We start from the raw sequence: 57,671 nt of genomic DNA, 5'->3' as shown, positions 1-57,671 counted from the left end.
GATGCCGGCGTTCAAGCTTATCGCTGATGGCGGCGCAGATATCATTGAAATCAAAACGGCCTTCTTCCTGCGCCATCTGAGCATAAAACACCACCTGGAACAGCAGGTCGCCGAGCTCTCCGCGCAGATCGTCGAAGTCTTTACGCGCAATCGCATCCAGTACTTCATAGGTTTCTTCGAGAGTGTAAGGGGCAATAGTGGCGAATGTCTGCTCTTTATCCCACGGACAGCCGTTTTCCGGGTCGCGCAAGCGCTGCATAATACCGAGCAGTCGATCGATTTGGTTCATGTGAAAATCCTGAAATTTCAATACGGTAGACCGGATAAGGCGATAGCCGATATCCGGCAACATGGCAATGCCTGATGGCAACGCTAACGCGTTTTATCAGGCCTACAAGATTATCCGGCCTACAAAATAATTAATTGCCGTGCAACCGCCGCGCGTCGATCACATCCGGCACCTGGTTCAGCTTGCCAAGCACGCGTCCGAGCACCTGCAGGTTATAGATTTCGATGGTCATATCGATGGTGGCCAACTGTTGCTTGGTATCGCTCCGGCTGGCAACCCCCAGCACGTTCACTTTCTCGTTGGCAAGAATGGTGGTGATATCACGCAATAAACCGCTGCGATCGTTGGCCTGTACGCGAACCACCAGCGAGTATCCCGCCGAGTAGCTTTCGCCCCAAACCGCATCAACAATCCGCTCCGGCGCGTGTGAACGCAGCTCTGCCAACTGTTCGCAATCGGCCCGGTGCACGGAAATACCGCGCCCCTGGGTGATAAACCCAACGATTTCATCGCCAGGAATCGGCTGGCAGCAGCGCGCGATGTGGTGCATCAGGTTACCGACCCCTTCCACCACGACGCGACCATCGTCTTTACGGCGACTCTGCGGCGCCTGGGTTTTCTGCTGAAGCTGTTTCAGCGCGGCTGCATCCTGCTCGGCAGCGCTGGGCTTATTAAACTGCGCCTGCAGGAAGTTCACCATCTGGTTGAGACGGATGTCTCCTCCGCCAATCGCCGCCAGCAGTTCATCCAGTTCATTGAAGCTGTAGCGCGGCAGCAGATGTTTTTCCGCCTCTTTCAGGCTAATGCCCAGGTGCGCAAGCTCATCGTCGAGGATCTGGCGGCCCGCAAGGATGTTTTTGTCACGATCTTGTTTACGGAACCAGGCGTGGATCTTCGAGCGACCACGGCTGGTGGTCACATAGCCAAGGTTAGGGTTCAACCAGTCACGGCTTGGGTTTGGCTGTTTCTGGGTGATAATTTCAATTTGATCGCCCATCTGTAACTGGTAGGTAAACGGTACGATACGCCCACCAATTTTCGCGCCAATGCAACGATGTCCTACATCACTGTGAATGTGGTAAGCAAAGTCCAGCGGCGTGGAGCCTGCAGGTAAGTCAACAACGTCACCTTTTGGCGTAAAGACGTAAACCCGGTCATCGAAGACCTGGCTGCGCACTTCATCCAGCATTTCGCCGGAATCCGCCATTTCTTCCTGCCAGGCGATCAGCTTACGCAGCCACGCAATGCGGTCTTCATGCCCAGAACGCGCCGCGCCTGACGCAGTCCCTTCTTTGTACTTCCAGTGCGCCGCCACGCCCAGTTCGGCATCTTCGTGCATCTGTTTGGTGCGGATCTGAATTTCAATGGTTTTTCCACCCGGCCCTAACACAACCGTATGGATCGACTGGTAGCCGTTGGGTTTTGGATTAGCGACGTAATCATCGAACTCATCCGGCAGATGGCGATAGTGAGTATGTACTATCCCGAGCGCGGCATAGCAGTCCTGTAGACGCTCCGCCACGATGCGCACCGCGCGCACATCAAACAGCTCATCGAAGGCTAACTGCTTTTTCTGCATTTTACGCCAGATGCTGTAGATATGCTTCGGACGCCCGTACACTTCGGCTTTGACGCCTTCCGTTTTCATTTCTGAGCGCAGATGACCAACGAACTCTTCAATATAGTGTTCGCGATCGATGCGACGCTCGTGCAGCAGCTTGGCAATGCGTTTGTATTCGGCCGGGTGCAGGTAGCGGAAGCAGTAATCTTCCAGCTCCCATTTTAATTGCCCGATGCCCAAACGGTTGGCCAGCGGCGCATAGATATTGGTGCACTCTTTTGCCGCCAGAACGCGTTCATCTTCCGGTGCGTCTTTCACTTCACGCAGATGCGCGATCCTCTCCGCCAGCTTGATGACCACGCAGCGGAAATCATCCACCATTGCCAGCAGCATACGGCGGACGTTATCGACCTGCTCGGAAGAGACTGAATCGGTATGCGTAGCTTTCAGCTGGCGTATCGCCGCCATATCGCGCACGCCATGGATAAGATGCACAATGGATTTACCCACGCTTTCGCGCAGGATGTCCTCACTGACCACGTTGGCATCCGCCAGAGGAAACAGCATTGCCGCACGCAGCGTGTCGATATCCATGCTCAACATAGAGAGTATTTCTACCATCTCCACGCCACGCCATAGCAGCAAATCCGCATCAGGATGTCCCTGTGTTTGCTGCTGGCAGTACGCCCAGGTTTCGGCTAAGCGTTCACACGACTGCTGGCTGGAGATTCCCAGACTCGCGATCCATTTCTTGGGATCAAACTCACCAGCTTTATTTATATGTGCACTTCTTACCGCAACCATTGTCCTCTCCTTTAGGGGCCTGGCCTGTCGAAGTCGACAAGCCATACCCATTGTCTTTCATGCTGCATTACAACCCGAAATCCAATGGGTACAAATTTCATTACAAATGCTCAAACAGGACCATCGATTCCAGGTGTCCAGTGTGCGGGAACATATCGAGCATCGCCAGTCGCCGTATGGCATATCCCGCGTTGAGCAAAGCGTCGCTGTCACGAGCCAGCGTTGCTGGGTTACAGGATACATAAACAACGCGACCAGGGCTTAATTTTATAATATGTTGCATCACACCGGCAGCCCCCGCACGCGCAGGATCGAGCAATACTTTGTCGAATCCGTTTTTCGCCCACGGCTGCTGGGTAACATCCTCCTCAAGGTTTTCATGAAAGAATGTCACGTTGTGTAATCCGTTATTCAGCGCGTTTTCCCGGGCTTTTTCGACCAGCGCCGGTACTCCTTCAACCCCCACCACGCTTGCTGCCCGCACAGCCAGCGGCAGAGTAAAATTCCCCATACCGCAGAACAGATCGAGCACGCGATCTTCAGGTCGCACATCCAGCCATTCCAGCGCACAGGCGACCATTTTTTGGTTTACCCCTGCATTGACCTGAATAAAATCACGCGGGCTGAAGCTTAACCGTAGTCCATTTGAGTCATACCAGGGCGATTCTTCTGATACTGATTCCAGTATCTCGCTTTGCGGGGCCAGAAACAAAGACAGCCCCTGAGAATGCGAAAAGCATTCCAGTTTTTCTTTATCCGCAGCACTTAATGGCGCCGTGTGGCGCAAAATCATCAACGCGCCGCTCCCTGCCTGCACCAGCTCAACATGACCGAGATGACGTAACCCTTGCAAACTCTCCAGACACGCCCTGATGTGGGGCAACAGCGCTTCAAGTTGGGGCACCAGAATAGGGCATTGTTTGACATCAATAATGTCGCTGGAACCGGATTTGCGAAAACCCATCTGCAATTTTTGTTCTTTTGACCGATAGTTCAGGCTCAAACGTGCGCGACGACGATAGCCCCACGGGGTATCAGCTATAACATCCGACACTTCACATTTCATTAAACGCGCTAACGCCGCGCTTTTGCTACGCTGCTGCAACGGGATGCTGGCGTGCTGCTGCTGGCAACCGCCACAGACGCCAAAATGCGGGCAACGTGGCACTTCACGTTGTGGACTGTCGTTTAAACGTCGTTTTACTTGCGCGCGGGCGAACTGTTTTTTATCTTCGGTAATCACCACCTCTGCGCTTTCCTGGGGTAGCAATTCTGGTATAAACAACGCCTTTCCGTTATGGCGAGCGACACCCTGACCAAAAGGATCGAGGTCATTGACGGTAACGGTTATGATCTGACGCGTCGTCACGCGTCGTTTTGCAGAGTAGAATTGCGCCATCGACGAGATATTTCTCTATTTAACAGTGTGACCCTAATTGTCCCATAACGGAACTCCATGACCAACTACAGCCTGCGCGCACGCATGATGATTCTGATCCTGGCCCCGACCGTCCTGATTGGTTTGCTGCTCAGTATCTTTTTTGTTGTGCATCGCTATAACGACTTGCAGCGTCAACTGGAAGATGCCGGCGCCAGTATCATAGAGCCACTGGCGGTCTCCAGCGAATATGGCATGAACCTGCAAAACAGGGAATCCATCGGCCAGCTCATCAGCGTACTGCATCGCCGCCATTCCGATATCGTGCGGGCAATTTCTGTATATGACGAGAATAACCGGCTGTTTGTCACCTCCAATTTTCATCTCGATCCGTCTGAAATGCAGCTGGCGACCGGTTCACCGTTTCCCCGTAAGCTGAGCGTCACCCGGCTCGGGGATATTATGATCCTGCGAACGCCAATTATATCGGAAAGCTATTCGCCGGATGAATCTGCCATAAGCGACGCCAAAAATACGCAAAATATGCTGGGGTATGTAGCGCTTGAACTGGACCTCAAGTCGGTTCGACTGCAGCAATATAAAGAGATCTTTATCTCCAGCGTAATGATGCTGTTTTGTATTGGTATTGCGTTAATTTTCGGCTGGCGTCTGATGCGCGACGTAACCGGCCCGATTCGCAACATGGTGAATACCGTTGACCGTATACGTAGAGGGCAGCTCGACAGCCGTGTGGAAGGTTTCATGCTGGGCGAGCTGGATATGCTCAAAAACGGTATCAACTCGATGGCGATGTCTCTTGCAGCCTACCATGAAGAGATGCAGCACAATATCGATCAGGCGACTTCCGACCTGCGTGAAACCCTGGAGCAGATGGAAATTCAGAACGTCGAACTGGATCTGGCGAAAAAACGCGCACAGGAGGCGGCCCGAATTAAGTCTGAGTTCCTGGCTAACATGTCGCACGAGCTACGCACCCCGCTGAATGGCGTGATTGGCTTTACGCGCCTGACGCTGAAAACCGAGCTTAACACCACGCAACGCGATCACCTGAATACGATTGAGCGATCGGCCAACAATCTGCTGGCCATCATCAATGATGTGCTCGATTTCTCCAAACTGGAAGCGGGCAAGCTCATTCTGGAAAGCATTCCGTTCCCGCTACGCAGCACGCTGGATGACGTCGTCACGCTGTTAGCGCATTCGTCCCATGATAAAGGGCTTGAGCTGACGCTGAATATTAAGAATGATGTGCCGGACAACGTCATCGGCGACCCGCTGCGCTTACAGCAGGTCATTACCAATCTGGTCGGCAATGCCATCAAATTTACCGAAGGCGGTAATATCGACATTCTGGTCGAGAAACGCGCCCTCAGTAACACGAAAGTGCAAATTGAAGTGCAAATCCGCGATACCGGCATCGGTATCCCTGAGCGCGATCAGTCACGCCTGTTCCAGGCCTTCCGTCAGGCGGACGCCAGTATTTCCCGCCGCCACGGCGGTACCGGACTGGGTCTGGTCATTACGCAAAAACTGGTCAACGAGATGGGCGGGGATATCTCCTTCCATAGCCAGCCGAACCGCGGATCCACCTTCTGGTTCCATATTAGTCTCGATCTCAACCCTAACGTTCTCATCGATCGCTCGACAACCCGGTGCCTTGCTGGTAAACGACTGGCTTATGTCGAACCTAACGCCACTGCCGCGCAATGCACGTTAGATATATTAAGTGAAACGCCGCTGGAGGTGATTTACAGCCCTTCATTCTCCGGGCTGCCGAAGGATCACTACGATATTCTGCTGATTGGCATTCCGGTCACGTTGCGCGAACCGCTCACCATGCAACATGAGCGGCTGGCAAGCGCAGCGGCGATGACCGATTTCCTGTTATTAGCCCTGCCCTGTCACGCACAGATTAACGCCGAGAAATTGAAACAAGGCGGCGCGGCGGCGTGTCTGCTGAAGCCTCTCACCTCAACCCGACTACTGCCTGCGCTGACAGAGTATTGCCAGTTGAACTACAGCGCGGATCAGCCATTGCCAGATGAGAGCAAAATCGCCATGACCGTTATGGCGGTGGACGACAACCCGGCGAACCTCAAGCTGATCGGCGCACTGCTGGAAGATAAGGTACAGCACGTCGTACTCTGCGACAGCGGGCACCAGGCGGTGGATCGCGCCAAACAGATGCCGTTTGATCTGATCCTGATGGATATTCAGATGCCCGACATGGACGGTATTCGCGCCTGCGAACTGATCCACCAGTTGCCTCATCAACAACAGACGCCAGTTATTGCGGTCACCGCGCATGCGATGGCCGGGCAAAAAGAGAAGCTGCTCAGCGCCGGGATGAATGATTACCTGGCGAAGCCTATCGAAGAAGATAAGCTGCACAATCTCCTGTTACGCTACAAACCCGGCGCGGCCACATCGCTTAGGGCGCTCGCAGTTGAACCTCCGGAGCCGGTCGTCAATCCGAATACCACGCTCGACTGGCAACTGGCATTAAGACAAGCCGCAGGGAAAAACGATCTGGCGCGGGATATGCTGCAAATGCTGCTCGATTTTCTACCCGAGGTGCGCAACAAAATTGAAGAACAACTGGTAGGCGAAAACCCTGAAGGGCTGGTGGATATGATTCATAAGCTGCACGGTAGTTGCGGCTATAGCGGCGTCCCGCGCATGAAAAACCTGTGCCAGCTCATTGAGCAACAATTACGTAGCGGGACCAAAGAAGAAGAGCTGGAGCCTGAGTTTTTAGAGCTGCTGGATGAAATGGACAACGTTGCCCGCGAAGCGAAGAAGTTGTTGGGCTGATATTCGCCGGATGGCGGCGTGACCGCCATCCGGCCTGTAACTCAGCGTAACTGTTGCCCCGCTTTCAGCGTCGCAGCCACGTTGCGCGCGGTCATGCGTACGTTCTCACTTGCATTCTTCAGCGCCTCATCCAGCGAACAAATGGTATAGATGACGCTGAAAACCGCATCCAGCCCATGTAGGTGTACAACACCGACATCCGCCGTCAGGCTACCGGCAATGCCGATCACCGGTTTGTTGTAACGCTTTGCGATCTTCGCCACGCCAACCGGAACCTTACCGTGAATAGTCTGGCTGTCGATACGCCCTTCACCTGTCACCACTAAGTCAGCATCCGCAACGCAGGCATCCAGGCGTAACGCATCCGTCACGATCTCAATACCGCGGCGTAGCTGTGCGCCGCAAAACGCATACAGCGCCGCCCCCATACCGCCAGCAGCGCCACCGCCGGCCAGCTCCAGCACATTGACGTCCAGATCGCGCGCGATCAGTTGCGCATAGTGCGTAAGCGCCCGATCAAGACGCGGAATCATCTCCGTCGTCGCCCCCTTTTGTGGGCCAAAGACCACTGAGGCTCCTTCTTTACCGGTCAACGGGTTAGTGACGTCGCAGGCCACTTCGATACGACATCCGGCAAGACGCGGGTCTAACTGCGAGATATCAATCCGGGTGAGCGATTCCAGGCCCATCGCGCCATGAGCAATATCTTCATCTTGCGCATCCAGCAATCTTGCGCCCAGCGCCTGCACCATACCAGCACCGCCATCATTGGTAGCGCTACCGCCAATCCCAATGATGATATGCTCCACGCCCGCATCCAGCGCATGACGAATTAGCTCCCCGGTTCCCCAGGAGGTCGTTTTCAGCGGATCGCGTAAATTAGCAGGAACCTGCTCCAGCCCGCTGGCGGCTGCCATTTCAATAAACGCCGTGCGCTCATCGCCGGATAAACCATAAAAAGCCTGAATTGTATTGCCCAAAGGGCCGGTAACATCAACATGCACAAGGTGGCCTTGCGTAGCGGCAACCATCGCTTCGACCGTTCCCTCACCGCCATCTGCGACCGGGATCTTCACGTAATCCGCCTCAGGCCAGATCTCACGGAATCCCAGTTCAATCGCCGTTGCGACTTCAAGCGCACTCAAACTTTCCTTATAGGAATCCGGTGCGATCACTATTTTCATAAAGCATCCTTACGCATGTTGACTGTGTTAAGCATACACCAGGAGGAAAACCGCTCCATTCATGGGAGCGGTCCCAGTTCGCTTAGCGTACCATGCACGGGCGCTTATTATCAAATGTCCAGTTCGGGATCAGATACTGCATTCCCATCGCATCATCACGTGCACCCAGTCCATGTTGCTGATACAGCTCATGCGCTTTCATCACCTGATCCATATCCAGCTCCACGCCCAGGCCCGGTTTCGCCGGAACCTGCACCATACCGCCCTTGATTGCAAAAGGTTCTTTGGTCAGTCGCTGGTTACCTTCCTGCCAGATCCAATGGGTATCGATAGCGGTAATTTTCCCAGGCGCCGCCGCCGCGACATGAGTAAACATCGCCAGCGAAATATCAAAGTGGTTGTTAGAGTGCGAGCCCCAGGTCAGCCCGAACTCATGGCACATCTGCGCCACGCGAACAGAACCCTGCATCGTCCAGAAGTGCGGATCCGCCAGCGGGATATCCACGGACTGCAACGACAGGGTATGCCCCATCTGACGCCAGTCGGTAGCGATCATATTGGTCGCCGTCGGCAGCCCGGTAGCTCGACGGAATTCCGCCATCACTTCACGACCGGAGAAGCCCTGCTCTGCGCCGCACGGATCTTCCGCATAAGCCAGCGATCCTTTCAGGTACTTACCAATTTTAATCGCTTCATTCAGCGACCATGCGCCGTTGGGATCGAGCGTGACGCGCGCCTGTGGAAAGCGTTTCGCCAACGCCACAATAGATTCCGCTTCTTCTTCCCCGGCCAGTACGCCGCCTTTCAGTTTGAAGTCGTTGAAACCATATTTCTCATACGCTGCTTCCGCCAGACGCACTACCGCATCCGGGGTCATCGCCTCTTCATGACGCAGGCGATACCAGTCGCATTTTTCATCCGGTTGGCTTTGATACGGCAGCGGCGTCGCTTTACGGTTACCAACGAAGAACAGATAGCCAAGCATTTCGACTTCGCTACGCTGCTGACCATCGCCCAGCAGAGATGCGACGTTGACGCCCAGATGCTGACCTAACAGATCCAACATCGCCGCTTCGATCCCGGTAACCACATGAATAGTGGTACGTAAATCGAAAGTCTGCAAACCACGGCCACCGGCATCACGATCGGCAAACGTATTACGTACCGCGTTCAGTACGTTTTTATACTCACCCAGCGTTTTACCCACCACCAGCGGAATGGCATCTTCCAGGGTCTGACGAATTTTTTCGCCGCCAGGAATTTCCCCTACCCCGGTATGGCCAGAGTTATCTTTAATAATCACAATATTACGTGTAAAGAACGGGGCATGAGCACCGCTCAGGTTCATCAGCATGCTGTCATGGCCCGCAACCGGGATCACCTGCATAGAGGTCACGACGGGGGTAGTAAATTGTGCGCTCATATTTAAATCCTTATTCAAAATTAGTGGCGGCCGAAAACGGGACGTTTACGGTCAAAAGTCCATCCGGGAATCAGGTACTGCATCGGGCCTGCGTCATTACGCGCGCCGCCGGGCAGCGCCTTATAGGCCTCATGGGCTTTCTGTATCTGCTCCCAGTCCAGCTCCACGCCCAGACCGGGCGCATCGGGTACCGCAATTTTTCCGTTTTTAATCTCCAGCGGATTTTTGGTCAGACGGCAATCGCCCTCCTGCCAGATCCAGTGGGTGTCGATAGCCGTCGGGTTGCCCGGTGCCGCGGCGCCAACGTGGGTAAACATCGCCAACGAAATATCAAAATGGTTGTTGGAATGGCAGCCCCAGGTCAGGCCCCAGTCATCGCATAACTGTGCCACGCGCACCGCGCCGGAAAGGGTCCAGAAGTGCGGATCGGCCAGCGGAATATCTACTGAGTTCAGCATCACCGCATGCCCCATTTCACGCCAGTTGGTGGCGATCATATTGGTCGCCACCGGCAGACCGGTCGCACGGCGGAACTCGGCCATCACTTCGCGGCCTGAAAAACCCTGTTCGGCACCGCACGGATCTTCAGCATAAGTCAGAACATCGTTCAGCCCTTTACACAGGGAAATGGCTTCATCCAGCAGCCAGGCCCCGTTGGGATCAACCGTAATACGCGCCTCCGGGAAGCGTTTTTTCAGCGCACGAGCGGTGTCGATTTCTTGCTCGCCGGGCAGTACGCCCCCCTTGAGTTTGAAATCTTTAAAGCCGTAGCGATCTTGCGAAGCCTCTGCCAGGCGCACCACCGCGTCACTGTTCATCGCTTGCTGGTGACGCAGGTGATACCACTCATGGTGGCCCGGTGTGCTCTCCAGATACGGCAGATCGGTTTTGCTGCGATCGCCGACATAGAACAGATAGCCGAGCACAGTGACCGCATCGCGCTGCTTGCCTGGCCCTAACAGTTCACAAACCGGAACGTTCAGCGCCTTGCCCAGCAGATCGAGCAATGCGGCTTCAAGCGCGGCCACCGCATTAACCCGCAGTTCAAAGGTCCAGGCGCCTTTGCCGAAAGTGTCAAAGTCAGCGGCCTGGTTGCCTTTATGCACCTGCTGAACCACTTTATTCAGACGCGCGACTTCTTGTCCCAACACCTGTGGGATTGCATCCACCAGCGTCTGATAAATCACTTCACCGCCCGGCGCTTCACCAACCCCGGTATTGCCGGCGTTATCGGTGAGCACCACGATATTGCGGGTAAAATATGCGTTATGCGCACCGCCAATATTGAGCAGCATGCTGTCATGCCCGGCCACCGGGATGACCTTCATATCGGTAATAACGGGACTCGATTGTGTTGTCATCGTCATTGTCCTGTGACAGGTTTCAATTCGATACGTTTAATATCCCCCACCAGCACCAGATAACTGACGACAGCAATCAGCGCATGTACCCCTACGTAAATCAACGCGCCGTTAAACGAGCCGGTAGTGCCCACAATGTAGCCAATGGCAATTGGCGTGACGATGCCGGAAATGTTGCCAAACATATTGAACAGGCCGCCGCTCAGACCGCTGATCTCTTTTGGCGCGGTATCGGCCATCACCGCCCATCCCAACGCGCCGATGCCTTTGCCGAAGAAGGCCAGCGCCATAAAGCCGATGATCATCCACTCGACGTTGACGTAGTTACAGAACACCATCACCATCGATAACAGCATCCCCATGACGATTGGCGTTTTACGCGCGATATTCAGCGAACCGGTACGGCGCATCAGCCAGTCGGAAATAATGCCGCCGAGCACGCCGCCCGCAAATCCGCAAATGGCCGGGACCGAGGCAACAAAGCCGGCTTTCAGAATGGACATACCGCGCGCCTGCACCAGATAAACCGGGAACCAGGTGATAAAGAAGTAGGTCAGCGCATTAATGCAGTATTGGCCAATATAAATACCGATCATCATTCGCGAACCCAGCAGTTGTTTGATCTGCCCCCACTTCACGCTGAACGGTACTTTAGCTTTGGCTGCCGCCTGATCCATATTGATCAGCGCCCCGCCTTCGGCAATGTATTCCAGCTCTTTTTGGTTTACGCCCGGATGCTGGTTCGGTTCATGAATCACCTTCAACCAGATAAAGCTGATAACAATTCCGAGACCGCCCATAAAGAAGAACACGTGTGACCAACCCACTTCATGGGTCAGCCAACCCATGATTGGCGCGAAGATAACGGTGGCAAAGTATTGCGCCGAGTTAAAGATAGCGACCGCCGTGCCCCTTTCCTGCGCCGGGAACCACGCCGCCACAATACGACTGTTGCCGGGGAAAGAGGGGGCTTCGGCTAACCCTACGAGGAAGCGCAGGGTAAACAGCGCGACGATAATACCGAAGCCGCTAAAGATATCGACGAAGCCCTGCAGCAGGGTAAACATGGACCAGATAAAAATGGACCAGAAATAAACACGTTTGGAGCCGAAGCGATCGAGCAGCCAGCCGCCGGGGATCTGGCCGATGACATACGCCCATGAGAAAGCGGAGAATACATACCCCATGCCTACCGCATCCAGGCCAATGTCTTTGGCCATCTCCGAACCGGCAATGGATAAGGTGGCGCGATCGCCGTAGTTGAAGGATGTGACGATAAACAGCATCACCACTATCCAGTAGCGAGCGTTAGTGCGTTTTTCCGCGCTGCTCGCCGCCTGACTTAATGAACTCATTGTTGCACTCCTGAATCCTGGCTTGCGCCAGTTCATTCTGTACAGCACCTGTAGGGTGATCAGAATGAGAGGTTAGTGTGTGGCAGTTTTGGTACAGCTCAGGGCCGTTTTATTCTGACTCGCTGCCATTCCGGGAACTGACGGGAAAAGTATATGAAGGAGTGCCACTTTCCCTCACCGTGCATGAACACAACATTAGGGAGGCAGTGAGAAGTTGTTTGGGGCATAAGCCCAAAGCAATGGAAGTTAGTTCACGTAATTGGGGTTTTATTGCCGGGTGTCGGCTTCGCCTGACCCGGCCTACGGTTTTCTAATGGGGGGTTGCATGCCCGTGTGGGCGAGGGATTATTTAAGCAAAGTGCCCCAGTTTTCTACCCAGGGATTAGATTCGCTTTCCGGTTCAGGATGCTCGCTGGCATCAATCAGCAGCATTTCACCTACGCGCTGCGCGCTTTGTTCCTGTAACAGCGCATCGAACTGCTTGCCGCCATTGCAAAAATTAACGTAGCTGCTGTCGCCAAGCGCAATGACGCCATAACGCAGATTAGGCTGGAAACCAAGACTATCTTTGATTCCCTGAAACAGCGGTACGATGCTATCCGGCAGATCGCCCTGCCCTGTCGTTGAGGTTACCACCAATGCATATTTATCCTGATATGCCTGCCAGTCGGTAAGCTCCGGGTCTTCAAATACCGTGGCTTTATGGCCCTGCGCAGTTAAAATCGCCTCGGCCTCTTCGGCAACCAGCAGCGCGTTTCCATACATCGTGCCGACAAAAATTCCAATTTCCGCCATAACCTTTATCTCCAGGGACTTAAGAATCTATCTGTTCATCCTGACCTGACAGCCCGCTGAACTCAACCCTTTCATTCTCCGGGAGAAGTCCGCGCCAGCCAAACTGTGACATCGCCTGCATCCAGACCTCATCCAGCCCGGCGCGAATAACCAACGGCTCGCCAGTGAAAGGATGAGTCAGCTCAAGCTGACTGGCATGCAGCATCAAGCGCTGACAGCCGAAATGCTCTGCGGCGCTGCGGTTTTGCCGTAAATCACCATGCTTGCTGTCGCCAATAATCGGATGGCGCAAGTGAGCCAAATGGCGTCTGAGCTGGTGCTTACGACCGGTCTGAGGCTCCAGTTCCACCAGCCCGTAACGGGTGGTGGAATAGCGCCCGGTCGCCACCGGCATTTCAACCGTCGCCAGACCGCGATAATGAGTAACCGCAGGCTGCGGCTCTTTATCCTCGCGGGCAAATTTATCGGCTATCTTATCCAGCTCTTCCACCAGCGGGTAATCCAGCACGGCGTCGTCCATCAGCCAGCCACGCACAATCGCATGATAGCGTTTCTGCATTTGATGATGTTCAAACTGCTGAGACAGCAACCGCCCGGCTTCGCTGGACAGCCCCATCAGCAGCACGCCGGAGGTCGGTCTGTCGAGCCGGTGGGCGGTAAACACGTGCTGACCAATCTGGTCGCGCACCGTTTGCATCACCACCACTTTCTCATCGCGGTCGAGCCAACTGCGGTGAACCAGCCAACCAGAAGGTTTATTGACCGCAACCAGCCATTCGTCCTGATAGAGGATCTCCAGCATCAGGCGTTATCACTTGTAAATAGCGCATCCAGTTCCTGCAATGCCGTCAGGAGAATGTCGCGTTGCGGGTGATCGGCCGTCAGCGCCATTTCGTAATACGGTGCGATGGCAAAAGCCTGCGGTAGCGGCTGCGCATTATCAAGCAGCGTATGCATGCGGGGAATCAACACCCACTGCAGCCATTCGACCGGCTCCATGGTATCCATACAAAAAGGCTGCGTGCTGGCAAACAGATGCTCTGCTGGCTCGTCCATCCGCCAGTGATGATGTTCACGCAGTAGCGCTTCAAGCACGCGTAACTGCTGGCGCACACGGTCATGAGTCGTCATGAAATTAACCTCAATGATGAAAAATCTGGCGCGAAGAATAGCATTAGTGAAGAGGAAATAAAAAAAGGGAGCACTGTAAAAACAGTGCTCCCGGTTCGTTTCGCAGCATTCCAGCTACTTTTGGTGCTCCCTGCTCATCCGTGACAACTTTTCCTGTGGTCTTGCGACCTTGTTCATCCTGAACTTTTGCATCCTGCTCACACCACCCCGATGTGAAAACTTCATCCTGAAGCGTCCTGGCCATCCTGACCCGCCGAACATCCTGACCGGCTCTCATTCTCCATCCTGGAGGTGTCCTTTAACGCATCCCGCGCTTTCCTCTTTACTTCATCCTGAAGCCTGTCCTTGCAACACCATCCTGGTGTGTCCTGCCGAAGAGCCATCATCCTGATGTTCACTTCGTTGTGCGACTCCTTGTCGACGGATATAGAATCGCCTGTTTCGCTTTGTCTTACAAGATACCTACAGACATACCCTTAAGATAATTTTCATATGAAAGTTGACAATAAAATATTAACAGATTGAATTATAAGTAATTATTAGTTTTTCAATTCATTAAGCCTTCACTTATTACCTGGCAATGTCCTACAGGGTTTGTAAGAGATATCTCACACGATTGAGGGCAAACTGGATTACAGAACTGGCTTAAGTTGAGTGAGGAATTCCGCAAGCGAGGCCGCCAGCACCGTTCGTTGACGGGTTCCCAGCGTTTCTTTGCACACTTCACCGGACAGATTGCACACCGAGATGACATCAAGTTCGTTGTCCTGCGTGGCAATAAAAAGCGTAGGCGAGAGCTTGAGTCGCTTTTGCGTAACCAGGTGACCAATCAGGTTTTCCTGGACGCGCCTGAAGTCATCCTCACTCCAGGTTTGCAGCAACGTCAGCTTTTCATTCGCAAACTGCGCGTGCATATCCCCGGCAAACTGGGTGGTGTAAAAAGCATGAACGGCAGGTTGTATCACAATGTCAAAGGCACGTTCAACCGCATTGACGTTTTTTTCACCGACAAAAGGTTGAGGTTGCCAGTAAACCGCATCGTTAGCGGAAGAAATGATGCATGGTGAAGGTACGCCATACAGCTCTTCGCTGAGCGGCCAGCTGTTGTTTTTGTCATGCCACGCGTCGCAATAACGCGTCGTAAAGGCTGTCAACGCCTGCGCTGTCAATTCGTCCACTGATTTCTCTCTTCACAAAAGCCAGGATACACTTGTCGCATAGTGTATCTGGTTTATGACGGTGAAACATGTCTTCTTATGAAAATCATCGGGCGCTTGACGGCCTGACTCTCGGTAAATCAACGGATTACCGGGACAATTACGATGCCAGTTTGTTGCAGGGCGTTCCGCGCAGCCTCAACCGCGACCCGCTGGATTTAAAGGCCGATAATTTGCCTTTCCACGGTGCCGACATCTGGACGCTGTATGAACTGTCATGGCTGAATGCTAACGGCTTACCGCAGGTTGCGGTCGGTCATGTGGAGCTGGATTACACCAGCGTAAATCTGATTGAATCGAAAAGCTTTAAGCTGTACCTGAACAGTTTTAACCAGACGCGTTTTGACTCCTGGGAGGCGGTACGCCAGACGCTGGAAAACGATCTGCGCGCCTGCGCTCAGGGCGATGTCAGCGTGGCGCTATACCGCCTTGACGAACTGGAAGGACAACCGATCGCCCACTTTAACGGCACCTGTATCGATAATCAGGATATCGTCATTGATAACTACCAGTTCAGCACTGAATATCTGGAAAATGCCGTGAGCGGCGAAAAAGCGGTGGAAGAGACGCTGGTCAGCCATCTGCTGAAATCCAACTGTCTGATCACCCACCAGCCCGACTGGGGCTCCATACAAATTCAGTATCGCGGACGCAAAATCGACCGGGAGAAGCTGCTGCGTTATCTGGTCTCCTTCCGCCACCATAATGAATTTCACGAGCAGTGCGTGGAGCGTATTTTCAATGACATTCTGCGCTTCTGCCAGCCGGAGAAACTGAGCGTCTACGCGCGCTACACGCGGCGTGGCGGTCTGGACATTAACCCATGGCGCACCAATACCGATTTCACGCCAGCTACGGGCCGACTGGTACGTCAGTAATCTTTTTTCTCAATTTTGCGTGTCGGATTCCGCGCGCAAGGTTGTGAAAGGTCATCAGCCAGGGCTATTGTAACTACCAGGGAATGACGTTTTGCGTCCCATAAGGAGTCTACTTGATTACACATATTAGCCCACTTGGCTCAATGGACATGTTGTCGCAGTTGGAAGTCGAATTACTTAAACGCACGGCCAGCAGCGACCTGTATCAACTGTTTCGTAACTGTTCACTTGCCGTTCTGAACTCCGGTAGTCTAACCGACAACAGCAAAGAACTGCTGTCCCGCTTTGAAAATTTCGATATTAACGTGCTGCGCCGCGAACGGGGCGTGAAGCTGGAGCTGATTAACCCGCCTGAAGATGCGTTTGTTGATGGGCGCATCATTCGTGCGCTGCAGGCCAACCTGTTTGCCGTGCTGCGCGACATTCTGTTCGTCAATGCTCAGATCCATAACGCGGGTCGTTTTCAGCATCTGGATCTCGAAAGTTCGGTGCATATTACCAACCTGGTGTTCTCGATCCTGCGTAACGCCCGGGCGCTACATGTCGGTGAAGCGCCGAACATGGTCGTCTGCTGGGGCGGCCACTCAATCAACGAAAATGAATACCTGTATGCGCGTCGCGTCGGCACCCAGTTGGGCCTGCGTGAGTTGAACATCTGTACCGGCTGCGGTCCGGGAGCGATGGAAGCGCCAATGAAAGGCGCAGCGGTCGGTCACGCCCAGCAGCGTTACAAAGACAGCCGCTTTATTGGTATGACCGAACCGTCAATCATCGCCGCTGAGCCGCCTAACCCGCTGGTTAACGAACTGATCATCATGCCGGACATTGAAAAACGTCTGGAAGCGTTCGTGCGCATCGCCCACGGTATTATCATCTTCCCGGGTGGCGTCGGGACTGCGGAAGAGCTGTTGTATCTGCTGGGGATCCTGATGAACCCGGCGAATAAAGATCAGGTGCTACCGCTGATTTTGACCGGACCAAAAGAGAGCGCCGATTACTTCCGCGTGCTGGACGAGTTTATCGTGCACACGCTGGGGGAAGATGCCCGCCGACACTATCGCATTATCATTGACGATGCGGCGGAAGTTGCGCGCTTGATGAAAAAAGCGATGCCGTTGGTAAAAGAGAACCGTCGCGACACCGGAGACGCCTACAGCTTTAACTGGTCGATTCGTATCGCACCTGATTTACAGATGCCGTTCGAGCCGTCCCATGAAAACATGGCTAACCTGAAACTGTATCCGGATCAACCCGTTGAAGTTCTGGCGGCCGACCTGCGTCGTGCATTCTCGGGTATTGTGGCCGGTAACGTTAAGGAGGTCGGCATTCGTGCCATCGAAGAGTTTGGCCCGTACAAAATCCACGGTGACCGCGAAATGATGCGCCGCATGGACGATCTCTTGCAGGGATTCGTTGCGCAGCATCGTATGAAGTTGCCAGGCTCCGCGTACATCCCTTGCTACGAGATTTGCGCCTGACCTTCAACACCCGATAGCAGGCGCTATCGTGGTGACAGTTTTGTCCATATCAAAGCCGGGTTTGGCGCAGTCGCCTCCCGGCTTTTTTTAGTGATACCAGTCACATAGCTCAGACGATTATATAAATACCAATGATATGTCGTTAAAAATCACGCACCACGCAAACGATTACTTCCAAAAACCAACCGTTATTTATCTTAGGAAATTATTATTAGTCGCCAAAATCCTCTAAAAACAACAGTTTTTACAGCGCAACGCTCGTATCTTCGCGCCTTCGCTTTCATGAGATATGTCGTTAATGTTAGCCTCTGCGCCCGTAAATTCGCTTTGACTATTTTTTAACAGATTAATGGTCCAAATTTATCCACATAAAAGGTGGATTATTGCATTTGGGATCGCGATCACTGATACATTCATTACTAAAATGTATCTTTCCGCCCGCAAATTATTACGGCGAAAAATTATATAAAAAATCGCTCAACGAATTTCGATTTACAGTCGGGTTCTTTCTCATTGGATTGACCCCAAACCCGACTTTTTAAGCTTCCTCCAGGAGAAATAGATGGAAAACACTCAAACCAGCACTATCGTTACGGGCCAGACCCGCAGCGCATGGCGCAAGACGGATACCATGTGGATGCTGGGCCTTTACGGCACGGCGATTGGCGCGGGTGTATTGTTCCTGCCGATTAACGCAGGTGTAGGCGGTATGATCCCGCTGATCATCATGGCAATCCTTGCCTTCCCAATGACCTTCTTTGCACACCGTGGCCTGACCCGCTTCGTGTTGTCCGGTAAAAACCCGGGTGAAGACATTACTGAAGTTGTAGAAGAACACTTTGGCGTTGGCGCAGGTAAACTGATTACCCTGCTCTACTTCTTCGCAATCTACCCGATTCTGTTGGTTTACAGCGTAGCAATCACCAATACCGTTGAAAGCTTCCTGACCCACCAGCTGGCGATTACTCCGCCGCCGCGTGCCATCCTGTCTCTGATCCTGATTGTCGGCATGATGACCATCGTGCGCTTCGGTGAGCAGATGATCGTGAAAGCGATGAGCATCCTGGTATTCCCATTTGTTGCTGCCCTGATGCTGCTGGCTCTGTACCTGATCCCTCAGTGGAGCGGCGCGGCGCTGGAAACACTCTCTTTTGACTCTGCGGCTTCTACCGGCAACGGTCTGTGGATGACTCTGTGGCTGGCGATTCCGGTAATGGTGTTCTCCTTCAACCACTCTCCGATCATCTCCTCCTTCGCCGTGGCGAAGCGTGAAGAGTACGGTGATGACGCTGAGAAGAAATGCTCCAAAATCCTGGCATTCGCTCACATCATGATGGTACTGACCGTTATGTTCTTCGTTTTCAGCTGCGTACTGAGCCTGACCCCGGCGGATCTGGCTGCAGCGAAAGAGCAGAACATCTCTATCCTGTCTTACCTGGCGAACCACTTTAACGCGCCGATTATCGCCTGGATGGCGCCAATCATCGCGATGATCGCTATCACCAAATCCTTCCTCGGCCACTACCTGGGCGCACGTGAAGGTTTCAACGGTATGGTGATTAAGTCTCTGCGCGGCAAAGGCAAAACCATCGAAATCAACAAACTGAACAAAATCACTGCACTGTTCATGCTGGTAACCACCTGGATTGTGGCGACGCTGAACCCAAGCATCCTCGGTATGATTGAGACCCTGGGCGGCCCAATCATCGCGATGATTCTGTTCCTGATGCCGATGTATGCCATTCAGAAAGTACCGGCAATGCGTAAATACAGCGGCCATATCAGCAACGTCTTCGTTGTAATTATGGGCCTGATCGCTATCTCCGCAATTTCCTACTCTCTGTTCAGTTAATTCCCCTGCGCCGCTCCCCGGGGCGGCGCACCTCGATACACAATGGACGCCTCATGATTAGCGTATTCGATATTTTCAAAATCGGCATTGGCCCTTCCAGCTCCCATACTGTTGGCCCGATGAAAGCAGGCAAACAATTCACGGATGACCTGATTGCACGCGGAATTCTCACTGACGTAACCCGCGTAGTGGTTGATGTTTATGGTTCTTTGTCCCTGACGGGGAAAGGTCACCATACCGATATCGCAATTATTATGGGTCTGGCGGGTAATCTGCCGGATACCGTAGACATTGATGCCATCCCGGCCTTTATCCAGGATGTGAACACTCATGGGCGTTTGCTGTTGGCGGACGGTCAACATGAGGTCGAATTCCCAGTCGACAAGTGCATGAATTTCCATACGGACAATCTGTCCCTGCACGAAAACGGGATGCGTATTACTGCACTGGCGGGCGAAAAAGCCGTTTACAGCCAGACTTACTATTCCATTGGCGGTGGGTTCATCGTTGATGAAGAACACTTTGGTTTACCGAACAGCGCTCCGGTAAACGTACCGTATCCGTATAAATCTGCGGCGGATTTGCAACGTCATTGCCAGGAAACCGGCCTGTCGCTTTCCGGCCTGATGATGCAAAACGAACTGGCGCTGCACAGCAAAGAAGAGCTGGAACAGCACTTTGCCAACGTCTGGGAAGTGATGCGTAGCGGGATTGAGCGCGGTATCACCACCGAAGGCGTATTGCCGGGTAAACTGCGCGTTCCGCGTCGTGCGGCGGCGCTACGGCGTATGCTGGTAAGCCAGGACAAAACCACCACCGACCCGATGGCGGTTGTTGACTGGATCAACATGTTCGCGCTGGCCGTGAATGAAGAAAACGCTGCCGGTGGACGTGTGGTTACCGCGCCAACCAACGGCGCATGCGGGATTGTTCCTGCCGTGCTGGCTTACTACGACAAGTTTATCCGCGAAGTGAACGCTAACTCGCTGGCACGCTACATGCTGGTCGCGAGCGCCATCGGTTCACTGTACAAGATGAACGCCTCTATCTCCGGCGCCGAAGTCGGCTGTCAGGGAGAGGTTGGCGTAGCCTGCTCCATGGCAGCGGCCGGTCTGGCTGAACTGCTGGGCGGTAGCCCAACGCAGGTATGCATCGCGGCGGAAATCGGTATGGAACACAACCTGGGTCTGACCTGCGATCCCGTTGCCGGCCAGGTTCAGGTACCGTGCATTGAGCGTAATGCCATTGCTTCGGTCAAAGCGGTTAACGCCGCGCGTATGGCGCTGCGCCGTACCAGCGAACCGCGCGTGTGCCTCGATAAAGTCATCGAGACCATGTACGAAACCGGGAAAGACATGAATGCCAAATACCGCGAAACCTCTCGCGGCGGTCTGGCGATGAAGATTGTCTCCTGCGATTAAAGCCCTGCCTATTGCCGGATGGCGGCTAACGCCTCATCCGGCAAAATGTTGATTTCAGATATTCGCCTCCCCCCGCCGTGAATGTTACCCTACAGCCTGATTTGTTAGGGAGAACACCGTGGCCGTCCACTTACTTATTGTCGATGCACTGAATCTTATCCGCCGCATTCACGCCGTACAGGGATCTCCCTGCGTGGAGACGTGCCAGCACGCGCTCGATCAATTAATTGTGCACAGTCAGCCCACGCACGCCGTGGCGGTATTTGATGATGAAGCGCGCAATAGCGGCTGGCGTCACCAAAGACTGCCTGATTACAAAGCCGGTCGTCCACCGATGCCAGATGACTTGCATCAGGAAATGCCCGCCTTACGCGCCGCTTTTGAACAGCGCGGCGTCAGCTGCTGGGTTTCCAGCGGTAATGAAGCCGACGATTTAGCCGCCACACTGGCGGTTAAAGTTTGCCAGGCGGGACACCAGGCCACCATCGTCTCCACCGATAAAGGCTACTGTCAGTTGCTCTCCCCGACGCTGCGTATTCGCGACTATTTTCAGAAGCGCTGGCTGGACGCACCGTTCATTGAGAAAGAATTTGGCGTGCTGCCGCAACAACTGCCCGATTACTGGGGGCTGGCCGGGATCGGTAGTTCAAAGGTTCCTGGCGTGGCAGGTATTGGCCCCAAAAGCGCCACACAATTGCTGACGCAGTTTCCAACGCTGGAAGGGATTTACGCGCATCTTGATGAGGTGCCGGAAAAGTGGCGCAAGAAGCTTGAGATGCATAAAGAAATGGCGTTTCTGTGTCGCGATATCGCACGACTGCAAACGGACTTACATATCGACGGGAATTTACAGCAGCTACGGCTGGCTCGGTAGTGTTATTGCCGGATGGCGGTGTAAACACCTTATCCGGCCTACTTATCGTACAACCCTGTAGGCCGGATAAACGCCGGGTGATTACCAGGCGGTATGGTACAGGTCAACGATATCGCCCAGGCTCGCTTCACGCGGATTTCCCCCGGTACAGACATCATCAAATGCAGCCTGCGCCAGCGCAGGAATATCCTCTTTGAGTACGCCAACATCGCGCAGGTGCCGCGGGATCCCAACATCGTGGTTAAGGGCAAATACCGCATCCACTGCCGCTTTCCGTGCTTCTGCCAGCGTCAGTCCTTCAACCTTCACGCCCATCACCCGGGCGATATCGCGGAATTTCTCCCCGGTGTATTCGGCGTTATAGTGCATCACATGCGGCAGCAAAATGGCATTTGCAACGCCGTGCGGGGTGTTATAAAACGCGCCCAGCGGGTGCGCCATGCCATGAACTAATCCCAGACCAACGTTGGAAAAACCCATTCCCGCCACATACTGGCCCAGCGCCATCGCTTCCCCCGCCTGACTGTCGCCCGCGACCGATCCGCGTAAAGCCCCGGCAATAATTTCAATCGCTTTAATGTGCAGCGCATCGGTAAGCGCCCACGCCGCGCGCGTGATGTATCCTTCAATGGCATGCGTCAGGGCATCCACACCCGTGGCCGCTTTTAACGCCGCAGGCATGCCGTCCATCATGTCAGCATCGATAAACGCCACCTGCGGAATATCGTGTGGATCGACACAAACAAACTTACGCCGGTTTTCTTCATCCGTGATCACGTAGTTAATGGTCACTTCCGCCGCCGTCCCTGCTGTGGTTGGGATAGCCATAACCGGCACGCTCGGGCAGCGCGTCGGGGATAACCCTTCGAGGCTGCGTACATCCGCAAACTCAGGGTTATTGTTGATAATGCCAATCGCTTTACAGGTATCCTGCGGGGAGCCTCCGCCAATGGCTATCAGATAGTCTGCGCCACTTTGCTCAAAGACCTCCAATCCTTCCTGCACCACCGCAATGGTTGGGTTAGGAATAACGCCTGAATAGATGTCCCACGCCAGACCCGCGTCATCCATCCGGGACGTCACCTTCTCGACAACACCGCACCGCACCAGGTTTTCGTCGGTCACAATCAGCGCCTTGCGATAACCACGACGGATGACTTCATCGGTCAATGCACCAACAGCTCCCCGGCCAAACCATGCCGTTTCGTTCAGAATCATTCTGTTCGCCATCGTATTTCTCCTTTTCGCTATGCGAAATTACTCTTCAATTCGTAATCCGTAAGATTTGAATTTCTCCAGCACAATAGCGATCTCCTCATCGTCCAACACCGGAACCGGATCAACAATGGCCAGGGTGCTCAGATAAAGGCGCGCCAGAACTTCCACTTCATGCGCCAACCACAGTGCTTTTTCCAGATTCGCTTCACAAGCAATCAGCCCATGGTGCTGTAAAAGCGTTGCCTTACGGTTTTTCAGGGCGACGCTCACATGCTCTGACAGCTCTCGTGTACCAAACGTCGCATAAGGCGCACACGGAATAGAGTTTCCCCCCGCCGCCGCAATCATGTAATGGATTGCCGGAATTGGACGGTTGAGAATCGAAACGGCCGTACAATGCACAGCATGGTTATGGACGACCGCATTGGCGTCCGGACGCGTCTGGTAAGCCGCCAGGTGAAAACGCCATTCGCTGGAGGGTAACTGACCTTTATCATATTTTCCGTCGTTATCTACATACACGATCATGTTTTCAGTAAGTCTTTCATAAGGAATACCGCTGGGCGTGATCAACATCCCATTCTCATATCGCGCACTCACATTTCCCGCCGTCCCCTGATTTAATCCAAGGCTGGTCATTTCAAGACAGGTTTCAATGATTTCTCGTGACAAACGCATTCTTTCCATAATGATTCTCCGGGTACAGTTTCTCCTCGTCTTTAATTGCGAAAAATGTAGCCGCAGAGTAAGACGGGTCAGGTTTCAGATATGGGCAGCCACTGAATGTATTTACTCAGATCCAGTTGGCCGATTTATTTATAGCAACGTATTATTGTTGTCTTACTCGCTTAATAAGTTTCATCGGTACCTTTACAGTTTCTTTAATAGGTTGGTCGTCTATGGCACTCATCATCATATCGAATGCTTTTTCCGCCCAAACATTTTCATCCTGCTGCATTGACCAGACATTATTGGCGAGGAATCCCAGCATCGGATGTTCATCGAATGTGCCAATATTAATATCAGGTGGAATTGTGCCGAAACGATGGCGAATAGCGTTAATAGCACCTTCCAGTACGGGTAATGATGAGGCTATAAACGCCTGTGGCCGCCCCTGTTCACCAATCAATCTATCCATCAGTTGAAAGCCACCTTCAGGAGTGTTGTCAGGACCTTCACGCACCCAATCACGGTGATGAATACCATTATTCCTCAAAGAATTAAGGTAACCTTGCAGACGATCTCCAATACTGGGTAATCCGGTATCTCCGACTAAAAACCAGATTGGAGCCTTTCCGGCATCAAACAAACTTTGCGTCAACTTTTCGCCGCCTAAAATATTATGACTTTCAACCAATGCGTTATCGGTATACTTAAAATCACGGTCCAGTAACACCATCGGTTTTCTGACCTGGCGTAAATGGTGTTGCTGATTCTCCAATGTAGAGGGAACAATAAAAAGGCCATCAACATTGCGAGCGATTAACGCTTTGGTCAATTTATTTTCGTAATCAACATCATCATAGGTACAGCTAATCATTAACTGATAACCGGAGCGACGACAGCGTTGCTCAAGTTTCTCGGCGAGAGTGGCAAAAAAAACGTTGGAAATATTGGGAACAATCAGTCCCAATGTATCCGTTTTATTCAATTTCAGGCTACGGGCTGAATGGTTTATGACGTAACCATAGCGCTCAACATATTCATTAATACGCGTTTGGGTTTTGACACTGATTCGATATTGCTCTGCTTTCCCGTTCAGCACCAGTCGTACGGTCGTAACCGATAAATTCAGATCGCTGGCTATCTGTTCTACTGTTTTAGCCATTTATATGCCCCAGTCCACATCCAAAAACGTCAATCTCCAATCATAAAAGTATTTTAAACTTTTGTCTTACTGCATAAGTTGGTTAATCGCCTGCTGCTGATCCCACATCATCAGATAAGCCTGGTATTTGCGGTCATAGAAGTCCCGCCGTGCCGGATTAGCCTTAATAATCTCGCCGGAGCGAACCATCGCCTGGCATGCAGATGGAATATTCGCCCACGCGCCGCTTGCTACCGCGCCGGTGATAGCTGCCCCTAACGTCACTGCATCTTCCTCCTGCATAAGATGAATATCGCATCCGGTAGCATCGGCATATTCCCGCATCCACAGCGGGTTATGCGTTGCGCCGCCGCACAGCGCCAGTCGGGAAATGGTATGGCCGTTTTCACGCATCACTTCCATAATATGCCGCGTGCCGCAGGCAATCGCCTGTAACGTCGCCAGGTACAGGCGAGCCACCTGCATCTCGCCTCGCTCAAGAGTCAAGCCGCAGACGCTGCCCCGTGCATCGGGTCGCGCGCGGGGGGAGCGATTGCCATGGTGATCGGCCAGCACATGCAAATAACGACCAGGTTCAGACTCCTTCCTCTCAAGTTCCGCAACCCATTCGTTGACTAAAACGATCGGATGGCAACCCCGCGCCTCGGCCTTATGAAATAGCTCGGCACTCGCGCCTGATTCCTGGAGCGTCCAGTCGACCAATGCCCCAGCGGCGCTTTGCCCTCCCTCCGTCAACCAGTAACCAGGCAGCATGGCAGACCAATACGGTCCCCATACGCCCGGCGTATAAATTTCCTGTTTGCTGCACAGCATATGGCAATTTGACGTTCCGCTAATCAACGCTAACGTTCCCGCAGGCTCAACGCCAGCAAGCGCCAAACCGCCTGCATGGGCATCAATCATCCCACTGGCGACGACAACTGCCGTCGTCAGCCCCAGCGCCTGGGCCGCATCGGCGCTAAGCGTTCCCACAGCGGCGCCTGGCGGAAGAATATGCGACGGGATTTTGCCCGTTAAATCCGTTAATTCTACGGCGTCGAGCAGAGAGTGGCTAAAGCGTTGTTCATGGGCCAGATAGTTCCATTTACAGGTCAGCGTACACAGACCGGCAACGTCACTCCCGGTGGCTTTACAGACAAGATAGTCAGCCAAATCGTAAAAACGATGCGCACTGTGCCAGGTTGCAGGAAAGTGTTTTTTTAGCCACAGCACCTTGGGAAGCTCCATTTCGACGCTGACTTCACCGCCAACGTAACGCAGAGCCGGATCCCGCGTAGCGTTAATATGCTGAGCTTCCTGCACCGCGCGATGATCCATCCACATGATGATGTTATGGTCTGATGGTTCGCCTGGTGAAACCGCCAGGCCCTGCCCCTGCTCGTCGAGAACCACCAATGAACAAGTGGCATCGAATCCCAGTGAACGGATATCCTCAATGCAAATCCCGGATGACGATACTGCCCCCTTAACCGCATCGCAAACCTGCTGCCAGATTTCTGCAGATGACTGCTCAACCCGATCGGGGCCGGGTCGAAACTGCGAGACAGGGCGTGTCGCAAAGGCCAGACGTTTGCCGCTGGCATCGAACACACCCGCCCTGACACTGGCAGAGCCGACATCCACACCGAGGAAATATCCACTGCTCATAGTAACTCCCTGACGTTAGCTAATAGTGGGGCGAGTACCTCGCCCCAACGCTCTTATTTTTTACCGAATGGGTGTAACAGCTTGTCAATTTCTGGGGTATCAATGTTCTTCGCACTAACGAATTTCACCGGAATATCAATCTCTTTTGGTACAGACTGACCGGATACCGCCGCATTCAGCGTCTTGATACCCTGATAGCCAATCTGGTAGGCGTCCTGCACAACAAAGCCCTGAATCACCCCGGACTTCAGGAAGGCAATAATGGCCTCGGTGCTATCAAAACCAATCACCTTCACTTTGCCTTTCAGGTTTTGACTATCAATTGCGTTTGCTACGCCGAGCGTTGAGCCTTCATTCGTGCCATAAATCCCTGCAATATCCGGGTTGGCCTGAATCATATCGATGGTTTTATCCATCGCTTTTTGCGGATCACCATCGCTATACTGGACCGGTAGCACCTGGATATCCGGATATTTCTCCTTCATGCGGGCAATAAACCCTTCTGAACGCTCAATCGCTGAGGAGGTCCCTGCTACGTGCGCAATAATGCCCACTTTTCCTTTGTTGCCCACTTCTGCTGCCAGCGCGTCTGCCGCTTCAGCCCCGGCTTTACGGTTATTCGTGGCGACAAAACTGACCGGAATATCAGAATTCACACCGGAGTCAAAGGTCACAACTTTAATGCCGCGTGAATTTGCGGTCTCAACTAATGGCGCCAGCGCATTGGCATCTAACGCGGCCAGTAATAGTCCATTAGGTTTTTGCGCCATCGCGTTTTCAACTAACTGAATCTGCTCGGCAATCTGAGTTTCATCCGCCGGGCCCACGTAGCTGGTTTTGTCACCCAACTCTTTTGCTGCCGCTTCCGTCCCCATTTTTACGGTTTGCCAGAATTCATGCTGGAAACCTTTACTGACCACGGGAAGATTCATATCTTTAGCCAAAACGCTGGATGTCATACAGGCCAGCAGGGATAACGCATAGACAAAATTCCTGGTTCTCATTGTTTTACTCCGTTCTGAGTGAGTCACCCTAAACGTCAGGGTTATGATGTCCCGTGACTTCCGGGAGCGTAAATCAACGAATTTTTTTGCGTAATGTGTCGAGATAAACCGCAGCAATGACCACTATCCCCATGGCCACCATTTGCCAGAACTGGGAAACACCCATCAGGTTCAGACCATTTTTCAACACGCTCATAATAAATGCGCCAATGATGGTGCCGCCGATGGTGCCAATCCCGCCCATCAGACTGGTACCGCCAATAACGACCGCCGCGATAGCTTCCAGCTCATAACCCACACCGACCGTCGGCTGCCCGGAGTTTAAACGTGAGGCCAGAATGACCCCGGCAATCCCGGTCAGCAGACCACAAAAGGCGTAGACGAAAATTTTCACGCGCTGCACTTTAATCCCGGAAAGATGTGCCGCCACCTCATTACTGCCCACCGCGTAAACATAGCGGCCTATCACCGTTTTCTTCAGGATGTACGCGGCGATGAGCGCCACCACCACCAGGTAAAAAACGGGATAGGGCAGCACATCAAACAACCGTCCCTGGGCCAGCATTTTGAAGGTGGGGTAATCAGCGAAGTAAATCGCGCGGCCATCGGTCATCACCATATTGATACCTCTGACGGACATCATCAGACCCAGCGTGGCGATAAAAGGCGGGATAGTCATTTTGGTGACCAGCAGACCATTGATATAGCCGCATAATCCTCCAGCCAGTACACCCGCAAGAATACAGACGGGCAGAGGCAATCCCAGCGTGGCGCAGATACCTACCGCGACACCAGAAAATGCCACGACTGAACCGAGAGAAAGGTCGATCCCTGAAGTGATAATGACGAAGGTAACGCCAATCGCCATAATGCCAATCACCGAGGTTTGCAGGGCAATTGTCATAATGTTTTCAGTGTTAAAGAAAAACGGCGAACCAAAACTAAAAAATATTACCAAAATAATCAGACTTAAAAGTGGCGCAAGGCGCATTAAAAGTTCTTTGTTAATTTTTATTTTCTTATTATTGCTGTCTGAAGAGGTTACAGAGATAGTCATAAGTTAGTCCTCTAACGTCGCATATTGCATGATTTTTTCTTGTGTGGCGTCATCAGAAGCTAGCTCCCCGGTAATACGCCCATTACGCATCACTAAAATGCGATCGCACATACCCAGCACTTCCGGTAATTCAGAGGAGATCATGATAATTGATTTCCCTTTTGCCACCAGCCGATTCATTAATTCATAAATTTCAAGCTTGGCCCCCACATCAATCCCGCGAGTGGGTTCATCAAAGATGAGAATATCGGTGTCTTTACACACCCATCGGGCAATAATAATTTTCTGCTGATTACCACCACTTAAATTCAAGGCGGCTTGCTCTAAATGTGGTGTTTTAATACGTAGGGCTTTAACCTGTTCCTCGCTGGTTTTCTGGCAACGTTTGCTGTCCACATTGCCAAAACGATCGGAATACTCAGGGTAATTGCCCAACATAATATTGCGCTCAACGGACAGTCCTAATGCCAGTCCCTCTTTTTTCCGGTCCTCGGTTAAATAGCTGATACCCTGTTGGATAGCATCAGGAATATCTTTAATCACCGTAACTTTACCGTTCAGCTTAAGGGTTCCACCATCAATGGGATCCGCGCCAAAAATCGCCCGCGCCAGCTCAGTACGCCCTGCGCCCATCAGACCGGCGAAGCCCAGGATTTCTCCTTGGTAAAGCGTGAAATCAATATTGTTCAATACACCATTACGCGTCAGCCCACTCACTTCCAACACGGGCTTACGTTGAGCCAGAGGTTCACGGCGAGGATAAATATTACCGAGGTCACGCCCGACCATCATGGCAATCAGGTCGCTAATTTTGACCGCATCATAATCCACGGTGGCAATAAACTGCCCATCGCGCATTACCGTAGCGCGATCGGCAATCAGCGCCAGCTCCTCCAGTCGGTGCGAAATGTAAACAATGCCAGTCCCCTGTTCTTTCAATAAACGGGTTACCTGAAACAAGCTGTCGATTTCCGTTTCCGTCAGTGCCGCCGTAGGTTCATCCATAATAAGAATCTTGGCATTGACCGATATCGCTTTAGCTATCTCAACCATTTGTTGTTGAGCAACGGTCAGATCGGCAACCAGTGTGTCTGGGGCGATATTCAGGTTTAACTTTTGCAAAATATCGATCGCAGCCTGCCGCTGTTGTTTTTCGTCCAGACGCCAGCGATTATTTTTGCAAAACTCCCTGCCAATAAATATATTTTCTTCAACGGTGAGTTCAGGGAATAGGTTAAATTCCTGATGAATAATCGTGATACCTGCACTCTGCGCACTTAACGGGTTAGCGAAAGTAACCGGCTGCCCCTCAAAAATAATCTCCCCTTCGTCAGGCTGATAAACACCGGATAAGATCTTCATCAACGTAGATTTTCCTGCGCCATTCTCACCCAGCAGCGCATGAACCTCACCTTTGTGTAAAGCAAAATCCACATTACTCAACGCTAATACGCCGGGAAAACGTTTCGTAATATGACTCATCTGTAAAAATGTTTCAGACATTGCTGCTTTCCTCAATATACAGAAACTGCAGTCAGTGAATCAGGCGAAAACAAGATTCCAGAGGGCCATCGTCACCGTTAATGCGAATACTACTTACAAGTTCATATGCGTTTTATCAATTATGCTAACTCGAGTTAGCGAAGTGCCTTTTAAAGCTATTTTAGCTACTCAAATTAGCCAAATCATTTGGTTTAAAACTGTGATGCTGAACAGACAATTTATTATATTGTTATGATTTAAAAGGTTTTTATTAAAAATATGCGTATTTGTTTATTTGACGCAGATCGAATTTTAACCACTTCTCGTGAAGCCTCTCACAGTTCCATAACAAAAAAGTTGTGTAAAAAACTCTCCAATACCTAAGCTAACTCGAGTTAGCAAAAATGGGTAATTCAGCCAACTGCGACAGTGGTGTCCAACATCCGCTTTTGCAGCACGGCACAAAGTGAGATGAGGAACCTCGAATGAGAAAAAATAGCTTACCGAAGATTGGTATCCGCCCGGTTATTGATGGCCGTCGTATGGGGGTACGTGAGTCGCTTGAAGAGCAAACCATGAATATGGCGAAAGCCACCGCCGCGCTTATTACGGAAAAACTTCGCCATGCCTGTGGCGCACAAATTGAATGTGTAATTGCCGACACCTGTATTGCCGGTCTGGCGGAATCCGCAGCCTGTGAAGAAAAGTTCAGCAGCCAAAATGTTGGCGTAACGATTACCGTTACCCCCTGCTGGTGTTACGGCAGCGAAACCATCGACATGGATCCGATGCGTCCGAAAGCTATCTGGGGCTTTAACGGCACAGAACGCCCTGGCGCCGTTTATCTTGCTGCCGCGCTGGCTGCGCATAATCAAAAAGGTCTGCCCGCGTTCTCCATTTACGGTCACGACGTACAGGATGCCGGCGACACCACCATCCCCGCCGATGTCGAAGAAAAACTGCTGCGTTTCACCCGGGCGGGCTTAGCCGTTGCCAGTATGAAAGGTAAAAGCTATTTATCCGTAGGCGGCGTTTCTATGGGCATTGCCGGTTCTATTGTCGATCATAACTTCTTTGAATCCTGGCTGGGAATGAAGGTTCAACCTGTTGATATGACTGAACTTCGCCGTCGAATTGATCAGAAAATTTATGACGAAGCTGAACTGGATATCGCACTGGCGTGGGCAGACAAGCATTTCCGCTACGGCGAAGATCAGAACGCCCAACAGTATAAGCGTAACGAAGAGCAGAGCCGCGCGGTACTGAAAGAAAGCCTGCTGATGGCGATGTGCATCCGCGACATGATGCAAGGCAATCAGAAGTTAGCAGACAAAGGTCGTGTTGAAGAATCGCTGGGTTACAACGCGATTGCCGCGGGCTTCCAAGGCCAGCGTCACTGGACGGATCAATATCCAAACGGCGACACTGCCGAAGCACTGCTGAACAGCTCCTTCGACTGGAATGGTGTGCGTGAACCGTTTGTTGTCGCGACTGAAAACGACAGTCTCAACGGCGTAGCGATGCTGTTTGGTCACCAACTCACTGGTACAGCACAGGTTTTTGCTGATGTGCGCACCTACTGGTCGCCAGAGGCGGTGGAGCGTGTCACGGGTAAACCGCTGACCGGGCTGGCTGAGCACGGCATTATTCACCTGATCAACTCTGGATCGGCAGCCCTGGACGGCTCTTGCAAGCAGCGCGATGGCGCAGGTAAACCAACCATGAAGCCGCACTGGGAAATCACGCAGAAAGAGGCCGATGATTGTCTGGCGGCGACCGAATGGTGTCCGGCTATTCACGAATACTTCCGCGGCGGCGGCTACTCCTCTCGCTTCCTGACCGAGGGCGGCGTGCCATTCACCATGACCCGCATCAATATTATCAAAGGGTTAGGACCGGTACTGCAAATCGCCGAAGGCTGGAGCGTGGAGTTACCAAAAGAGGTGCATGCTCAGCTTGATGCGCGTACCAACTCGACCTGGCCGACCACCTGGTTTGCCCCGCGCTTAACCGGTAAAGGTCCATTCAGCGATGTCTATTCCGTCATGGCTAACTGGGGCGCAAACCACGGTGTGCTGACGATTGGCCACGTCGGCGCAGACTTTATTACGCTTGCCGCCATGCTGCGTATTCCGGTTTGCATGCACAACGTGGAAGACGAAAAAATCTATCGTCCTTCAGCCTGGGCAGCCCACGGTATGGATAGCGAAGGCCAGGATTATCGTGCCTGCCAAAACTACGGCCCGCTGTATAAACGTTAATGTGGCTTAGCCCGGTGGCGCAAGCTTACCGGGCCTACAGACGAGTGAACCTTAGGCCGGATAAGCGCAGCGCCATCCGGTAGCGTTTCAGGAGTTGTTATGAAACAAGACGTTATCCTGGTACTCGATTGTGGCGCAACCAACGTGCGGGCCATTGCCGTTGACCGGCAGGGAAAAATTATCGCCCGCGCCTCAACGCCCAACGCCAGTGATATTGCCGCAGAAAACAGTGCCTGGCATCAGTGGTCGCTGGAGGCCATTTTGCAACGTTTCGCCGACTGCTGTCAGCGGCTCTCTACGCAACTGGCCAATTGCCGTATCTGTGGGATCGCCGTCACCACCTTCGGCGTAGACGGTACGCTGGTCGATCAACACGGCAAACAGTTATATCCGGTAATCAGTTGGAAATGCCCGCGCACCGCAGCAGTGATGGAAAATATCCATCGCTACCTGTCGCCGCAGCAACTGCAGGAAATCTCCGGCGTCGGCGCGTTCAGCTTCAATACGCTGTATAAACTGGTGTGGCTGAAAGAAAACCATCCACAACTGCTCGAACAGGCACACGCCTGGCTGTTTATTTCGTCGCTTATCAACCACCGTTTAACCGGCGAGTTCACCACAGATATCACTATGGCGGGCACCAGCCAGATGCTGAACATCCAGCAGCGCGATTTCAGTGATGACATTTTGCAGGCTACCGGCATACCGCGCCGGCTGTTTCCACGCCTAGTGGAAGCGGGCGAACAGATTGGGGCACTGCAACACGAGGCCGCCGTCCTGCTCGGGCTTCCAGTGGGTATTCCGGTGATATCTGCCGGGCACGACACGCAGTTTGCGCTGTTTGGCGCGGGGGCTCAGCCAGACGAACCGGTGCTCTCTTCCGGTACATGGGAAATTCTGATGGTGCGCAGTGCGCAGGTGAACACCTCTCTGCTCAGCCGTTATGCGGGTTCCACTTGTGAATTAGACAGCCAGGCCGGACTGTACAATCCCGGCATGCAGTGGCTGGCCTCCGGCGTACTCGAATGGGTGCGTAAGCTGTTTTGGACTGCCGAAACGCCCTGGCAGACGCTGATTGACGAAGCCCGGTCCATTCCTGCTGGCGCAGAAGGCGTCAAGATGCACTGCAACCTGCTGGCCTCTCAGAATGCGGGCTGGCAAGGGGTTACGCTCAATACCACCCGCGGGCATTTTTATCGCGCCGCGCTGGAAGGACTGACAGAACAGTTGCAGCAGAATTTGCACACGCTGGAAAAAATCGGTCATTTCCAGGCCTCTGAATTGTTATTGGTTGGCGGGGGCAGCCGTAACGCATTGTGGAACCAGATTAAAGCTAACGTTCTCGGGATCCCTGTCAAAGTGCTGGATGACGCCGAAACCACCGTGGCAGGCGCCGCAATGTTTGCCTGGTCAGGTATGGGTGAATTTACCACCCCGGAACAGGCTCGTGCCCAGGTGAGCTACCAGTACCGTTACTTCTATCCGCAAACCGAATCTGAACTGACAGGAGTCGAGTAACATGCTCAAAACGATATCACCCTTAATTTCTCCCGACCTGCTGAAGGTGCTGGCTGAAATGGGTCACGGCGATGAGATTATCTTTTCCGATGCCCATTTTCCGGCTCACAGCATGGGACCGCAGGTGATTCGCGCCGACGGTCTGCTGGTCAGCGATCTGCTGCAGGCGATTATTCCGCTTTTTGAACTGGACAGCTACGCCCCGCCGCTGGTGATGATGGCGGCAGTAGAAGGCGACGCTCTCGATCCTGACGTCGAGGCTCGCTATCGCCAGGCGCTTTCCTTACAGACCCCCTGCCCAGACATCACGCGTATTGACCGTTATGCCTTTTACGAACGCGCGCAAAAGGCGTTTGCGATCGTTATCACAGGAGAACGGGCAAAGTACGGGAATATTCTTTTAAAAAAAGGGGTAACGCCATAATCTCTGGTCAGCATGCCCGTCTGGTACGGGCATTCTGCATAAAATGAGGATCAGAACATGAAAGCGGCGCGCCAGCAGGCCATCGTAGATCTGCTTACCCACCACAAAAGCCTGACAACCGAAGCCCTGTCATTGCAGCTTAACGTCAGCAAAGAGACCATCCGCCGCGATCTCAGTGAATTACAAACCCAGGGCAAAGTGCTACGCAATCACGGACGGGCCAAGGCCATTCACCGGAAAAATCAGGACAGTGGCGACCCGTTTCATATTCGACTCAAAAGCCACTATGCGCACAAAGCGGATATTGCGCGGGAAGCGCTGGCATGGATTGAAGAAGGAATGGTGATCGCCTTAGACGCCAGCTCAACCTGCTGGTATCTGGCGCGTCAGCTACCGGACATCGACATTCAGGTTTTTACTAACAGCCAACCCATTTGCCAGGAATTGACAAAACGCGAACACATTCAGCTCATCAGCTCTGGCGGCCGCCTTGAACGTAAATACGGCTGTTATGTTAATTCCGCGCTCATCTCGCAGCTAAAATCCCTCGATATCGATCTGTTTATTTTTTCCTGCGAAGGGATCGACAGCGACGGCACGCTCTGGGACTCCAATGCCACCAACGCAGACTTCAAATCCATTCTGCTTAAGCGCGCATCGCAATCTTTATTGCTGATCGATAAAAGTAAGTTTAATCGTTCCGGGGAGGTCCGGATTGGGTGTCTGGATGGTGTGACGCATATCGTGTCAGATACGCAGCTGATTGAAACAACATAGACCGGATAAGACGTTTACGCCGCCATCCGGTCTATGTTTAGCGTTATCGCTCGTCCCGGCGACCGCCGACGGCCGCCCACAGACGACGCACGTGTACGGTCACTTCTTCCCGATCATGATACAACTGACGCGCCTGCATCTGGGCATTGACGCCATGCTCATCAAGCTGTGCCTGGATATAGGCCAGATTCTGCGATACCTCTTCATAACGTTTTTTCATCGGCAGCTTGAGGTTGAAGATCGTCTCGCGACACCAGCCGTTGACCAGCCACTGCGCCATCAGCGCGGCAACCTTCGCCGGTTTCTCCACCATGTCGCACACCATCCACGAGATGTTGTTACGATTCGGGCGATACTTAAATCCGTCTTCGCGCAGCCAGGTGACCTGCCCTGTATCCATCAGGCTTTGCGCCATCGGACCATTATCCACGGAATAAACCCACATGTTGCGTTTAACCAGTTGATAGGTCCAACCGCCCGGACACGCGCCTAAATCCACGGCATACATGCCATTGGCCAGACGCTCGTCCCACTCATCTTCTGGAATGAACACATGCAGCGCCTCTTCCAGCTTCAGCGTTGAGCGGCTCGGCGCATCGGCCGGGAACTTCAGGCGCGGAATACCCATGTAGAACGGGGAGTTATTGTCAGGCCAGGAATAACCGGTATAACAACAGCCAGGGGCGATAAAGAAAACATGAACCACCGGACGTTTCGGCGTTTCATATTTTGCCAGTACGCCCGCTTCGCGCAGCGCCGCGCGCAGCGGTACGGTAAATTTACGGCAGAACTTAACCAGCTCTTTGCTTTCATTGGTGTCGGCGACTTCGACTCGCAGATCGCCGCCTTTTTCCACCACGCCCTGCAACATGCCGACAATTGGCGTAATACGGTCTTCCGGCGGTAAATATTGCAGCAGTTCGCCCACCACAAACATTTGACGGGCAAAAATCAACGAGCTAAACGGCAGCTCTTTCACTAACTTTTCGGCATCGTCCTGCTGATAGCATTCGAAGATCACATAGCCCGCATTGTCTTTTACACGGGCGAAACCGAAGATTTCCCGACGTCCTGCTTTATCCGTAATTTCTGCGGCGCACTCTTTTTCAAAACCCGGGCGACACAACAATACAACCTTATTCATGGCTAACGCCCTTACGTTTCAATCGAATAGCGCCCACTAACATCAGCGCCCAGCCCACAAGGAAGCTGAAACCACCGACGGGGGTAACAAACGCCCACAGGCGTAAATGGGAGAGCGCGAGGCAATACAGGCTACCGCTAAACAGCACCGTTCCTAATGCCAGAAACACGCTACTCCAGTAAAACCAAATGCTAATGCGTCGCTGCATGGCGACGGCCAGGCCGAAGATAGCCAGCGTATGAAACGCCTGATACTCAAGGCCAGTCTGGATCCAACCCATTTCTACGACACCCAGGGTTTTACTCAGAACATGTGCTCCAAAGGCGCCCAACGCCACAAAGATAAAACCACTTACGGCGGCAAAAATCAGCATAAAACGGCTGGTCATGTTAATACCCTACGTAATTTATTGTTCATAACGAAAGCGGAATTTTTCTTGTTCCGAGGCCGCTTTCGCCAGTATCCACTGACGGAAGGCGGCTATTTTACCCAGTTCTGCCTGACTGTCATGACAAACCAGATAAAACGCGTTTTTGCTGACCAGAACATCGTTAAACGGACAGACCAGACGTCCGGCTTCAATTTCGGACTGCGCCATAACGTTATTCGCCAGCGCAATCCCCTGTCCATGGATAGCAGCCTGTAGCACCATGGCGCTATGGCTGAAGATAGGTCCTTGCTGTACGTTGATATGATTCAGGCCAAGCTGGCGCGTATAGGCTTGCCAGTCACGCCGCGACGCATCGTGCAACAATGTATGTTTTGCCAGGTCATCCGGCGTCTTCAGGGGCTTATCACCAGTAAGTAACAGCGGCGAGCAGACCGGCAATAAATATTCTGCGTACAATTTTTCAACGCGCAGACCCGGCCAGTTGCCGCGTCCGTAGAAAATCGCCACATCAACATCGTCTGCCAGTTTGTCTTCCTGACGGTCCACCGCCTGGATCCTGACATCGATTCCCGGATAAGCTGAGTTAAAGCTAGAGAGTCTGGGCACCAGCCATTGGATCGCGAAACTGGGCAATAAACTAACGGTAAGCGCACCTTTTGCACTGCGTGCCTGAAGTTTACGCGTCGCGTCAGTTAATTGCGAAAAAATCTCTTTGATGTCGAGGAAATAGCTTTGACCCTCTTCTGTTAACAGCAGAGATCGATTGCGTCGACGAAACAGCTTCAGCCCCAGAAAATCCTCAAGTGACTTGATTTGATGACTTACTGCGGCCTGCGTCACAAAAAGCTCTTCCGCTGCGCGGGTAAAGCTCAAATGGCGCGCTGCGGCATCAAAAACACGCAATGCATTTAGGGGTGGTAATCGTTTTGACATGACTTTTAGGCTTTGATGTTAAATGAATTTAACAATTATCTAACAGGATGTAACCTATTAGTTTTTTTTATCTGAGCCATTATAAATTGTCCGTTGAGGTTCTACCAGCAAATACCTATAGTGGCGGCACTTCCTGAAGCCGGAACGAAAAGTTTTATCGGAATGCGTGTTCTGGTGGGCTTTTGGCTTACGGTTGTGATGTTGTGTTGTTGTGTTTGCAATTGGTCTGCGATTCAGACCATGGTAGCAAAGCTACCCTTTTTCACTTCCTGTACATTTACCCTGTCTGTCCATAGTGATTAATGTAGCACCGCCAAATTGCGGTGCTTTTTTTTTGTCCGACTTTATGTCAATGGCGACCGGTTAGTTATCCAGTTCTACCATCTCTTTCACATCGGTACGGTTGATCTGCTGTTTGTTGCCGTTAGCGTCTTTATACGAAATCATTCCCGTTTCATTGTCGGTCTGTGGCTTGCCATCAGATACGATTGATCGACCATCGTTGGTGTGCATCACGTAATTCGATCCAGAACAGGCGCTCAGGGCAAAAGTCAGCATACAGGCAGAGATAATTGCGGCAGTCTTTTTCATCTTCTTCTCCTTAAAGCGATTTATGCTATTAAAAACACACTCCGTAACAGGCAAAATTGCTCGCCTAACGCTATTTAGCATAAGACACTGTGAGGACTTTGCCAGGATATCCAGAGTATTCCGATGGTTAGCACAACCCTTGTGTCAGCGCCTGTTTTGCGCGACGATCGGTTTATTGAACTGAGGATGACCATGAACGCATTTAATCCCGCGCAGTTTCGCGCGCAATTTCCCGCACTCAACGATGCCGGCGTCTACCTCGACAGCGCTGCTACTGCACTGAAGCCGCAATCCGTGATTGAGGCGACCCAGCAATTTTATAGCCTGAGCGCCGGGAACGTGCATCGCAGCCAGTTTGCCGAAGCGCAACGCCTGACCGCGCGCTATGAGGCCGCACGGGAAAAGGCCGCGCGCCTGATCAACGCCCCGGATGACAAAACGATAGTCTGGACCCGTGGCACAACGGAAGCTGTCAACATGGTTGCCCAAAGCTATGCGCGTCCGCGCTTACGGCCGGGCGATGAGATTATCGTCAGCGTGGCGGAACATCATGCCAATCTCGTTCCGTGGCTGATGGTGGCTGAGCAAACGGGCGCTAAGGTAGTCAAACTCCCGCTCAACGCCCATTTTCTACCGGACGTCGAGCGTCTGGTTGAGCTCATCACTCCGCGCAGTCGCATTCTGGCGCTGGGGCAGATGTCGAACGTCACCGGCGGTTGCCCGGATTTAGCCCGCGCCATTACGCTCGCCCATGCGGCTGGCATGGTGGTGATGGTTGATGGCGCGCAGGGAATTGTGCATTTTCCCGCTAACGTGCAGCAGTTAGATATTGATTTCTATGCCTTCTCGGGCCACAAGTTGTATGGCCCTACCGGTATTGGCGTACTGTATGGTAAGCCAGAATTACTGGAGGCCATGTCACCATGGCTCGGCGGCGGCAAGATGATTAGCGAAGTCAGCTTTGACGGTTTCACCACCCAGGCGGCCCCCTGGAAGCTGGAGGCCGGTACGCCTAACGTAGCTGGCGTCATCGGGCTAAGCGCGGCGCTCGAATGGCTGGTAGACATTGATGTTGCGCAGGCCGAAAACTGGAGCCGGGGTCTGGCGACGCTGGCAGAAGACGCCCTGGCGAAACGTCCCGGTTTTCGTTCCTTCCGTTGTCAGGACTCCAGTCTGTTAGCCTTTGATTTCGCTGGCGTTCATCACAGTGATATGGTGACGCTGCTGGCCGAATATGGCATTGCGCTGCGCGCAGGGCAACACTGCGCACAACCACTGCTGGCGGAGCTGGGCGTATCCGGGACCCTACGCGCCTCTTTTGCGCCCTATAATACGCAAAGTGATGTGGATGCGTTGGTCGCAGCCGTTGACCGCGCGCTGGAAATATTGGTGGATTAATGACAAGCCCTTTATTCGCCGGACACCCGTTTGGCACAACCGTAACGGAAGAGACGTTGCGTACTACGTTTGCCCCGCTCAGCCAGTGGGAGGATAAATATCGTCAGCTAATTCTGCTGGGTAAGCAGCTTCCGGCACTGCCGGAGGCGCTAAGGGCGCAGGCAAAAGAGATTGCGGGATGTGAAAACCGCGTCTGGCTGGGATATACCCTGCACGAGAACGGCACCCTGCATTTCTTCGGCGACAGCGAAGGCCGCATTGTGCGCGGGCTGTTGGCGGTATTGCTCACCGCCGTTGAAGGTAAAACCGCAGCCGAGTTACGGGCGCATTCACCCATGGCGCTATTTGACGAGTTAGGGTTAAGCGCGCAACTCAGCGCCTCGCGAAGCCAGGGCCTGCATGCGTTGAACGAGGCGATTCTTGAGGCTGCCCGGCAAGCCGGATGACGACGGCTGATGCGTCTTATCCGGCCTATAACACCGCACGAACTGTAGGTCGGATAAGCATAACGCTATCCGACACAATCAACTCTGGCGCGCCGCTTTCGCCATCATCTTCTTCAGCGCATGGGAAACGGCTACAAAGCCAAAGGTAGCCGTCACCATGGTGGCGGCGCCAAACCCTGAGGCGCAATCCATACGTTTTGGCCCTTCCGCCGTCGCCTTCATGGCACACACCGAGCCATCTGCCTGCGGGTAAACCAGCGCCTCGGTCGAGAACACGCAGTCCACGCCCAGCTTGCCTTTACTGTTTTTCACCACGCCAAAATCACTCTTCAGTCGCTCACGCAGCTTGGCCGCCAGCGGATCCTGAATGGTTTTTGCCAGATCAACCACCTGAATCTGCGTCGGATCGATCTGCCCGCCCGCACCGCCGGTGGTTACCAGCGGAATCTTATTACGCCGACAGTACGCAATGAGCGCCGCTTTCGGGCGCACGCTGTCAATCGCATCGATGACATACGAATAACCCGCATTCATATACTCCGCAACGTTATCTGGCGTAACAAAATCATCGACCACGTTCACCAGGCACTCCGGGTTAATCTGGCGGATACGTTCCGCCATCACCTCAGCTTTTGCTAAACCAACGTTATCGCGCAGCGCATGGATCTGACGGTTAGTATTGGTGACGCAAACATCATCCATATCGATGAGCGTAATCGCGCCAATGCCGGTACGCGCCAGCGCTTCCGCCGCCCACGATCCCACACCGCCAATCCCGACCACGCAAACATGCGCGCCGGCAAATAACTGCAGCGCATTTTCGCCATACAGCCGCGCCGTGCCGCCAAAACGCTGACGCCAGGCGTCACTGATAACCACAGACATAGAACCTCAAATATAGAAAACAAAAAGAGCGGACAAATACCGCCCTTGATGACTGCATCACTGCCTGATGGCGGCTACGCCTTATCAGGCCTACTCAGTAATGTAGGCCGGATAAGCGAAGCGCCATCCGGCAATTAACCGCTAAATACGTTACCCGCGTTGGCCGCTGTTTTCAGCACCCATACGCGACCGTAGTGATTATACCACCCGGCACGATGTCCGGCGTCAGCGCCAATGCCCTGATAGATATCAAAGTGCTGGCCTTTAATCGCACCGCCCACATCCAGCGCCACCATCAGGCGCAGTTCATATTGACCGGTGAACTTACCGTTATTGTCCAGCAAGGGGACTTCCGCCAGTAACGTGGTGCCCGCAGGAATGATACTGCGGTCAGAAGCCACGGATGCGCGACCAATCAGCGGTACCGCGCTGGCCCCTTTCACCGGCGCAAAAGATTGCGGCTTAAAGAAGACAAACGATGGGTTCTGCTCCAGCAGCTCACGCACTTCGGCCTCGCTGTGCGTCTCTCCCCAGTGGCGAATGGCCTGCATCGACATATCTTCTTTTTTCACTTCGCCACGATCAATCAACACCTTACCGATACTGCGATAGGCATGGCCGTTTTTCCCGGCATAGCTAAAGAAGTTTAGCGGGCTGCCGTCGCCAAAATCGATATAGCCACTGCCCTGAACATCCATAATAAAGTTGTCCATCAGGGAGTTGCTGTACGCCAGAATATAATTATCGCTTAGCGCGCCTGCGTAGATCTCGGCACGAGAGGGTAAACGTCCGCGTTTTGGCGGCATGCGATAAATAGGATACTGGAACTCGCCCTGACGCGTGTGGCGCGCCTGAATAACCGGCGTGTAATAACCCGTAAACTGGACGTTACCGTAGTTGTCCGCCCCTTCCATTTGCCACGCGTCAATACCAAACTGACGCATGCTGCGCGTATCACCGCCCGCACGTAACCATTGCTGGATAGCGTTGTAGACGTTGCTCTGGTTACCGTACAAACGCGGCGAAGCGCTGCGAATTTGATTAACCTGCTCGGCGAAATCACCGGCATTGATTGGCGCGCCAACCGCATCAGGCTGGTTCACCAGTGAGAAAGGCTGGGTAAATTTCCCGTCTTTATACTGCTGCCCACGATCGGTGGGTTTTGAGGAACACGCGGCGAGCATCGCAACGACTGCTCCCGCCAGAAGATATTTTGCCCAACGTCCTTTCATTGTTCTCGTCTTATGTTGCCTGAATGCGAGACGAAGATAACAAACCCCCGTACCTAATGAAATGCGTATGCATACCCGAACGCAAATTTTGCGCAAAAAATAATCCAGAATACGTTGTTTTTGTTCATTTTCACCCTTAAAACGTGATCAAGGTGAAAAAAGGGTTGCATGAAAATGCGAGCAGAGTATAGTGCGCATCCACGGACGCGGGGTGGAGCAGCCTGGTAGCTCGTCGGGCTCATAACCCGAAGGTCGTCAGTTCAAATCTGGCCCCCGCAACCAATTAAAATCAGAAGCAGTATTTTTGCAAAGTAGTTCGAATCACAGCAAGGCGGCGACGCAGTGAATCCTTAGGAGCTTACTCCAGTAAGTGACTGAGGTGAACGAGGAAAGCTAACGCAGATGTGGTTTGAAATACGAAGCAAAAGACGGACGCGGGGTGGAGCAGCCTGGTAGCTCGTCGGGCTCATAACCCGAAGGTCGTCGGTTCAAATCCGGCCCCCGCAACCAATTATATTTGCTGCAATATTTTTGCAAAGTAGTTCGAATCACAGCCAGGCGGCGACGCAGTGAATCCTTTAGAGCTTACTCCAGTAAGTGACTGAGGTGAACGAGGAAAGCCAACGCAGATGTGGTTTGAAATACGAAGCAAAAAGACGGACGCGGGGTGGAGCAGCCTGGTAGCTCGTCGGGCTCATAACCCGAAGGTCGTCGGTTCAAATCCGGCCCCCGCAACCAACACATTAAGCACCTTAACGGGTGTTTTTTTGTATCTGTCGTTCGTAAAAAAAAGCGCTTTTCAGCGCTTTTTTGTTATCCCCTTCTCGCCAGCGTCGCACCATCGGCAAAGTAAGCTTTAATCCCTGCCAGAATCGACTCCGCCACTTCCTGCTGGAAGGTCGCCGTCTTCAGCTTACGCTCTTCTTCGACGTTACTGATAAATGCCGTTTCCACGAGGATGGAGGGAATATCCGGCGCTTTCAGCACCGCGAACCCGGCTTGCTCAACCTGATTCTTATGCAGGTTGTTGATTTTACCAAGCTTATTCAGCACCGCTTTGCCAAACTTCAGGCTGTCAGCGATGGTCAGCGATTGCACCATATCGAACATGGTGTGGTCGACATAACGGTCACCGCTTTTGCTGACGCCACCGATGAGATCCGAGGCGTTCTGGGTTTGGGCCAGATATTTTGCCGCGGTACTGGTCGCCCCTTTAGTCGAGAGCGCAAACACCGATGAGCCGCTGGGTTGCCGGCTGGTAAAGGCATCGGCGTGAATAGAGACAAACAGGTCTGCACGCTGTTTCTGCGCTTTCGCCACACGCACTTTTAGCGGAATGAATATATCTTCATTACGCGTCATAAAGACCTTCATGTTGCCCTCTTTTTCAATAAGGGCTCGCAGGCGACGGGCAATTTGCAGTACCACATCTTTTTCACGCGTCTTATATTTCCCCACCGCACCGGAGTCTTCTCCACCGTGCCCGGGATCCAGCATAATGACAATCGGACGATCGCGCCCCGCTTTACCCGGCTGCGGACCACTTTGCGCAGGCGGCACCTGTTTATCCAGATCGCCCTTGTTGTAATCTTCAAGCAACGCCAGCAGCGGATCCTGAACATCCTGCGCATTGGCAGGATAAAGATCCATGACCAGACGCTCTTTAAAACCGGCGACGGGGGCCAGGGCAAAGAGTTGCGGCTTCACATTCTGTTTCAGCTCGAACACCATCCGCACGGTCTGCGGGTCAAATTGCCCGACTCTCGCCGACTTAATATAGGGATCGTCAGGACGAATCTGCGCGCCGATGCCCTTAAGCACCGAGTTCAAATTAACGCCTTCAATATCGACAACCACACGCTCAGGATTACTCAGGGCAAACTGTTTGTATTTCAGCAAACGGTTGGATTCCACCGTGACGCGGGTATAACTGGACGCAGGCCAGATACGAACGGCAACGACCTGACTCACGGCAGCCAGACCAACCTGGCTGACGCTCAAAAGCCACATAGCACCCGCACCTTGCAGTAAACGACGGCGACTGATTGCTGAATTGGATCCCGACATGCTTCTCCCGAGCAAAAGAAATCTTTATTGAAGTAATACGTAAAACGTCCGAATTGACCGGAAACTTTAACGAATGACGCATAATCTGTCATCTATAAAAGGGTAAACATTCTTTTTATATTCACGGCATTACTGAAAAAAATCTTCGGCATGAGTAAAAATTACGCTTGCGCACAGCACCAAAACAGAATAAAAATACACAAATTACGAATAATCATGCAATGAGGGTGTGCCGTGGTGAAGGAGCGTAGAACCGAACTGGTACAGGGATTCCGCCATTCTGTTCCCTATATCAATACCCATCGGGGAAAAACGTTTGTCATTATGCTGGGCGGCGAAGCCATCGAGCATGAAAACTTTTCCAGTATCGTCAATGACATTGGGCTTCTTCATAGCCTCGGCATCCGCCTTGTCGTGGTCTATGGCGCACGACCGCAGATTGATGCCAATCTTGCGGCGCATCATTATGAGCCGGTGTACCACAAGAATACGCGCGTCACCGACGCTAAAACCCTGGAGCTGGTCAAACAGGCTGCTGGGTTGCTCCAGCTTGATATTACCGCCCGCCTGTCGATGAGCCTGAATAATACGCCATTGCAGGGTGCGCATATCAATGTGGTCAGCGGTAATTTTATTATCTCCCAGCCGCTGGGCGTTGATGACGGCGTGGACTACTGCCATAGCGGGCGTATTCGTCGTATTGATGAAGAGGCCATTCACCGTCAACTGGACAGTGGCGCGATAGTCCTGATGGGGCCAGTCGCCGTTTCCGTTACCGGTGAGAGCTTTAATCTGACGTCAGAAGAGGTCGCCACGCAGTTGGCTATCAAACTGAAGGCGGAGAAAATGATTGGCTTTTGCTCCTCCCAGGGGGTCACCAACGATGATGGCGATATTATTTCCGAATTGTTCCCTAACGAAGCCCAGGCGCGCGTCGAGTCACAGGAAGAGAAAGGTGACTACAGCTCAGGTACGGTGCGCTTCCTGCGTGGTGCGGTGAAAGCCTGTCGCAGTGGCGTACGCCGCTGCCACCTGATCAGCTATCAGGAAGATGGCGCGTTGCTGCAGGAACTGTTCTCCCGCGATGGCATCGGTACGCAAATCGTGATGGAAAGCGCGGAGCAAATTCGCCGCGCCACCATTAACGATATCGGCGGCATTCTGGAGCTGATCCGTCCGCTGGAACAACAAGGCATTCTGGTCCGCCGCTCGCGCGAGCAACTGGAAATGGAGATCGACAAATTCACCATTATTCAGCGCGATAACCTGACCATCGCCTGCGCCGCACTGTATCCTTTCCCGGAAGAGAGGATTGGCGAAATGGCCTGCGTGGCGGTACACCCGGATTACCGTAGTTCGTCACGTGGGGAAGTATTGCTGGAGCGGATCGCCGCGCAGGCCCGGCAAATGGGGCTGAGTAAGCTGTTCGTACTGACCACCCGCAGCATCCACTGGTTCCAGGAGCGCGGCTTCACGCCGGTGGATATCGACCTGCTGCCGGAAAGCAAGAAAGAGATGTACAACTATCAGCGGCGATCAAAAGTGCTGATGGCTGATTTGGCCTAGGCGTGGTTGCCGGATGCGGCATAACAGCCTCATCCGGCCGGCAGCTACATCATGCCGTCATTAAATAATACTGATAGCCCGCTGCGGCGTTCGGTACGCATAACAATTGCCCCGCCCAATATTCGTTCATCGGCATACAGCGACAGACGGCGGCGCGCGCGGGTTACGGCGGTATAGACCAGCTCGCGGGTAACCACGGGGGAATGCTGGCTGGGTAAAATCAACGCCGCATGGTCAAACTCAGAGCCCTGCGATTTGTGCACCGTCATCGCCCAGGTGGTTTCATGCTCAGGCAAGCGGCTGGGTTGCACCGACTTAATCGAACCGTCCGGCAACGCAAACCACACCCTCAGCCCTTGTCCGCGATCGAGGGCAATGCCAATATCACCGTTAAATAACCCCAGCGAACTGTCATTGCGCGAAATCATCACCGGTCTTCCCTCATACCAACGACTGTGCGTCGAACGGTGAATTTTACGTTTTTGCGCCATCACCTGCTCAATGCGCTCATTCAAACCGCCTACGCCAAACGGGCCTTCCCGCAAAGCGCATAGCAGTTGATACTCATTGAAGGCCTGAATGATGGCATCCGGCGCGGCGCCCTCATGCAGTAAATCCAGGTAGTGCCCATAACCTGCCAGCGCCTCATCCAGCATCGCGGCGTAATCTTCACTGCTGCGTAACGTGCGTTTTTCGATATCGCTGAATCCCTGCTGGAAAACTGTTTTTACCGCAGCTTTGTCACCGCGATTAATCGCAGCAGCCAATTGACCGATCCCGGAATCACTGCCGAAACGGTAGCTTTTTTGCAGCAGACACAAGCTGTCACGCAACGCCGCCGCCTGAGTACCCGTTCCCGCCGGAATAGCGCTACCGGTCAGGCGACTAAGCTGCCGGGCGCGTTCCGGGGTAAATCCTTCGCTGACAAAAGCACAGATATCCCCGAGCACCGCCCCCGCCTCGACGGAGGCGAGCTGGTCACGATCGCCGAGAAAAATCACCCTCCCGTGCGGCGGCAGGGCATCGATAAGGCGCGACATCATCGGCAAATCAATCATCGAGGCTTCATCCACCACCAGCACATCCACATGCAGCGGATTCCCCGCGTGATGACGCAAGCGCTGGCTGCCGGGCTGAGCGCCTAATAACCGATGCAGCGTACTGGCATCATCGGGAATGCGTTTCTTTTGCTCATCGGTAAGCGGCAGTTCTCGCAACGCCGCTCCCAGCGAGGCGGTCAGACGCGCAGCCGCTTTTCCCGTTGGCGCCGCCAGACGAATACGGCAGCGTTCACCGTCCGCCATCTGGATCAACGCCGCCAAAAGTCTCGCGACCGTTGTCGTTTTTCCGGTGCCCGGCCCGCCGGAGATCACTGATATACGGCGGGTCAGCGCCACAGCAGCGGCCACCTTTTGCCAGTTAACGCCTTCCGATGATGGAAACAGCGCCTCCAGCGTGTCAGTCAGCCGTTGTTCATCCACCTCAATGGCATGGTTAACTTCACTGAAAAAACGCGCCACCGCGCGTTCGTTATGCCACATGCGGTTCAGATACAGACGATCGCCGTACAGCACCAGCGGGGTCGGTTGCTCGCCACGGCTTACTGCCCCGGAGGCCAGCAAACATTCCGCCCAGTCTTCAGGCTCGCCCATCTCAGCAAGCCAGGCGCTTAACAAAGGATGAGCATCTTCGCGTAAGGATAATCGCGAAAGCGGTAAGCAGACGTGCCCTTCTCCCGCTTCGCGGCTGAGCAATGCCGCAGCCAGCGCAACCGCAGGATTACCATTTCCGGCCAATGCCAGCGCAAACTGGGCATCCAGAGGCCGGAGCTGTTTTTGCTCAACGGCTTCCAGTAATCGTTTCTGGATTGTCATGACATCTCCTCCAGCTCCGCACCGGCAAACATCTCATCCATCAAAGCGATCAATTCTCCGTCTGGTCGGGTGGCGTAAATTCCCTGCTGCGGATCCTCGCCATCAACGCCGCGCAGGAAAAGATAGATAACGCCGCCAAAATGGCGTTCATAGTCATAATCAGCAATGCGATGGCGTAAGTAGCGATGCAGCGCCAGGGTATAAAGTTGATATTGCAGGTCGTAGCGATGCGCCTGCATGGCTGAGGCCATCGCCTGCTGCGTGTAGGCTGCGCTGTCTTCACCCAGCCAGTTAGATTTGTAATCAAGCAGGTAATAACGCCCCTGATGACGAAACACCAGGTCAATAAACCCTTTTAGCATGCCGCGTACCTGCATAAAATCCAACGCAGAGCAGCCCGCTGAGAGCGGATCGTATTTACGGATCAACGCATCAAGTCGGCTGGCCATCAGCGGCTGCGAAATCGGCAGATAAAACTCCATCTCCACCTGTTTTTCACGGGCGGAAAGTTGGCTCAAACTGACGCCCGTCTCGTTAAGAGGCGCCTGCAAAATGGCGTCCAGCCATGCGGTCAAAACCGGCGTCCAATGCGCGTCATAACCGCCCAAGGCCAGTTTTTCCTCGACCCAATGCGGATCTACCGGTTGGGTAAAATCAAGGTCCTCAAACAGGCTATGCAAAAACGTGCCCGGCGAGGCGCCGCGCGGAAATTGATGCGGGGTGAGTCCTGACTCCGCAATGACCTCGCCAACGCCTGCGGCATCAACATCCAGGCGCGGGATCAGATCCTGCGCGATTCCATGTCCGCGCTGTTGCAGGCCGGAATAACTGGTCACGCGCCAGCCATCGCCGGGGGTGCGTTGCAATGTTCTCGCACTCAATGTGGCGCTGACCGGCTGCGCAACCTGCCAGCGCTCACCGTCAGGTTGACCTGGCGTCAGGCAGGCAATATCGTCGCAACCCAGTGCGTCAATCGCGCCACGCAGTCCCACGGCATCCATTGGCTCACCTTTTTGCAACAGACGACCAAGGGCGCTCTGATGCACATCGGTATCCCCTTTTTTATCGCCCCGACGACGTACCAACGGCGCAACACCGAGGCTGCAGTGCCATACCGAACGGGTTAGCGCAACGTAGAGCAAACGCAGGTCTTCCGCCAGGCGTTCAGCCTCTGCCAGCTCAACGCTCTCCCTGGCGTCACTGAGGTCCAGTACCGCTTCAAAGGAGCTGCGATCGTGGTAGAACGCCTGATCCTGGACGCGGAAATTCGTGATAAACGGCAGCCAGACCAGCGGGTATTCCAGCCCTTTCGATTTATGAATAGTCACGATTTGTACCAGGTGCTTGTCGCTTTCCAGTCTGAGCTGCTGGCTGGACGCATTGCTGTCCGGTTCAAGAATATGCTGGGACAACCAGCGCACCAGCGCATGCTCGCTTTCCAGTTGCGATCCCGCCTCCTGGAGCAGTTCGCTGATATGTAAAATATCGGTCAGACGGCGTTCGCCCCCTGCCGTCGCCAGCAGGTTTTCCGCAATCTGGCGGTTTGTCATCAGCGCACGCAGCATCGGCATGACGCCGCGTTTATGCCAGATTTGACGATAGCCGTCGAATTCTTCAACTACCGCATCCCAGGCATTCTCATCGTTATTTAATGCTTCAATATCCTGCGCATTCAGCCCCATCATTGAGGTCGCCAGCGCGCTACGCAGTGTGTTTTCACGTTCCGGCGTCATCACCGCTTGCAGCATCCACAGCAATTCCTGCGCTTCCAGCGTTTCAAATACGCTGTCACGGTTGGAAAGGTAGACGGAGGGAATCGCCAGTTGCGTCAGGGCATCGCGGACCAGCGCCGCCTCCTGGCGGCTACGAACCAGTACGCTGATGTCTGAGGCGCGTACCGGCCTGGATGCTTTACCGCTGACCAGTTGCGCATCACCAGAGTGTCCGGCCTTCAGCCAGTCGCGAATTTGCGTCGCGCACACCTGCGCCATGTAGTTCTGGTAGTCGCCTACGCCACAACTTTCCCCTTCCATCAGCCACATACTCATTGCGGGCTGCGTTTCACCGTGTAAAACAAACCGCAGCGACTGGTTTTTCTCTGCAAATTTTACCGGGCTAAAGGGGATTTCGCGGAACATAAAGGCGTCGTCCATCTGGCTGAAAAGCGTATTCACGCTATTGACCATGCCGGGGGCAGAACGCCAGTTGGTATCGAGCGTATAGTGTGCGCTGACTTCGCTGCGCGCCTTCATATAGGTGAAAATATCCGCGCCGCGAAACGCATAAATAGCCTGTTTGGGATCGCCAATCAACAGCAGCGCGGTCTCTGGCTGATGCTGCCAGATCCGGCGGAATATGCGGTACTGCTGCGGATCGGTATCCTGAAATTCATCGATCATCGCGACCGGGAAACGGGTACGGATAGCCACCGCCAGCGCATCGCCGCTGTCACTGCGCAACGCCGCATCCAGACGGCTGAGCATATCGTCAAAGCCAAGCTCGCCGCGTCGACGCTTCTCCTCAGCAACAGCGGTACGGATCTCCGCCAGCGCCCGGGTGATCACCAGATCGCGGAGAGTTAACGGTTCGCTAAGTAGTTCATCAATGGCGACGAAAAGCGGGTGCTGAGGCGTTACGCCCCCCGCTTTGGTGCGCTCTTGCAGAAAACGCTGTGAGAATTTCTCCAGCGCGTCAGGAAGCTGGTAACTCTGGGTTTCTTCCTGTGCCCATGCGCTGATCTTTTCGATCCACTTGCTCTGGTTACCGCGATTGAATTTACGTCGATCGATCCCGGAGGCTTCCAGCAGCCCATCCAGCTCATCAACAGAGCCGCGCCATTGCTGCTTAATCCGGTTAATGCGGGCGAGAATTTGTTCGTGTCGGGAGGCCAGCGTTTCGTCAGCGGACGGGGGAGCCTTGATCACCGGCGCTTCGCCCTGCAGATAGCGATCGATATCCCTCAATAGCGCCTGAGGACCTTTCCACGTTTCAAAAATGACCTGCGCAATGTCGCGGGACAACGGATAGCAATGCCGCCGCCAGAAGTCCGCGCACGCCTGATAACGCAGCAGTGATTCGTCTTCAATCAGTTGCTGTTCAAACAGCATGCCTGACTCAAAGGCGTTGAGGGTCAGCATGCGCTGACAAAAACCATGAATGGTAAACACCGCCGCTTCATCCATCTGTCTTTCAGCCAATAGCAGCCACTGGGCAGCCTGTTTTTTATCGGCTATTTCGTCTAACAAACGGGCATATAGCGGGTTGTCGGTGGTTTCGCGCAGGCAGGCAATGCGCAGCTCATGAATGTTGCTACGAATTCGGCCACGCAGTTCCTCTGTGGCCGCCTCGGTAAAGGTGACCACTAACAGTTCTTCAACGGTCAGAGGACGTGGAAAGGCGGCAGAGCCGCCCAGTCCAAGCAGTAAACGTAAATACAGGGCGGCGATAGTAAAAGTTTTACCGGTGCCCGCAGAGGCTTCAATCAGGCGCTCGCCCGTCAGGGGCAAGCGCAGTGGATCAAGGGACTCAGCGGCATCATTCATTCTTGTCACTCATCAGGGGTAAGGTTTGCTGCAACGCGCTGACGGTCTGCCACACTTTCCAGCCTTCCGGGCGCACGTATTCTGCTTTCCCGTTCTGACTGCCGGAAACCTGTGACAGTATCGCCATGCCTTGCGGCTCAACCACCGCCTGATGGAAGAAGTCGGCAAGTTTTTGCGGCGTCAGCAGTTTAATCTGAGCCACTATTTTATCACGTGAATCGAAGCGCATATTGCCGCGATCAAAATCTTTGCTTAACTGTGAGGCTTCTTCCCCCAGCGTTTGCGGCGCCTGTAGCATTTGCGCAATGATCGCCTGCTGAATTTGTGCAAACTCTTCAGGTTTCATTGCCCGCAGCTTCGCTTCCGCCGTCGGGAAAAATGCTTTATAACGCTCCCAGAGGTAAGACGGTTGCTTATCACTGCTTTGTAACAGGAACCCCATCCCCCACTGACGCCCAACGCTCATCGGGAAAGCAAATACGGCATAGCCTAACTGCTCTTCAGTACGCAGTTGATTGTAGAACCACGGCTGAACAATTTGCCCTAACATGGCGCTGTAGGCTGAACTGCTGTATTCGTCATAGCCAGTTGGCACAAATACCGCCGCCAGCGCAGAATCCGTGCTGCTGCCCGCTTTCTCAAAGATGACGGACTGCTTCTTGTCCACGACCACTTCTTTGTTCCGGCACCACTGCGAACCCTTCGCGCCAAGCTGTTTCTGAATATCCTGCGCCATGGTTGTAGCCTGAGCTTTGCTCATATTACCCACCACCAGGAACTCAGGCCGCGCCCCCGCTTTTAACGCATCGCGGTAGGACATCACCTCTTGCAACGTAATGGATGGCAATAGCGCGCGACGTTCATCGCGTGAGAAATAGGGCACCTGAGACAGCATTTGCACCGGCATAATCGCCTGATCGTAGGCTTTACCTTTTTCCGCAGAGTCCATCATCTGGGCGTACCAGGATTTCGCCTGTGCCAGTTGTTCATCGGTTGAGGTGTAGCTGAAATAACCGCTCAATAACGCCTGAAAAAGCTGCGGCAGACGTTGAGTGTAGCCGTTAGCGTTAAGCATCAGACCATTGTTTGCGTTGGTCGAAAAACCTATTCCCCCCACCAATGCCTGGTTGCTTAACTGATCGAGCGCGATTCCCGCCAGGTAATCGTTCAGGGCGAATAATACCTGGTTGCGCGCGCTATCCATCGCTTTCGGGTTACGCAGGATCACGCTGACATCAGCCTTCGGCTCGCTGGCAAAATACTGGCCCGGCGCATACACCACGCGCAAATCCGGCTCATCGACGATCAGTTCCGGGTGAGCGTATTTTTTATCCGCTTTGATCAGCGTGAAATCATCCGGAATGTAGGGGTTCAGCTCTGGCAAAGACAGCGCAATGCCCTGTGCTTTTTGCTGCCAGTCAGCAAAGGTTTTGTCGCTGATTTTGTCCACCTGATAAGGCGCATCGACAAAATAAGCGGTTTTATTATGCGGTTCTTTCGCGCTGATATACCAGATACGCGCATTCTGCGGCGTCATCATTGCCAGACGTTGCGCAATGGCTTGCGCATCATATTGGTCGGCAATATTCACCGCATCCAACGTATGCTCGACGGGAACGCGGATCATGGTATCAGCCAGCCATTCCACGTAGTCCATATCACGAGTGATTGAAGGATAACGGAAATCGAGATCCAGCACGTGCGCCAGTTCGTTAAAGTAGCGTTTATCGACGCCTTTCTCACGTAACAGATTGAGATAGCTAAAGATGGCCGCAACAACTTCATCGCGGTTCGCCAACCCTTTGTCGGTTAACGTCGCAGAAATGGCTAATACCCCGCTGTTGCCATTAACCACCGGATCGGAATCGGCGCGAATGCCCTCCACCAGCCCCTGTTTTTGCAGCCAGTCGGACAGCGTACCAGGACTACGATTGCCAATCAGGTAGGTTATCAGTTCATCAGTTTTACTGCGGAACTTTGCGCTGTTGTTATCGATACGAAACTCGACGCGCAGGACTTTACGCGGCATCGCCGGCACATAGTGGATGATGATGCCTTTCTGCGCGTCGGTGACAACCGGTACGGTGATTTCCGGTTTTTCGATATTTCTGTTCGGTACGCGGCCAAAAGTATCAGCGGCTATCCGCGCCAACTCTGGCAGTGGTTTATTACTATAAATCACCGCCTTCATCAGGTTCGCGGAGTAGTACTTTTCATGAAATTTTTGTAATGCCAGCACCACCGGGTTACCCGGTTTATCGCTTAATGTCTCCAGATTTCCGCCGGAGAAACGCGAGCCAGGGTGCGCCGGGTTGATCGTCTCAGCGCTGACCTGCGCCATACGCATCCCATCCCGGGTACGCGCCAACGTCAGCTCGGAGTTCACCGCGTTACGCTCGCGATCGGCATATTTTTTATCCAGCAACGGATCGGCGATCGCGTCCGCCAGTCTATCCACTGCCCCCACCAGCGCGTCGTTTTCGACTTCAAGATAAAAAGCCGTACGGTAAGGCGCTGTGCTGGCGTTGTGGCTGCCGCCATGCATTTTCAGGAATTCAGCCAGGCTGTCGGGCTGCGGGTATTTTTTCGAGCCCATCAGACACATGTGTTCGAGATAATGCGCCAGCCCCTGATGATCGTCCGGATCTTCCAGCGAGCCAACAGGCACCACCAGTGCAGAAAGGGATTTCACGGCCTGCGGATCGGATACCAGCAACACGACCATGCCGTTATCAAGGCGCACGGCCTGATACTGGCGGGTATCTTTATCGCTTTTACGGATGGTTTCAGCTAAAGGCTGCCAACCGGTATCTGCCTGACTTACGGGAACCCAAAGGGCGACGAACAACAGTAATGCGCTGAACCAGGTGCTGCGGGGCATTCACAAACCTCATCATTAACGTATTCACCTGTTCACTGCAAACCACGTATCAATACGTGGCATGAACAGGGCAAGACTTCGTGCTGAACAAGTCAGCATCTTCTCTTTTTAAGAATCAGTCCGTGACAGAATGCGCATCATAGTGGAAGCCATCAAATTGCGCAATTTTTATACAATCATCGGGACTGGTTAAAGCGAAAAATCGGTAACAGATAGCGCTGTGACTGTAAAACAATGCGTTCCAGCGTCTCGGCATCCAGTTGACGCCACAGGCGTTGATACCAGATATCATCGCCTTCGCCACGAACCATCATGTTGCCTTCATAAGCCTGCAAAAACTTACTGCGCGCTTTTTGCAGCGTATCGTCGTCCTCTAACATGGCATCATTTGCAGCGTCATAACAGGTTTTTATCCATGCGCCGCCGCTTTCCGGTAATACCAGCAATGGCGACGACATGCCTTCCCGATATCCCTCAATGAGCTGCGACAAATACAGCAGCGCCTGTTCTGCCGCCAGTGGAGGGAAACGCCATTCCCCGTCTTTGCGCAGGAACAACCGACTCTCTCCCGTACCGCCACTGGCACAATAGACAAGATGTTCCAGCCAAAGTTGCACTCCCTGGGCAATGCTTATTAATGATGGGCGCCAGCGCAACAAACCGTCCTCTTGCACCTGCGGCAGCCAACCGGTGATTTGCACACCGTTACAGATGAGATCAATCTCCATGCTCTGGCAAGGCTGACGGCAGGCAATAATGCGTTCAGCCAGCGACTGCATCTCCTGACGCTGCGTATCCCACAGAATTTCGCCAAATGACCCATAGGGCAGCACGCCTGCCGCACGAAAACGGCGAAACAGTCGTTCAGCATCGTTCTCTTCAACCAGCGTGTTAAGCAATTGCTGATTAAGCTGATAGCGAGTTAATCCTTCCAGAACAAAAGGTTCTGTTTCCGGGATCTCACTTTCTTCAGAACGAAAGTTTACCTGCAAACGCATCTGAAAAAAGGCCCGTACCGGATGAGCCCAAAATCGCTGTAGCGTTTCCAGCGTTAACGTGGCTGGCATTTCAAAGGGGAGAGGCTGCACAAAATCCGTGTGCGCTTTTCCTGACAGGCTCGCCGCAGGCAGCCACTCCCGGGCGTAGCTTTGCTGTTCGCCGGGCTGATAGTTTTGTGCGTCAAAAGGCATGCGGGTATGCAGACAGGTAATGTGCGCTTTTACCCGGGCCTCGCTTTGATCGCAGGTCAACGATTCGTCGCCCGGCAAATAGTGGCTTTGCCCGATGTAATCCATCAGTTCCTGCACCAATACCGACGGGAAGCGTTCGCTGTTATCCTGAATTGAGCGGCCAATGTAGCTGATGTAGAGCGTTTGCTGCGCCGAAATTAATGCTTCGAGGAACAGATAACGGTCATCATCGCGACGGCTGCGATCGCCCCGCATCGGTTTTTGACTCATCAGATCAAAGCCCAGCGGCGCAAGCTGACGCGGATAAACGCCATCGTTCATGCCCAGCAGGCATACAACCTTAAAAGGAATAGAGCGCATCGGCATCAGCGTACAAATGTTAACGGGCCCCGCCAGGAAGCGCTGGCTAATGCGTTCCTGGTCGAGACGCTGCGCCAGCTCATCACGTAGCAAGGAAAGCGGTACGGCATCGCCATACTCAGCCCCCAGTCCTTCAGTAATAATGGCCTGCCACTGCTGTTCAATCAGCGTCATCGCCGCTTCGGTATCCGCATCCGGCAGGAAGAAATCATTAAGCATGTCCCGACAAACAGGCAGCCACTCTTCCAGCGGGCGCTCCTGCGCCAATCCTCGACGCCAGAGATTAAGCTGCATCAGCAACGAGGCCAGATGCCCTACCAGTTCGGCAATCAAACCGCTCGACTCATCATAGGGCAATACCGATTGCCACTCGCCTTGGGCGCTTTCCATCGCATAGCCGAGCAGCATGCGCGTTAAACCAAATTGCCAGGTATGCTGACCCGTTGGCGGAAGTTCCAGCTCACGCACGTTATCGTCGTCAATTCCCCAGCGAATACCTGATTCATTGACCCACAAACGAAGATAGCGCAGACCATCTTCATCAATATTGAAACGTGCCGCCAGAACGGGTACATCGAGTAATGCCAGCACATCCTCAGAGACAAAACGGCTATCCGGCAGCGACAGCAGACTGATAAAGGCCTGCAAGACGGGATGAGACTGACGCGCCCGACGGTCGGAAATCGCATAGGGTAAGTAACGGTCGGCTGGCGCGCTGCCAAAAACCGCCTGAATGAACGGGCTGTAGCTGTCGATATCCGCCACCATCACGATAATGTCGCGCGGCGTCAGCGTGGGATCTGCTTCCAGCATTGCCAGCAGTCGGTCATGAAGAATTTCCACTTCACGCTGAGGGCTATGGCAGACATGGAAAGTCACGCTGGTGTCGTTCACATCAAGCAGTCGTTTGTTGTCGCTCCGGGAATACTCGTCCAGCGTAACGCCCGCCACGGCCCGGCTTTGTAACTCGAGAATATCCGACTGAATGTTATGCAAAAGATTGTCTGGGGTTATATCGACAAACGCATCCAGCTCCTGGCTGTTTTCCAGTTCTGAAAGCAGATAAATATAATCACGTCCCAACTTACCCCACGAGGCCAGCATCGGGTTGCCTACATCCTGCTCACCATCACTGTTAAACAATCCTGCCGCATTCTGAGTATCACGAAACAGCGGCAGGTGACGTTCTTCAAAACTGTGCCGACGCTGACGCGCCAACAGCTTTGCCAGCCAGGCGGGATCTTTAATGTCGCCCCAATAGTAGCGACAAGGGTTGGTAAACAGCAGATGAATATCAATGTGCTTACCCAACGCCTGCAAGGCCTGCAGGTAAACCGGCGGTAGCGCCGAAATTCCGCAAATAAAGACGCGAGAAGGCAGCCCCTGCGGACATTCAGACGCATTTTCCAGGGTGTGAATAAATCGCTGATATAAATTGGCGCGATGCCAGCGCGGTTGGCCCAGTTCTGCGGTGTATTCCACCAGCGCTTTCCACAACGGCGCCTGCCATGCCTGAGCCTCGCCGAGTCCTTCAATCTGGCGCCCCGCTTCCCACTGCGTTAACCAGTCAGGGCGATAAACTAAATACTGATCGAAAAGGTCCGCCGCGCGAGAGGAGAGTTGAAACAGCTTACGTTTATCGGTGTCGTCCGTCAGATAGTGTCGCAGCAGTGCGAAGTCATCGTTATCCAGCAATTGCGGCAGCAGAGTCATTAACTTCCAGCTCATGCTCTGTTTGCTAAACGCGCTCTCTTTCGGGATATCCGGCAGCACGCGCACAAACATATCCCAGATAAAACTCGCGGGTAGCGGGAAATCGATGTTGGCGGCAATACCAAATTTCTGTGCAAGGGTCATCTGTAGCCACTGCGCCATACCGGTGCTTTGCACCAGGATCATTTCCGGCTCAAAGGGATCGTCCAACCGCTCGCGCTCAACGATAAACTCCATTAACGCTTCCAGCACATCCAGACGATTGGAGTGGTAGACCCTTAACATAGCGGCTCCTGACTACTGACGGTTCGGGCAATGCAGACGTGTCATTTGACCTTGCCTGCCCAGAGGTGAAGAAATTTTAACGCTGATGCTGACACATCCTGCTTCCGTTGTCTGCATTCGG

Annotated in this window: 44 protein-coding genes and 3 tRNA genes (2 of these 47 cut by a window edge); 17 read left to right on the top strand and 30 right to left on the bottom strand. The window is 53.3% G+C overall.

The features are described 5' to 3' along the window. The 3 genes from mazG to rlmD all read right to left on the bottom strand — a co-directional run. Positions 1–289 carry the start of a nucleoside triphosphate pyrophosphohydrolase gene (gene mazG, locus AC534G_RS04955; RefSeq protein ID WP_110498791.1) on the bottom strand. 503 nt of this gene lie to the left of the window's left edge, so only the first 289 of its 792 coding nucleotides appear in the window; it begins with the start codon at positions 287–289; its stop codon lies beyond the left edge, outside the window. Between the two features lie 130 nt (positions 290–419). After that, the gene (gene relA, locus AC534G_RS04950) at positions 420–2,654 is read right to left on the bottom strand and encodes a GTP diphosphokinase (RefSeq protein WP_042310708.1); all 2,235 of its coding nucleotides are present in this window, start codon (positions 2,652–2,654) and stop codon (positions 420–422) included. Positions 2,655–2,754: 100 nt separating this feature from the next. After that, positions 2,755–4,053 carry a 23S rRNA (uracil(1939)-C(5))-methyltransferase RlmD gene (rlmD, locus tag AC534G_RS04945; RefSeq protein WP_110496989.1) on the bottom strand — a complete coding sequence of 433 codons (1,299 nt, stop codon included), beginning with the start codon at positions 4,051–4,053 and terminating at the stop codon, positions 2,755–2,757. 57 nt (positions 4,054–4,110) lie between these two features. Here rlmD and barA point away from each other — a divergent pair, with 57 nt between their 5' ends. Next, positions 4,111–6,867 (top strand): two-component sensor histidine kinase BarA, encoded by a 2,757-nt coding sequence (gene barA / locus AC534G_RS04940; protein ID WP_038633206.1) that lies wholly within the window; start codon positions 4,111–4,113, stop codon positions 6,865–6,867. 41 nt (positions 6,868–6,908) lie between these two features. Here the strand turns inward: barA and AC534G_RS04935 are convergent, their stop codons facing one another. From AC534G_RS04935 to AC534G_RS04905, 7 genes are all read right to left on the bottom strand, one after another. Further along, positions 6,909–8,051, bottom strand: coding sequence for a glycerate kinase (locus tag AC534G_RS04935; protein WP_110496987.1), 1,143 nt, complete (start codon positions 8,049–8,051; stop codon positions 6,909–6,911). Between the two features lie 82 nt (positions 8,052–8,133). After that, positions 8,134–9,474, bottom strand: coding sequence for a glucarate dehydratase (gene gudD, locus AC534G_RS04930; protein WP_042310713.1), 1,341 nt, complete (start codon positions 9,472–9,474; stop codon positions 8,134–8,136). A gap of 20 nt (positions 9,475–9,494) precedes the next feature. Beyond that, complete coding sequence (locus AC534G_RS04925; RefSeq protein ID WP_110496985.1) at positions 9,495–10,835, bottom strand: enolase C-terminal domain-like protein; 1,341 nt, start codon at positions 10,833–10,835, stop codon at positions 9,495–9,497. Between the two features lie 2 nt (positions 10,836–10,837). After that, the gene (gene gudP / locus AC534G_RS04920) at positions 10,838–12,190 is read right to left on the bottom strand and encodes a galactarate/glucarate/glycerate transporter GudP (protein WP_038633216.1); all 1,353 of its coding nucleotides are present in this window, start codon (positions 12,188–12,190) and stop codon (positions 10,838–10,840) included. 345 nt (positions 12,191–12,535) lie between these two features. Beyond that, the gene (locus AC534G_RS04915; protein ID WP_038633219.1) at positions 12,536–12,985 is read right to left on the bottom strand and encodes a flavodoxin; all 450 of its coding nucleotides are present in this window, start codon (positions 12,983–12,985) and stop codon (positions 12,536–12,538) included. A 19-nt stretch (positions 12,986–13,004) separates the two neighbouring features. Continuing rightward, positions 13,005–13,787 carry a tRNA pseudouridine(65) synthase TruC gene (gene truC, locus AC534G_RS04910; RefSeq protein ID WP_110496983.1) on the bottom strand — a complete coding sequence of 261 codons (783 nt, stop codon included), beginning with the start codon at positions 13,785–13,787 and terminating at the stop codon, positions 13,005–13,007. Continuing rightward, positions 13,787–14,116 (bottom strand): YqcC family protein, encoded by a 330-nt coding sequence (locus AC534G_RS04905; RefSeq protein ID WP_069324542.1) that lies wholly within the window; start codon positions 14,114–14,116, stop codon positions 13,787–13,789. The genes truC and AC534G_RS04905 overlap by 1 nt, the downstream gene beginning before the upstream one ends. Here AC534G_RS04905 and AC534G_RS04900 point away from each other — a divergent pair. Further along, positions 14,105–14,260 (top strand): hypothetical protein, encoded by a 156-nt coding sequence (locus tag AC534G_RS04900; protein ID WP_155268622.1) that lies wholly within the window; start codon positions 14,105–14,107, stop codon positions 14,258–14,260. The genes AC534G_RS04905 and AC534G_RS04900 overlap by 12 nt on opposite strands. Positions 14,261–14,748: 488 nt before the next feature. Here AC534G_RS04900 and syd read toward each other — a convergent pair whose 3' ends face one another. Continuing rightward, positions 14,749–15,294, bottom strand: coding sequence for a SecY-interacting protein (syd, locus tag AC534G_RS04895; RefSeq protein WP_069324540.1), 546 nt, complete (start codon positions 15,292–15,294; stop codon positions 14,749–14,751). Between the two features lie 68 nt (positions 15,295–15,362). Here syd and queF point away from each other — a divergent pair, with 68 nt between their 5' ends. From queF to xni, 5 genes are all read left to right on the top strand, one after another. Beyond that, positions 15,363–16,211, top strand: a complete 849-nt coding sequence (gene queF, locus AC534G_RS04890; RefSeq protein ID WP_038633229.1) for an NADPH-dependent 7-cyano-7-deazaguanine reductase QueF — start codon at positions 15,363–15,365, stop codon at positions 16,209–16,211. 113 nt (positions 16,212–16,324) lie between these two features. Beyond that, complete coding sequence (gene ppnN / locus AC534G_RS04885) at positions 16,325–17,689, top strand: nucleotide 5'-monophosphate nucleosidase PpnN (RefSeq protein WP_038633231.1); 1,365 nt, start codon at positions 16,325–16,327, stop codon at positions 17,687–17,689. Between the two features lie 562 nt (positions 17,690–18,251). After that, positions 18,252–19,541: an HAAAP family serine/threonine permease gene (locus AC534G_RS04880; protein WP_006687002.1), complete on the top strand. Its 1,290-nt coding sequence runs from the start codon at positions 18,252–18,254 to the stop codon at positions 19,539–19,541. A 53-nt stretch (positions 19,542–19,594) separates the two neighbouring features. Next, positions 19,595–20,962, top strand: coding sequence for an L-serine ammonia-lyase (locus tag AC534G_RS04875; RefSeq protein ID WP_085048811.1), 1,368 nt, complete (start codon positions 19,595–19,597; stop codon positions 20,960–20,962). Between the two features lie 118 nt (positions 20,963–21,080). Continuing rightward, a complete protein-coding gene (gene xni, locus AC534G_RS04870) occupies positions 21,081–21,836 on the top strand; it encodes a flap endonuclease Xni (protein WP_110496981.1) in 756 nt (251 codons plus the stop codon). Positions 21,837–21,917: 81 nt separating this feature from the next. Here xni and fucO read toward each other — a convergent pair whose 3' ends face one another. From fucO to AC534G_RS04835, 7 genes are all read right to left on the bottom strand, one after another. Continuing rightward, positions 21,918–23,066: a lactaldehyde reductase gene (gene fucO / locus AC534G_RS04865; RefSeq protein WP_110496979.1), complete on the bottom strand. Its 1,149-nt coding sequence runs from the start codon at positions 23,064–23,066 to the stop codon at positions 21,918–21,920. A gap of 27 nt (positions 23,067–23,093) precedes the next feature. Further along, positions 23,094–23,741, bottom strand: coding sequence for an L-fuculose-phosphate aldolase (gene fucA, locus AC534G_RS04860; protein ID WP_003034062.1), 648 nt, complete (start codon positions 23,739–23,741; stop codon positions 23,094–23,096). A 142-nt stretch (positions 23,742–23,883) separates the two neighbouring features. After that, entirely contained in the window at positions 23,884–24,882 is a 999-nt protein-coding gene (locus tag AC534G_RS04855) for a LacI family DNA-binding transcriptional regulator (RefSeq protein ID WP_110496977.1), read from the bottom strand. Positions 24,883–24,948: 66 nt separating this feature from the next. Further along, positions 24,949–26,529, bottom strand: a complete 1,581-nt coding sequence (locus AC534G_RS04850; protein ID WP_110496976.1) for an FGGY-family carbohydrate kinase — start codon at positions 26,527–26,529, stop codon at positions 24,949–24,951. Positions 26,530–26,582: 53 nt separating this feature from the next. Then, positions 26,583–27,533: an ABC transporter substrate-binding protein gene (locus tag AC534G_RS04845; protein ID WP_061382372.1), complete on the bottom strand. Its 951-nt coding sequence runs from the start codon at positions 27,531–27,533 to the stop codon at positions 26,583–26,585. A 73-nt stretch (positions 27,534–27,606) separates the two neighbouring features. Continuing rightward, the gene (locus tag AC534G_RS04840; RefSeq protein ID WP_038633251.1) at positions 27,607–28,590 is read right to left on the bottom strand and encodes an ABC transporter permease; all 984 of its coding nucleotides are present in this window, start codon (positions 28,588–28,590) and stop codon (positions 27,607–27,609) included. Between the two features lie 3 nt (positions 28,591–28,593). Further along, complete coding sequence (locus AC534G_RS04835) at positions 28,594–30,093, bottom strand: sugar ABC transporter ATP-binding protein (RefSeq protein WP_069324532.1); 1,500 nt, start codon at positions 30,091–30,093, stop codon at positions 28,594–28,596. Positions 30,094–30,557: 464 nt separating this feature from the next. On the opposite strand from AC534G_RS04835, the gene fucI reads away from it, so the two are divergent. From fucI to fucR, 4 genes are all read left to right on the top strand, one after another. Then, positions 30,558–32,333: an L-fucose isomerase gene (fucI, locus tag AC534G_RS04830; protein WP_110496974.1), complete on the top strand. Its 1,776-nt coding sequence runs from the start codon at positions 30,558–30,560 to the stop codon at positions 32,331–32,333. A gap of 99 nt (positions 32,334–32,432) precedes the next feature. Further along, entirely contained in the window at positions 32,433–33,851 is a 1,419-nt protein-coding gene (gene fucK / locus AC534G_RS04825) for an L-fuculokinase (protein WP_110496972.1), read from the top strand. A gap of 1 nt (position 33,852) precedes the next feature. Next, positions 33,853–34,275: an L-fucose mutarotase gene (fucU, locus tag AC534G_RS04820; RefSeq protein WP_006686989.1), complete on the top strand. Its 423-nt coding sequence runs from the start codon at positions 33,853–33,855 to the stop codon at positions 34,273–34,275. Positions 34,276–34,332: 57 nt separating this feature from the next. After that, positions 34,333–35,052: an L-fucose operon activator gene (gene fucR, locus AC534G_RS04815; protein WP_110496970.1), complete on the top strand. Its 720-nt coding sequence runs from the start codon at positions 34,333–34,335 to the stop codon at positions 35,050–35,052. Positions 35,053–35,095: 43 nt separating this feature from the next. On the opposite strand, the gene rlmM is transcribed toward fucR, so the two are convergent. The 4 genes from rlmM to AC534G_RS04795 form a co-directional block, all read right to left on the bottom strand. Next, a complete protein-coding gene (rlmM, locus tag AC534G_RS04810; protein WP_038633266.1) occupies positions 35,096–36,196 on the bottom strand; it encodes a 23S rRNA (cytidine(2498)-2'-O)-methyltransferase RlmM in 1,101 nt (366 codons plus the stop codon). Further along, positions 36,189–36,584, bottom strand: coding sequence for a DUF423 domain-containing protein (locus AC534G_RS04805; RefSeq protein ID WP_003034037.1), 396 nt, complete (start codon positions 36,582–36,584; stop codon positions 36,189–36,191). The genes rlmM and AC534G_RS04805 overlap by 8 nt, the downstream gene beginning before the upstream one ends. A gap of 18 nt (positions 36,585–36,602) precedes the next feature. Then, positions 36,603–37,520, bottom strand: coding sequence for a glycine cleavage system transcriptional regulator GcvA (gcvA, locus tag AC534G_RS04800; RefSeq protein WP_038633269.1), 918 nt, complete (start codon positions 37,518–37,520; stop codon positions 36,603–36,605). Positions 37,521–37,883: 363 nt separating this feature from the next. Then, positions 37,884–38,111 (bottom strand): YgdI/YgdR family lipoprotein, encoded by a 228-nt coding sequence (locus AC534G_RS04795; protein WP_016154261.1) that lies wholly within the window; start codon positions 38,109–38,111, stop codon positions 37,884–37,886. A gap of 192 nt (positions 38,112–38,303) precedes the next feature. Here AC534G_RS04795 and csdA point away from each other — a divergent pair, with 192 nt between their 5' ends. After that, positions 38,304–39,509, top strand: a complete 1,206-nt coding sequence (gene csdA, locus AC534G_RS04790; RefSeq protein WP_110498790.1) for a cysteine desulfurase CsdA — start codon at positions 38,304–38,306, stop codon at positions 39,507–39,509. Further along, complete coding sequence (csdE, locus tag AC534G_RS04785) at positions 39,509–39,955, top strand: cysteine desulfurase sulfur acceptor subunit CsdE (RefSeq protein WP_069324527.1); 447 nt, start codon at positions 39,509–39,511, stop codon at positions 39,953–39,955. The genes csdA and csdE overlap by 1 nt, the downstream gene beginning before the upstream one ends. A gap of 78 nt (positions 39,956–40,033) precedes the next feature. Here the strand turns inward: csdE and tcdA are convergent, their stop codons facing one another. Beyond that, positions 40,034–40,840 carry a tRNA cyclic N6-threonylcarbamoyladenosine(37) synthase TcdA gene (gene tcdA, locus AC534G_RS04780; RefSeq protein ID WP_110496968.1) on the bottom strand — a complete coding sequence of 269 codons (807 nt, stop codon included), beginning with the start codon at positions 40,838–40,840 and terminating at the stop codon, positions 40,034–40,036. A 134-nt stretch (positions 40,841–40,974) separates the two neighbouring features. After that, positions 40,975–42,072 (bottom strand): murein transglycosylase A, encoded by a 1,098-nt coding sequence (mltA, locus tag AC534G_RS04775; RefSeq protein ID WP_042310759.1) that lies wholly within the window; start codon positions 42,070–42,072, stop codon positions 40,975–40,977. A gap of 205 nt (positions 42,073–42,277) precedes the next feature. On the opposite strand from mltA, the gene AC534G_RS04770 reads away from it, so the two are divergent. From AC534G_RS04770 to AC534G_RS04760, 3 genes are all read left to right on the top strand, one after another. Continuing rightward, positions 42,278–42,354 (top strand) — tRNA-Met (locus AC534G_RS04770). 151 nt (positions 42,355–42,505) lie between these two features. Then, positions 42,506–42,582 (top strand) — tRNA-Met (locus tag AC534G_RS04765). 151 nt (positions 42,583–42,733) lie between these two features. Continuing rightward, positions 42,734–42,810 (top strand) — tRNA-Met (locus AC534G_RS04760). 75 nt (positions 42,811–42,885) lie between these two features. Here AC534G_RS04760 and amiC read toward each other — a convergent pair. Then, complete coding sequence (gene amiC, locus AC534G_RS04755) at positions 42,886–44,139, bottom strand: N-acetylmuramoyl-L-alanine amidase AmiC (RefSeq protein ID WP_042310761.1); 1,254 nt, start codon at positions 44,137–44,139, stop codon at positions 42,886–42,888. 234 nt (positions 44,140–44,373) lie between these two features. Between amiC and argA the strand changes: the two genes are divergently transcribed. Then, positions 44,374–45,705 carry an amino-acid N-acetyltransferase gene (gene argA, locus AC534G_RS04750; protein ID WP_038633289.1) on the top strand — a complete coding sequence of 444 codons (1,332 nt, stop codon included), beginning with the start codon at positions 44,374–44,376 and terminating at the stop codon, positions 45,703–45,705. 44 nt (positions 45,706–45,749) lie between these two features. On the opposite strand, the gene recD is transcribed toward argA, so the two are convergent. From recD to AC534G_RS04725, 5 genes are all read right to left on the bottom strand, one after another. Then, positions 45,750–47,579 carry an exodeoxyribonuclease V subunit alpha gene (gene recD / locus AC534G_RS04745; protein ID WP_496594507.1) on the bottom strand — a complete coding sequence of 610 codons (1,830 nt, stop codon included), beginning with the start codon at positions 47,577–47,579 and terminating at the stop codon, positions 45,750–45,752. Continuing rightward, entirely contained in the window at positions 47,576–51,121 is a 3,546-nt protein-coding gene (gene recB, locus AC534G_RS04740; protein WP_110496964.1) for an exodeoxyribonuclease V subunit beta, read from the bottom strand. The genes recD and recB overlap by 4 nt, the downstream gene beginning before the upstream one ends. Then, on the bottom strand, positions 51,114–54,002 hold the full coding sequence (gene ptrA / locus AC534G_RS04735; RefSeq protein WP_199981029.1) for a pitrilysin: 2,889 nt from the start codon (positions 54,000–54,002) through the stop codon (positions 51,114–51,116). The genes recB and ptrA overlap by 8 nt, the downstream gene beginning before the upstream one ends. A 176-nt stretch (positions 54,003–54,178) precedes the next feature. Continuing rightward, positions 54,179–57,550 (bottom strand): exodeoxyribonuclease V subunit gamma, encoded by a 3,372-nt coding sequence (recC, locus tag AC534G_RS04730; RefSeq protein WP_110496960.1) that lies wholly within the window; start codon positions 57,548–57,550, stop codon positions 54,179–54,181. Positions 57,551–57,562: 12 nt separating this feature from the next. Then, a protein-coding gene (locus tag AC534G_RS04725; protein ID WP_038633302.1) for a prepilin-type N-terminal cleavage/methylation domain-containing protein crosses the window boundary here: on the bottom strand, positions 57,563–57,671 show its 3' portion. It continues 215 nt past the right edge of the window; 109 of the gene's 324 nt are visible here — the last part of the coding sequence; its start codon lies off the right edge, out of view — the gene reads right to left on this strand; its stop codon occupies positions 57,563–57,565.

Source organism: Citrobacter sp. CRE-46, from assembly GCF_059615875.1.
Note: the sequence above shows the minus strand (reverse complement) of the source record. Positions and strands in the feature narration are given on the sequence as shown.

Excerpts from the sequence above, each read along its gene's own strand:
- AC534G_RS04880 (WP_006687002.1), top strand. The coding sequence starts at position 18,252 with ATGGAAAACACTCAAACCAGCACTATCGTTACGGGCCAGACCCGCAGC.
- fucI (WP_110496974.1), top strand. The coding sequence starts at position 30,558 with ATGAGAAAAAATAGCTTACCGAAGATTGGTATCCGCCCGGTTATTGAT.
- barA (WP_038633206.1), top strand. The coding sequence starts at position 4,111 with ATGACCAACTACAGCCTGCGCGCACGCATGATGATTCTGATCCTGGCC.
- AC534G_RS04935 (WP_110496987.1), bottom strand. The coding sequence starts at position 8,051 with ATGAAAATAGTGATCGCACCGGATTCCTATAAGGAAAGTTTGAGTGCG.
- AC534G_RS04900 (WP_155268622.1), top strand. The coding sequence starts at position 14,105 with ATGAGTCGTCATGAAATTAACCTCAATGATGAAAAATCTGGCGCGAAG.
- AC534G_RS04925 (WP_110496985.1), bottom strand. The coding sequence starts at position 10,835 with ATGACAACACAATCGAGTCCCGTTATTACCGATATGAAGGTCATCCCG.
- AC534G_RS04855 (WP_110496977.1), bottom strand. The coding sequence starts at position 24,882 with ATGGCTAAAACAGTAGAACAGATAGCCAGCGATCTGAATTTATCGGTT.
- queF (WP_038633229.1), top strand. The coding sequence starts at position 15,363 with ATGTCTTCTTATGAAAATCATCGGGCGCTTGACGGCCTGACTCTCGGT.
- AC534G_RS04795 (WP_016154261.1), bottom strand. The coding sequence starts at position 38,111 with ATGAAAAAGACTGCCGCAATTATCTCTGCCTGTATGCTGACTTTTGCC.
- fucK (WP_110496972.1), top strand. The coding sequence starts at position 32,433 with ATGAAACAAGACGTTATCCTGGTACTCGATTGTGGCGCAACCAACGTG.
- rlmD (WP_110496989.1), bottom strand. The coding sequence starts at position 4,053 with ATGGCGCAATTCTACTCTGCAAAACGACGCGTGACGACGCGTCAGATC.
- AC534G_RS04915 (WP_038633219.1), bottom strand. The coding sequence starts at position 12,985 with ATGGCGGAAATTGGAATTTTTGTCGGCACGATGTATGGAAACGCGCTG.
- AC534G_RS04850 (WP_110496976.1), bottom strand. The coding sequence starts at position 26,529 with ATGAGCAGTGGATATTTCCTCGGTGTGGATGTCGGCTCTGCCAGTGTC.
- AC534G_RS04905 (WP_069324542.1), bottom strand. The coding sequence starts at position 14,116 with ATGACGACTCATGACCGTGTGCGCCAGCAGTTACGCGTGCTTGAAGCG.
- csdA (WP_110498790.1), top strand. The coding sequence starts at position 38,304 with ATGAACGCATTTAATCCCGCGCAGTTTCGCGCGCAATTTCCCGCACTC.
- AC534G_RS04840 (WP_038633251.1), bottom strand. The coding sequence starts at position 28,590 with ATGACTATCTCTGTAACCTCTTCAGACAGCAATAATAAGAAAATAAAA.
- gcvA (WP_038633269.1), bottom strand. The coding sequence starts at position 37,520 with ATGTCAAAACGATTACCACCCCTAAATGCATTGCGTGTTTTTGATGCC.
- relA (WP_042310708.1), bottom strand. The coding sequence starts at position 2,654 with ATGGTTGCGGTAAGAAGTGCACATATAAATAAAGCTGGTGAGTTTGAT.
- csdE (WP_069324527.1), top strand. The coding sequence starts at position 39,509 with ATGACAAGCCCTTTATTCGCCGGACACCCGTTTGGCACAACCGTAACG.
- fucU (WP_006686989.1), top strand. The coding sequence starts at position 33,853 with ATGCTCAAAACGATATCACCCTTAATTTCTCCCGACCTGCTGAAGGTG.
- tcdA (WP_110496968.1), bottom strand. The coding sequence starts at position 40,840 with ATGTCTGTGGTTATCAGTGACGCCTGGCGTCAGCGTTTTGGCGGCACG.
- fucO (WP_110496979.1), bottom strand. The coding sequence starts at position 23,066 with ATGGCGAACAGAATGATTCTGAACGAAACGGCATGGTTTGGCCGGGGA.
- AC534G_RS04875 (WP_085048811.1), top strand. The coding sequence starts at position 19,595 with ATGATTAGCGTATTCGATATTTTCAAAATCGGCATTGGCCCTTCCAGC.
- AC534G_RS04845 (WP_061382372.1), bottom strand. The coding sequence starts at position 27,533 with ATGAGAACCAGGAATTTTGTCTATGCGTTATCCCTGCTGGCCTGTATG.
- AC534G_RS04805 (WP_003034037.1), bottom strand. The coding sequence starts at position 36,584 with ATGACCAGCCGTTTTATGCTGATTTTTGCCGCCGTAAGTGGTTTTATC.
- gudD (WP_042310713.1), bottom strand. The coding sequence starts at position 9,474 with ATGAGCGCACAATTTACTACCCCCGTCGTGACCTCTATGCAGGTGATC.
- recC (WP_110496960.1), bottom strand. The coding sequence starts at position 57,550 with ATGTTAAGGGTCTACCACTCCAATCGTCTGGATGTGCTGGAAGCGTTA.
- amiC (WP_042310761.1), bottom strand. The coding sequence starts at position 44,139 with ATGTCGGGATCCAATTCAGCAATCAGTCGCCGTCGTTTACTGCAAGGT.
- rlmM (WP_038633266.1), bottom strand. The coding sequence starts at position 36,196 with ATGAATAAGGTTGTATTGTTGTGTCGCCCGGGTTTTGAAAAAGAGTGC.
- fucA (WP_003034062.1), bottom strand. The coding sequence starts at position 23,741 with ATGGAAAGAATGCGTTTGTCACGAGAAATCATTGAAACCTGTCTTGAA.
- AC534G_RS04835 (WP_069324532.1), bottom strand. The coding sequence starts at position 30,093 with ATGTCTGAAACATTTTTACAGATGAGTCATATTACGAAACGTTTTCCC.
- recB (WP_110496964.1), bottom strand. The coding sequence starts at position 51,121 with ATGAATGATGCCGCTGAGTCCCTTGATCCACTGCGCTTGCCCCTGACG.
- ptrA (WP_199981029.1), bottom strand. The coding sequence starts at position 54,002 with ATGCCCCGCAGCACCTGGTTCAGCGCATTACTGTTGTTCGTCGCCCTT.
- fucR (WP_110496970.1), top strand. The coding sequence starts at position 34,333 with ATGAAAGCGGCGCGCCAGCAGGCCATCGTAGATCTGCTTACCCACCAC.
- recD (WP_496594507.1), bottom strand. The coding sequence starts at position 47,579 with ATGACAATCCAGAAACGATTACTGGAAGCCGTTGAGCAAAAACAGCTC.
- truC (WP_110496983.1), bottom strand. The coding sequence starts at position 13,787 with ATGCTGGAGATCCTCTATCAGGACGAATGGCTGGTTGCGGTCAATAAA.
- mltA (WP_042310759.1), bottom strand. The coding sequence starts at position 42,072 with ATGAAAGGACGTTGGGCAAAATATCTTCTGGCGGGAGCAGTCGTTGCG.
- gudP (WP_038633216.1), bottom strand. The coding sequence starts at position 12,190 with ATGAGTTCATTAAGTCAGGCGGCGAGCAGCGCGGAAAAACGCACTAAC.